This window comes from Phycicoccus jejuensis (assembly GCF_044797865.1).
GTDB lineage: Bacteria > Actinomycetota > Actinomycetes > Actinomycetales > Dermatophilaceae > Phycicoccus > Phycicoccus jejuensis.
Window position 1 is genome coordinate 1,818,848 of sequence record NZ_CP085209.1, and the last position, 54,666, is coordinate 1,873,513.

Below are 54,666 nucleotides of genomic sequence, written 5' to 3' on the forward strand. Positions count from 1 at the left end.
TCGACTACCACCCGCTCGCCATCCCCGTGCCGTACTACCACTCGAACGTCGACAGCGACGAGATCATGTTCTACGTCGACGGCGACTACGAGGCGCGCAAGGGATCGGGCATCGGCAAGGGCTCGGTGTCGGTGCACCCCGGCGGCCACGCCCACGGCCCGCAGCCCGGCGCCTCCGAGGCGTCCATCGGCGCGGAGTACTTCGACGAGCTCGCCGTCATGGTCGACACCTTCCGCCCGCTCGACCTCGGCGAGGGCGGCCTCGCCGTCGACGACGGGGTCTACGCGGGGTCCTGGGACCGCGGTCGCGGCTGACCGCGCGGCGGTCCCTATCCTTGGGGCCGTGTCGCTGTCACCCGTCACCGAGGAGATCGTCCGCCCGGCGGAGGACCTCGCGGCCGACGTCCCCTGGGTGACCATCGTCTGGAACGACCCGGTCAACCTCATGTCGTACGTCACCTACGTGCTCCAGGAGCACTTCGGGTACGGCCGGGCCAAGGCCGAGAAGCTGATGATGCTCGTCCACACCGAGGGCCGCGCGGTCGTCGCCAACGGCACCCGCGAGGCGATGGAGGCCGACACCGAGGCCCTCCACGGCTACGGGCTGTGGGCCACCTTCCAGAAGGACAGCTGATGGCGAAGGCCTTCCGCCGCACCGGTCGCGGCGCGGACCGGCGCTACGTGGCGACCCTCGGCGCGGCGGAGCGCGACGTCGTCGCGACCGTCATGGACCAGGTGCACGACCTCCTCGAGCCGCCGGCCCCGCCGGACACCGGGGACGCCGCCTTCGACGACCTCGTGGCCGGCCTCGACCTCGGCGCCGAGCCCGCCTCTTCCGCCGTCGACGAGGGCCCGCGCGACCCCGCCCTCGACCGCCTCCTGCCCGCGGCGAACCGCGAGGACCCCGAGGCCGCGGCCGAGTTCCGCCGGCTCACCGAGGGCGGTCTGCGCCACCGCAAGGCGAGCGCGCTCGCGGCCTCCGCGGAGCTGCTGCGCGGCACCGACCGGGTCGAGCTCGACGCCCCTCAGGCCCGCGCGTTCCTCACCGCGCTGACCGACGTCCGGCTCGTCCTCGGAGAGCGCCTCGGGCTGCGCACCGACGAGGACCTCGAGGTGATGGAGCAGATGGCGACCTCGCTCGACGAGGACGACCCGCTGCTGCACGCGCTCGCGCTCTACGACTTCCTCACGTGGCTCCAGGAGACCCTCGCCGAGGCGCTGCTGCGCCGCTGAGCCCGGCGCTCCACAGCGTCTGCCAGGCGACGCGGGCCTCGACGGTGTGACGCGCCCGACCGCCCGCCGGGGGAGACCGCGTCGGCGTCGCCACCTACGCTGGGTCGGGTGACCGACTCACCGATCGGGGTGTTCGACTCCGGCTACGGCGGCCTGACCGTCATGCGGGCGATCCTCGACCAGCTGCCCCACGAGTCGGTGGCGTACTTCGGCGACACCGCCCGCGCGCCGTACGGTCCGCGGCCCATCGCCGAGACCCGCGAGTACGCCCTCCAGTGCCTCGACCGGCTCGTCGACCACGGCGTCAAGGTCCTCGTCATCGCGTGCAACACCGCGTCGGCCGCGGTCCTCCACGACGCCCGCGAGCGGTACGACGTGCCGGTCGTCGAGGTCATCCGGCCCGCGGTGCGCCGCGCCGCCGCCGGCACCCGCAGCGGCCGCGTCGCCGTCATCTCGACCCTCGGCACGCACCAGTCGGGCGCCTACCTCGACGCGTTCGCCGCGGCGCCCCACCTGCGGGTCACGAGCACGCCGTGCCCGCGCTTCGTCGAGTTCGTCGAGGCCGGCGTCACCGGCGGTCCCGAGCTCGTCGGCGTCGCGCACGAGTACCTCGACCCGCTGCGCGAGGAGGGCGTCGACACGGTCGTCCTCGGCTGCACGCACTACCCGCTGCTGACCGGCGTCATCTCCTACGTCATGGGGGACGACGTCACGCTCGTGTCCTCCGCCGAGGAGACCGCCAAGGACGTCTACCGCGTTCTCGCCGACCGCGGCCTCCTGCGCCCGGACGACCTGCCGCCGCCGAGCCACGGCTTCACGACGACGGGTGACCCCGAGGAGTTCCGCCGGCTGGCGGTGCGCTTCCTCGGCGTCGGGTCGAGCGTCGAGCCGGTCTTCCCGTCACCGCCCCTGGTCCGCCGGGCGGTGTTCGCGTGAGGCTCACCGTCATCGGGTGCTCCGGCTCGTTCCCCGGCCCCGAGTCCGCGGCCTCCTGCTACCTCGTCGAGGCCGAGCACGAGGGGCGCACGTGGCGCATCCTGCTCGACCTCGGCAGCGGCGCGCTCGGGCCGCTCCAGCGCCACGCCGACCCGACGTCGCTCGACGCCGTCCTCGTCAGCCACCTCCACCCGGACCACTGCGCCGACCTGCTCGGCCTCTACGTCGTCCGGCGCTACCGCCCCGAGGGTCCCCTGCCCGCCCGGCTGCCGGTCCACGGGCCCGCGGCCACCGGCGAGCGCCTGGCGATGATGTACCACGGGCTCGAGCCGGGCGGGATGGACGGCGAGTTCGCGGTCGTCACGGTGCGCGACGGCGAGGCGTTCGAGGTCGGCCCGTTCCGGGTCACCCCCACGGCCGTCGAGCACCCGGTCGAGGCCTACGGCTACCGGGTCGAGGCCGACGGTGCCGTGCTCGCGTTCAGCGGCGACACCGACGACTGCCCGGGCCTGGACCGGCTGCTCGCCGGCGCCGACCTCGCGCTGCTCGACTCCGCCTTCGTCGACGGGCGCGACGACGCCCGCGGCATCCACCTGTCCGGGTCGCGCGCCGCCGCCGCGGCCCTGCGGGCCGGTGGGGTGCGCCGGCTCGTCCTCACCCACGTCCCGGCGTGGAACGACCGGGACGTCTGCCGCGCCCAGGCCGAGGCGGTGTGGGGCGGGCCCGTCGAGGTCGCGCGGGCGGGCGACGTGCTCGAGGTCGGCACGGACGTGCCGTCGGCGGTCGTCCTCGACCGTGCCGCCGCCCACCGGATGCTCGAGCAGTACCGCGCCACCGTGCCCGGGCTGCCCCCGCAGGAGGACGTCGACGTGTCGTGGTTCGGTGACTCACCGGGGCTCGCCGACGAGCTGCTCGCCTTCGTCACCGGCGGGACCAAGCGCGCGACGGCCGGTCTCGTCGCCGAGTACGCCCACGAGGGCGAGCGCCTGCCGCGGGTCGGGGACCACTGGGTCGTCTGCGACGGCAGCGGCGCCCCGTCGGTGGTCCTGCGCACCACCGAGCTGCGGGTCGGCCCGCTGTCGAGCGTCGACGAGCGGTTCGCGTGGGACGAGGGGGAGTACGACCGGTCGCTGGAGACCTGGCTCGACGGGCACCGCCGGTTCTTCCGCCGGTCCTGCGAGCGCATCGGCATCGACTTCTCCGACGACCTCGAGGTGTGCTTCGAGCGCTTCCGCGTCGTCTGGCCGCCGGAGCACGCCGACTCCTGAGGCCGTGACGTCGTCCGGCCCGGGGCCGGGCCGCGGCGAGGTCCGGACCCGCCGATAGCCTGAGCGCATGACGCGACACGACGGACGGACCGCCGACCAGCTGCGCACGGTGCGCATCACTCGCAACTGGCTCGACCACGCCGAGGGGAGCGTCCTCGTCGAGTTCGGCCGCACCCGCGTGCTGTGCGCCGCCTCCTTCACCGAGGGCGTCCCGCGATGGCTCAAGGGCAAGGGCACCGGCTGGGTCACCGCCGAGTACGAGATGCTCCCGCGCTCGACCAACACCCGCAGCGACCGCGAGTCGCGCCGCGGCAAGGTCGGCGGCCGCACCCACGAGATCAGCCGCCTCGTCGGCCGCAGCCTGCGCGCGGTCATCGACACCGCCGCGCTCGGCGAGAACACCATCGTCCTCGACTGCGACGTCCTCCAGGCCGACGGCGGCACGCGCACCGCCGCGATCACGGGCGCCTACGTCGCGCTCGCCGACGCCGTCGCCGACGCGCGCGCCAAGGGGCTCATCGCCGCCGGCGCCGAGCCGCTCACCGGGTCGATCGCCGCCGTGAGCGTCGGCGTCGTCAAGGGCGAGCCGGTGCTGGACCTGGACTACCCCGAGGACTCCACCGCCGAGACCGACATGAACGTCGTGATGACCGGCGACGGCCGCTTCGTCGAGGTGCAGGGCACCGCGGAGGGGGTGCCCTTCGACCGCGAGCTGCTCGGCCGCCTCCTCGACCTCGCGACGACCGGGTGCGCCGAGCTGACCCGGGCCCAGTCCGCGGCGCTCGACGCCCCGGCCCGCGAGCGCGTGCTGTGACCCGCCGCGTCGTCCTCGCCACCCGCAACGAGCACAAGGTCCACGAGCTGCGGCAGATCCTCGCCGGGCTCGTCGACGAGCTCGACCTCGAGATCGTCTCGGCCGCGGAGGTCGACGGCCCCGACGTCCCCGAGACCGAGGTGACCTTCCTCGGCAACGCGCGCCTCAAGGCCGTCGCGCTCGCCGAAGCCACCGGCCTGCCGTCGGTCGCCGACGACTCGGGCCTCGCGGTCGACGTCCTCGGCGGCTCGCCCGGTGTGTTCTCGGCCCGCTGGTCCGGCACGCACGCGGGCGAGGGGGCGGCGCGCGCGGAGGTCGACCGCGCCAACCTGTCGCTGCTGCTCGAGCAGGTGGCCGACGTGCCCGACGAGCACCGGTCGGCCGCCTTCGTGTGCGCGGCCGTCGTCGCGATGCCCGACGGCCGGGTCGAGGGTGTCGAGGGACGCGTCGAGGGCGCCATCGCCCGGGCGCCACGCGGCACGAACGGCTTCGGGTACGACCCGGTCTTCGTGCCGACCGGTGACACCCGGACGCTCGCCGAGTACACCGACGTCGAGAAGAACGCGATCTCCCACCGCGGCAACGCCTTCCGGGCGCTCGAGCCGGTCCTGCGCGGCCTGCTGGCCGCCGACGGCCCCGCCTGATCCCGGCAGCGGCAGGGCGCCCCGACGGGGGTCGGGGGCGCCGATACAGTGGTGCCCGCGCGCGAGTGGCGGAACTGGCAGACGCGCCAGATTTAGGTTCTGGTGCCTTCGGGTGTGCGGGTTCGAGTCCCGCCTCGCGCACCACGCTCCTCGTCCCAACCGGGGGTCAAGACCGCCCCGAGACACGCCCGGGTCGGGTCAAGCCCGCCCTACGGGACCTCAAAGAGTCGGTCAGGTTGGTCCGGTCGCGTTGCGACAGAGCCCGACCCGTGATGACGGTGGAGGTCGGGCCCCTCGCGGGCCCTGTCAGAGCACCGGCCACCCCCGGTGCAGCCGACCCCTCAGGAGCACACCGTGAAGTACCGCACCTCCGTCATCGGCGTCCTGGCCGCGACCGCGGCCCTGGCCCTCGGCCCCGTCGCCGCGGCCGACACCCGGCCCGCGCCGGCGCCCTCGACCGGCGGCACCTCCGGATACACCCCGAGCCCCGCCGACGACGCACAGAACGCCCGCCTGCAGGCCATCGTCGACCGGGCCCTCGAGCAGCGCGAGAACGACGAGCGCAAGGGCATCAGCGACCGCGTCGCGGCCACGGTCGTCTACTACTCGACGAGCGGTGCCCCGTCGTTCCGGACCGAGATCTCGCAGTCCGCGCAGATCTGGAACTCCTCGGTGGGCAACGTGACGCTGCAGCCCACCTCGAGCGGCGCCGACCTCGTCTACCGCGAGGGCAACGACCCGCGCGGCTCCTACGCGCAGGTCTACGGCCCGGGCAGCGGCTCCGTCTTCCTCGACTACGCGCAGAACCAGACCTACGACAGCCTGCGCGTCACCGCGCACGAGACCGGGCACATCCTCGGCCTGCCGGACAACTACTCCGGCCCGTGCAGCGAGCTGATGTCCGGCGGTGGCCCCGGCCCCTCGTGCACCAACCCGTACCCCAACGCCCAGGAGTCCGCCGAGGTCGACGCGGTCTTCGGCGGCGGGTTCGCGGTGCCCGGCCTCGCGGCGGCGGCCTTCGCCCCGACGCGCTGACCCCGACCCCGCTCCCGCCCACCGCGTCGACCCGGCGCGGTGGGCGGTGGCGGGTGGTCCACGCGGCTCTCCTCGACGGCGGAGCGCTACGGCGCGGTAGGTTGGCCGCAACGGACCCGTTCCCCCACCGCAGGAGTGCAGGACATGAGCGCGAGGCTCGAGGCCGGCGACGCCGCCCCCGACTTCACCCTTCCCGACGACACGGGGAAGGACGTGACCCTGAGCGACCTGCGCGGCCGCAAGGTCATCGTCTACTTCTACCCGGCGGCCATGACCCCCGGCTGCACGAAGCAGGCCTGCGACTTCAGCGAGTCCCTCGACTCCCTCGCCGCCGACGGCTACACCGTGCTCGGCATCTCGCCCGACGCACCCGCCAAGCTCGCGCGCTTCCGCGAGCGGGACGCCCTGACCCTCACCCTCCTGTCGGACGCCGACAAGGCCGTCATGACCGCCTGGGGCGCCTTCGGCGAGAAGAAGCTCTACGGCAAGGTCGTGCAGGGCGTCATCCGCAGCACGGTCGTCCTCGACGAGGAGGGCACCGTCACCCACGCCTGGTACAACGTCAAGGCCACGGGACACGTCGCCAAGCTGCGACGCGACCTGGGGCTCGAGGGAGCGACCCGATGAGCCAGACCCCGTCGATCAGCCAGCTCGAGGCCGAGGTCGTCGCCCGCCGCGAGCGCCTCGCCCACACCGTCGACGAGCTCGTCGGCCGCGCGACCCCCAAGGCGATCTTCCAGCGCCAGAAGGAGGCCGCCCGGGCCCGCTTCGCCGACGTCGCCACCACCCCCGAGGGGGAGCTGCGGGTCGAGCGCCTCGCGGCCGTCGTCGCGGTCGTCGCCGTCGTCGGCGGCCTCGTCGCCTGGCGGCAGCTCCGCAAGCGCTGACGTGTCCGCTGCGTCCGGCGGCCGGTCGCGGCTGCCCATCCGGATGCTCCACGACCGGGTGCTCGTGAGCCTCGAGGGCGAGGCGGGGGAGCGGCGCTCCGGTGGGGGTATCGTCATCCCGGCGACCGCGAACGTCGGCAAGCGGCTGTCGTGGGGAGCGGTCGTCGCGACCGGCCCGGGCGTCCGTCACGTCGAGCTCGGCGACCGGGTGCTGTTCGACCCCGAGGACCGCGCGGAGGTCGAGCTCGGCGCGGCGGAGTACGTGCTCCTGCGCGAGCGGGACCTGCACGCCGTCGCGGCCGAGCCCGCCGAGCCGACGGCGGAGGGCGGCCCCGGCCTCTACCTGTGACCCGCGGTGGTCGAGCGCCGACCGGTCGCTGCACGACGAAGGCCCCCCGGCTGACCGGGGGGCCTTCGTCGTCGTGCGTGGTGCGCCATCAGGGACTCGAACCCCGAACCCGCTGATTAAGAGTCAGCTGCTCTGCCAATTGAGCTAATGGCGCGCGTCGGAGACATTAGCAGCCCCCGTGCGTCGGAGCGAAATCGACCTCAGGCGACCGGGTCGGAGGGGCCGTCCGCCCTTCCGCGACCACCCCGGGCGAGCAGGACGCCCCCGCCGACGAGGAGCAGGAGGAGCACGACGAGGCCGACCGGCAGGAACCACCCGGCGCCGCCGGACGAGGTCTCGCCGGCCGCGACGTCCGTGGCGCTCGGGGAGGGGCTGGCGGTGCCGGCCGGCGTGGCGCTCGACGACGCGGACCCCGTCGGCGACGTGCTCGGCGTCGGTGCGGCGGAGGCGGCCTCCTGCGTCGTCGTGAAGGTGAGCGAGCCCGAGACCGGGTGGCCGTCGACGCTCACGACCCGGTAGGTGACCTCGTGCTCGCCGGCGGGGAGGTCGTCGGGCAGGGCCTGGGTCACCGTCGAGCCGTCGACCGTCGGGGCGCCGTCGGCCTCGTCACCACCGGGGCCCTCGACCTTGACCTGGAGGAACTCCTCGTTGACGTCCTCGCTGAAGGTCATCGTCACCGCGTCCGCGGTCTCCACGCTCGCGCCGTCCTCGGGGGAGGTCTTCAGCAGCTGCGCGTGCATCGGGAGCGCGCTCGCGCTGCTCGCGAAGGTCGGCAGGGCGGAGGCCACCAGCCCGATCGTCACGAGGGCGACGAGGAGGACGGTGACGACGACGGACGCCTTGCGGGAGAACATGGCGACCAGTCTCCCAGACCGTGCTGCGGGGGACCGAGAGGCCCGGACCCGCGCGGCTCCGGGCCCCTGGGCCCTGCCGCCGGAGCCGCGGGTGTGCGAGCGTGGCCGCCGACAGGCGCCGAGCGAGGAGGACCGGGATGGAGCAGCCGCAGGCCCGACGGGGCCCGCGCACCTGGGTGGTCGTCGCGTCGACCCTCGGCGCCGTGGTGGTGGCGGCACTGGTCTTCGTCGCCGGGGTGGTGGTCGGGGTGGTGATCTCGGACCGGGCACCGGCAACGACCTCGCAGGACGCGACCGCCGGCTCCGCTCCCGGTGGGGAGGCGGAGGCCGGAGGTGGTCTGGACCCCTGCCTCGTCGGGCGGTGGCAGACCACCGAGCACTCCGAGAGCGCCGAGACCGAGCAGGGTCGGCTGACGATCTCGGGGGTGGACCGGACGCTCGACATCACCCGCGACGGGGTCGAGACCGTGACCTACGGGACCCGCCCTGCGAGGGCCGTGACGGACGGGGGTGAGGCCGAGGTGACGTACGCCGGCACCGTCGTCTACGGCGTCACGACCTCCGGCGACACGATGGCGTTCACGCTGCGCTCGGCCGACGGGAGCATCACCGTGGGCGGCGCGGGGACCGAGCCGCGCACCGAGGACCTGAAGCCGGGGACGGGGTCGGTGACCTTCACCTGCTCGGGCGACCGCTTCACCCAGGAGGCCACCGGGTACCGGTCGGTCATGCGGCGGGTGTCCTGACCGGTCGCGGGGCACCGGCCCCGGGGGCGACGGTCCGTGGCTATCCTCGGCGCATGGCGACGGGGGGGCGCGCGGTCCGCGGGGCGGCTGCCGGCACGGCCGCGCTCGTCCTCGTGGTCGGGTCGTCGGGGTGCTCGTCGGACGAGCCGTTCGCCGGCTCGGACATCCGGCCGACCGCGTCCCCGTCGGCGACGGTGACGCCGGTCCCGAGCCGCCCGGTCGGCAGCCGCGAGGTCACCGGGCGCGGGTGGACGATGGCCGTGCCGGGTCAGTGGGAGGAGCGGCGGCGCACGGTGTCGTCCGGCGAGGTCGCCCGCTGGAGCGAGCCGGCATCGGCGGGAAGCACACAGGTGGCGGTGTCCGTCGTCGTCGAGACCGAGCCGACGACGAGCCTGCTCGAGCAGAGCTACCGCCTCGAGCAGCGGTTGCGCGAGAACGACCTCCGCCCGCAGCGCTCGACCGTCCCGGGGGCGGACCCGGCGCGCCCCGGGGTCCTCGTCCAGTGGACCGAGAACTCGCGGGGTGACGAGCAGCGCCGCGAGGTCTGGCAGCTGTTCCTCGCGGGGCCGGGGACGAGCATCGTCAACGTCGTGGGCTTCGCTCCCGAGGACGGCTTCGGCGCCTCCCGGGTCCCCGAGGTCATGGGCACGGTCGAGGTCCAGCGGTGAGGACCGGCTGGGCCCACGGGCCCTCGCGCCGCGTCCCGCCCCTCGGCGACCATGGCGGGGTGAGCAGCCACCGTCGTCGCCGCCCGGGCTCCGAGGCCGGCGTCACGTCGCTCGAGTTCGTGGGGATCTTCCTCGTCGTGGGCACGGTCGTCGCCGCCATCGCGTTCGCGGTCAACGGCCAACGGGTGACGGACGGCACCGCCTCGGCCCTGTGCTCCATCACCGGCGGCGGGGGATGCCGGTCGGTCGGGGGTGACCCGGGCGCCGGTGCGCCCCCGGTGGGGGCGCGCTGCGTCGGAGCGCCCAGCGGGGCGGCGGGGCCCGTGCGCGGGCTCGTGCCGGTCGACGGGGCCGACCCCGCGGCCGGACCCGTGGTGTCGGTCATGGGCGACGGCACGTACCGGATGTCCGGCGCCGGCCGCAGCCGTCCGGCCGACACGACGTGGGTCGGACGCACCTTCGGGAGCGCCGCCGCCGGGGCGGAGCCGTTCCTCACCGGCGGTGACCCCCGGGTGTGGTCGGCCTCCGAGCCCGCCGCCCTCGCCGAGCTGCTCACCGCGGACCGGGCCGAGACGTGGAGCGACTCGCTCGTCGGCGACGGTGGGTCCGTCGTGTCCCGCGCGGCGGACGCCGTGACCGGTCTCGTCGGGGCCCGCGACGGGCTGCCCGCGCCCACCGCCGTCTACACCGACACCAGCCCCGAGGCGGGACTCTCGCTCAACGCCTACGACCAGACCCTCGCGCTCGACGCCGGGGGCGAGGCGGTGGGCACGCTGCGGTACGCCGACGGGTCGAGCACCGAGTACGTCGGCGTCAGCGAGACGCCGACGGCCGGCGTCGCCCGGGCGTCGGACCTCGTCCCGATGCTCCTCGAGGTCGACCGCGGCCCCACCGGCGAGGTCACGTCGGTCCGCACGGTCACCGACCGCGACATCACGTCGACCGGTGCCACCACGCGCTCCGGCTCCCTCTACGTGACCCACCTCGACGTCACCGGGTCGGACTCCCCGGTCGTCTCGATGCTCGCCTCCACGGTGGGGGCGACCAACCTGGGGGCGACGGCCGGCCAGGCGCCGACTCCCCTCTCGCAGAGCGGTCCCGCCTTCGTCGGGGCGGCCACCGCGACCGGGTACGTGACCCGGCAGGCGCCCGCCGGGCAGGTCGTGGTCGACGACCCCAACGCGGACCCCCTGACGGCGGGCGTGGCCCGCGTCATGCGGTCGGCAGCCCCCGAGTCCTGGGACGGCACCGGCTGGGGGCCGCGCCCGGCCGGCTGCGCCTCGTGACCGCCGCGCTCGCGGCCGGGCTCCTCGGGGCCCTCGCCGGTGGCGTGGCCGGCGTCGTCGCGCACCGCTACCTGAGGACCCGCCGCTACCGGTACCCCGACGAGGCCGACCTCCCCGTGCGCGACACCCGGTGGGTGCTGCTGGTCACGCCGCTGGCCACCGGGTTGGTGGCTGCCGGGCACGTGCCGCACCGCCCCGCCCTCGGTGTGCTGCTCGCGGCCTCGGTGCCGGTGCTGGCCGTGCTGTCGGCGATCGACCTCGACACCCGCAGGCTCCCCGACCGGTGGGTCTTCCCTTCTGCCGCAACGGCGCTCGTCGGCATCGCCGCCGTGTCCGTCGTCGAGGGAACGGCCTCCCCCCTCGTGGCCGGCGCGGTGGCCGGGGTCGCCCTGGGCGGCTTCTACCTCGTCAACGTGGTCATCGGTGAGATGGTCGGCAGCGGTGGCGGCATGGGCCTCGGGGACGCCAAGCTCGCCGTCCCGCTCGGCCTCGTCCTCGGCCCCCTGTCAGCGGCCCACGTCGTCGTCGCGACCGTGCTCGCCTTCGTCGCGGCGGGGGTGCAGGGGGGCTGGATGGTCCTCGTGCGGCGGTCCGGGCGGGGCTCGCACCTCGCCTTCGGCCCGCACCTCGCCGGGGCCGCGGTCGCGGTGCTCGCCGCGCCCGGTGTCGCCGCTCTCGTGGGGGCCGCGCCGTGAGCGCGGACCGCCCAGTGTTCGGACCAGGACCCCACCGGCTGCTGGCCGACGGGCGGGACGTCGCACCGCTGGCCGTGGCGGACACCCCGGCCGAGCGGCGCCACGGACTCCTCGGCACGGGGGGCGTCGAGGGAGCGCTGTGGATCACCCGCTGTCCCAGCGTCCACATGGTCGGCATGCGCTACGCCATCGACGTCGCGGTGGTCGACCGCCGCGGCCGGGTGCTCCGGACCGCCACCCTCCGTCCCTGGACGGGCATGACGCGACCCCGGCTGCGGGCCTCGGCGACGGTCGAGGCCGCTGCCGGGTCCCTGGCCCGGTGGGGCGTGCGACCGGGCACGGTGCTCACCGTCGGCTGACGTCCGCCCTCCGCGTGACGGATGGGGCTGGGCTGGCCACCGGGACCCCCGGGGCGAGAGGTGGCACGCAGGCCCACGGTGATGGGTCCGCTTTGGGCCCCAAGGCCCGGGTGCGGGACCCGGTCGCCCGATTAGCGTGGCGCGCATGGCGATCGCAGGGGGGCCGGCCCGGGTCGGCCGCGCCAGGGGCGTGGGCCGACGTCACGCGAGCCCGCGGCGCAGCCCCCTGGCCCTGGGGTCGAGGAGCGCGGCGAGGCCGAGCAGGGCGACCCCCGCGACGACGACCGAGAGCGGGTACCTCGAGGGTCCCGCGTTCGTCGGCAGCGCCCACACGACGGCGTCCTGCATCCGCGGCCCGCTGCACATGATGCGGTCGGTCCCGGTGGTCGGCCCGACCTGCACGCTCGGCTCGAGCGAGGTCTGCGCCACCACGCGGGTCCCGAGGACGTCGGTGTCGGACGCGACGCGCAGCGTCCGCGTGCCCTCGGTCGTGAAGAGCGAGCACCCCAGGTCCGCCGGGCCGGGGACGCTGCCGTCGCGCAGCGGCGCCACGAACAGCGTGGTGCCCGCGTCGAACCACGGCGTGCGGCCGGCCAGGGCCGTCTCGCCGGCCAGGAGCTGCCGCGGCTCCGGCCGGTCCATCGACCAGGCGATGACGCCGACGACCACCGCGCCGAGCCCCAGCAGGGCGCACACGGTGCCCAGGAACAGCGCGACGGTGTGGGATCGGCGGCTGTCGGTCCGGCGGCGTCGGGCCGGTCGCTTCGTCGTGTTCAGCATGGTCTCTTCCGAGGTCGGTGCGGGACGGTTCTGGCTAAACTCCAGCACGAGGACAGGGCCGCGGTCCACGCCGGGGCGAAATTGGGGGAGCTCTCGTATGTCGTTGTCCGTGTGTGTCGTCGACCCTTCGCGTCGTTCGACGGCCGTCGAGGAGTGGGGTTTCGGCTCCGAGGTCGCCCTCGTCACCGGGCGGCTCGGCGGGCCGGAGGTGGCGGCCCGGCTGCGCGAGGACCTCGGCGGCGACGCCCGGCTCGTCGTGCTGCACCGCCCCGCCGACCTCGACGCCGCCGCTCTCGTGACCAACGTCGTCTCGGGGGCCCTGCCGCATCTCGCGGTCGCCCGGCTGGCCGTGCGGTCGAGCCTCCTCGGCGCCGCGGTCATCGGGCTCGAGGCGGCGCACATCGAGAACCAGGACGACGGCACGCGGCTCGCCCGCCTCGCCGGGACGCTCGGCGGCACGACGAGCGGGGCGTGGCTCTCGCGGGTCACGCGGCTGTCCGTGCCGAGCCCGAGCTTCGGCCAGCACCTGCGGTCCCTGCTGCCCGGTGGCCCGCGCTTCCTCGTGCTCCTCGGCCCCGACGCCGGGGTCGTCCGCGCCGCGGCCGAGGGCTACGCCGGGCCGCCCACCCGCCAGCTCGTCATCGCCGCGCCGCCGGAGTCGACGGCGTCCCAGCGGCTGCGGGCCTGGTACGGGTCCGACGACGTCATCCACGTCCCGCCGGTCGTCGCCGACGCCCGGGCGCTCTACGGCAACGCCGGGGCCGAGTTCATCGTCGTCGCCGACTCGCTCGCCGAGGCGGGGCCCTCTCGCGGTGCCTGCCCGGTCTGCGACGACGTCCTCCACGGGGACGTCTGCCCCTTCTGCCACGTCCATCCCCGGCTCGTCGAGGAGACCTCCGCATGAACCCCCGTCAACGACGAGGGCTGCTCTTCGTCCTCGTCTCGTTCGTCGTCGCGGTCGGCACCTTCCTCGCGGTGTCCGCGTACGTGGCGAACGTCAACTCGCAGGTGGGCTCGCGCGTCACGGTGTACCAGGCGCGGCAGGCGGTGGAGGCCTACACGCCGCTCGGCCCGGACAACATCGAGGCGGTCGAGGTCCCGGAGCGGTGGGTCTCGCAGTCGTCGGTCCTCTCGCTCGACGAGCTCCAGGGACGGCGGGTCGGCTTCCGGCTCAACCCGGGCACCACGGTCAGCTCCGACATGCTCATCCCGAGCAGCTCGCTCTCGTCGACCGAGCGCGAGGTCGCCATCAACGTCGACTCCGTGACCGGCGTCGCCGGCCGCGTCCGCCCCGGCGACCGCGTCGACATCTACGCCGTCTTCGCCGACGTCCCCGGGCTCGCCAAGTCCGTCCGGATCCTCGTCCGTGACGTCCGCATCGTGTCGATCGCCGGTGAGCAGACGGTCACCCAGCAGAGCGCCGCGGGCGGCACCTCCGAGCAGAAGGTGCTGCCGGTGACGCTGGCCCTCGAGCCCGACCAGGCCCTCTCGGTCTCCTACGCGGCGGCCTTCGCCGCGGAGGTCCGTCTCGTCGCCCTCCCGAACGACGTCGGCACCAACCGGCAGGGTGAACCGAACGAGTACGACGCGTCCGAACTCGGTGGCAAGGCCGTGCTCGAGGAGGCCAAGTGATGAAGATCCTCATCGGCATGTCGAACGGGACCATCGAGTCCGACCTCCGCTCGCTCCTCGAGGAGCTCGACGAGGCCCAGGTCATCGGCGTGGCCCAGTCCAGCAGCATGGTCCTCGACCTCGCCTCGCGGCTCGACCCCGACATCGTCGTCCTCCACGAGCAGCTCGGGCCGGACCCGGTGCTCCAGACCATCCGCGACCTCGGCGCGCGCCACCCGAGCGTCGCCGTGCTCGAGGTCTCGGCCGAGCGCACCTCGGCCACGGTCATCCGCGCGATGGAGGCCGGGGCGCGGGGGGTCATCGCGCACCCCTTCGCCTTCGACGACCTCTCGGCCAAGGTGACCTCGGCCAACGACTGGTCGCGCCAGATGAAGCGCATCCTCGCCGGCGCCATCGCCCAGGCCAGCTCGGCGCGGGGCAAGGTCCTCGCGGTCGTCGGCGCGAAGGGCGGCGTCGGCACGACGACGCTCGCGACGCACCTCGCGCTCGACCACCTGACGGCCAACCCGAACCGCCGGGTCTGCGTCGTCGACCTCGACCTCGAGAAGGGCGACGTCAGCGCGGTCCTCGACGTGCGCCAGGCGGTCTCCATCGCCGATCTCGCCAAGGTCCACCAGGACCTCTCCGGCAGCACCGTCAACGACGCGGTCGTCCAGCACGAGTGCGGGCTCAACCTCCTGCTCGGCCCGGCGGACGTGCGGCTGACCGAGCTCATCACCGCCGAGGCGCTCCGCCCGATCTTCGCGCTGCTGCGACGCGAGTTCGACCTCGTCCTCGTCGACGGCGGCGGGTCGGTGTCACCCGCGCAGGCGTCCGTCGTCGAGCTCGCCGACGAGACGGTCGTCGTGACGACGGCCGACGTCCTCGCGGTCCGCGCCATGCGCAAGCGCATCCTCGCGTGGGAGGCGCTCGGTGTCACGGACGAGAGCTCCCTGCGGATCATCGTCAACAAGGTCGACCGGACGAGCATCTTCCCGGCGAGCGCGGTGGCGCAGCTGACCTCGGCGCAGGTGCTCGACGCGGTGGTGCCGCTGTCGACGCGCGCGCTCGAGCCCGCGATGAACGAGCGCGACCCGCGGGCGGTGACCGAGGTCGCCTGGTGGCGTCTCATGACCCAGCTGCGCCGTGAGCTCGACCTCGAGGACGCCCGACCGGTCGAGAAGGGACCCCGGAAGGGGCGGCCACGCCGCACCGCCGAGCCCGGGACGACCGACGCCGCGGAGGTGCCGGCACGCGGCCGCCGTCGTGGGCGCGGGCGCGGCCGGCCCGCACCGACCGACGTGGTCGACGCGAGGGTGGACGACGACGCCCCGGTCACGGAGGACCTCGCCCCCGAGGTCGCCGAGGTCGCCGAGGTCGGTGGCCGGCGGCGCCGGGAAGGCGGGCAGGTGGCCCTCGAGAACGTGGTGCTCCTGCCCCTCATCCTCTTCATCGCCCTCGCCGCGTGGCAGGTGGTGACGATCGGGCTGACGTTCGTCATGTCGGGGAACGCCTCCCGCGTCGCCGCCCGCGAGTACTCGGTCACCGGCAGCCAGGCCAGTGCCCAGGCCGCCGCCCGCGACCGGTCGCCGTGGGCCTTCGACGACCTCACCGTCTCCGTCGACGGCGACCGGGTGACCGTGAGGATGCAGATCCCCGCCTCCGGCCCCGCCAACCTGCACTTCCCCCAGGAGCTCACGTCGACCCGGTCCGTGGTGAGCGAGCGATGAGCCGCCGGCGCGAGCGCGGCACCGCCTCGCTGGAGTTCGTGGCGCTCGCCCCGTTCGTCCTGCTCGTCGGGTTCATGGTCTGGCAGCTGGCCGTGGGGGCCTGGGCCGCGACCTCGGCCAACGAGGCGGCGCGCGCCGCGGCCCGGGCCGCGAGCCTCGGCCAGGACCCCGGCAGCGCGGCTGCCCGGGCGCTGCCCGACGGGCTGCGGCGGCACACGCTCGTCGGCGGCCGCTCCGGCGACGGCTTCCGCTACACGGTGCGGGTCGAGGTGCCCACGTTCTCGGCGATCGGGCTCGACCCGGTGAGCCGGACGGTCGAGATGCCGGCGGAGCGGCCGTGAGCAGGTCCTACCGCTCCTTCATCGGGGACTCCGCCACCCTCGGCCGGCTCGGCACCGAGGACGACTCGCTCATCACCACCTTCCGCCGCCTCCTGCTGGAGGAGGTCGACCTGCACGAGCTGAGCAAGCTCGAGCCGAGCCAGCGCCGCGCGCGCCTCGAACGCGTCATCGCCCACCTCGTCTCACGTGAAGGGGTCATCCTCTCGACGAGCGAGCGCAACCTGCTCGTCCGCCGGGTCGTCGACGAGGCCGTCGGCCTCGGTGTCCTCGAACCGATCCTCGCCGACCCCACGGTCAGCGAGATCATGATCAACGGCCACGAGACGATCTACGTCGAGCGCAGCGGCCGCCTCGAGCTGTGGCCGGCCGGGTTCACGAGCGAGGAGCAGCTGCTCCAGACGATCGACCGCATCGTCTCGACGGTCAACCGCCGGGTCGACGAGTCCAGCCCGATGGCCGACGCCCGCCTGCCCGCCGACACCCGCATGCCGCGCGGCGCGCGCGTCAACGTCGTCCTGCCGCCGCTCGCCCTCAACGGGCCCACGGTCACCATCCGCCTCTTCCCGACGGCGATCTCGCTGCCCCGGCTCATCGAGTGGGGCTCCCTCAACGCCGAGCTCGCCGCCCTCCTTCAGGCCTGCGTCGAGGCACGCCTCAACGTCGTGGTCTCGGGGGGCACGGGCTCGGGCAAGACGACGCTGCTCAACGCGCTCTCGAGCTTCATCTCCCCGAAGGAGCGGATCGTCACGATCGAGGACGCCGCCGAGCTGAGCCTGGACCAGCCGCACACGATCCGGCTCGAGACCCGGCCGCCCAACGTCGAGGGCCGCGGTCAGGTGACCATCCGCGACCTCGTCCGCAACTCGCTGCGCATGCGGCCCGACCGCATCATCGTCGGGGAGTGCCGCGGCGGCGAGGCGCTCGACATGCTCCAGGCGATGAACACCGGCCACGAGGGATCGCTGACGACCGTCCACGCCAACACCCCCGGTGACGCGCTCGCCCGCCTCGAGACGCTGGCGTCGATGAGCGACGTGGAGGTCCCCTTCCACGCGATCCGCGACCAGGTCAACTCCGCCATCGACGTCATCGTCCAGCTCAACCGGCACTCCGACGGGGCGCGCCGGGTCGTCGAGACCTGCTTCCTCGCCTCGCGTCGGCAGGAGGAGTTCGACCTCGTCCCGCTCGTCACCTGGGACCCGATGCACGTCGACGACGTCGCCCGCACCCGCGGTCGCTTCGTCACCCACCCGGTGCCCGACGCGCTGCGCCGCCGGCTCGCCGAGGCCGGGGTCGCGCTCCCCGCGTTCATGGAGGGTGCGTCATGATCCTCGCGATCCTCGGCGGGGCCGTGCTCGCCGCGCTCCTCGCCCTGCTCGGGGCCCGGGAGTTCACCCGGGCGGCGCGCGACCGGCACGTCGCCATCAGCGGCGCCGAGAGCGGCCTCGACGACGACGCGCCCAGCCTGCTCGACGTCTTCGACGCACGCTTCCGTCGCACGCGGCCCGGGCGGTGGCTCGTGCGCGAGCTCGACGTCGCCGGCATCAACCGACGCCCGTCGGTCGTGTTCGTCGCCGGCCTGGCCGTCGGTGCCGTCGGCTCGATCGCCCTCTGGACGCTGCTCGCCCCGCTCCTCGGGGTCGTCGGCAGCCTGCTCGGCGTCCTCGCCGTGCGGGCGTACCTGCGCCGCGCGAAGGAGCGCCGCCGGGAGGCGTTCGTCGCCCAGCTGCCCGAGCTCGCCCGGGTGCTCGCCAACGCGAGCTACGCCGGGCTCTCGCTCCCGACCGCCATCGCCATCGCCGGCGACGAGCTCGCCGAGCCGGCCCGCACCGAGCTCTCGCGGGTCGCCACCCGGCTGCGCTTCGGGGCCCCGCTGCAGCGCGCGCTCGAGGAGCTGCGCGACCGGGTCGGCTCGCGCGAGACCTCGGTGCTCATCTCGACCCTCGTCGTCGCCTCCCGCAGCGGTGGCTCGCTCGTCACCGCCCTGCGCGACATCGCCGAGACCCTCGACCAGCGCAAGGAGACCCGGCGCGAGGTCCGGACGGTGCTCGCGCAGCCGGTCGTGACGTCGTACTTCGTCATCGTCCTGGGCGTCGTCATGCTCCTCATGCTCAACGCGATGCAGCCCGGCACGGTCGACAAGATGACCCGTCAGCCACTGGGCCAGGTCGCCCTCCTCCTCGCGTTCGCCATCTTCGGGTCCGGCTTCTACGCCATCCGGAAGATGACGCGGTTCGACGTATGAGCTGGCTCGTCGGCGCGGTCCCGGGTGTCGTCGCCGCGGTCGCCGCCTACCTCTTCCTCCGGGGCTACCGGATGCTGCGCACCGACCCGGCGAGCGACCTCGCGGTCGAGGACATCGCCATCCTCCAGGGCGCGACCCAGAAGCGGGCCCGCTCGCAGGGGCCGGTGTCGGCGGTGGCCTACCGCCTCGCCCCGCGGGTCCGCCGGCTCCTGCCGTCGTCGGCCGTCGCGCTCGTGCGCCGCCAGGTCGACCAGGCCGGGCGCCCGGAGGGCATCGACGTCGACTCCGTCATCGCCCGCGGTGTCCTCTGGATGCTCATCGTCTCCCCGGCGGTCGTCATCTTCGTGCTGCAGGGACGCCTCCTGCCCGTCCTCATGGCGCTCGCGGCGATCGTCGTCATGCCGCTCGCGCGCCTGTCGGCGATGGGACGCAGACGGCGCGAGCGCATCGACCGCGACCTGCCGGACTTCCTCGACGTCCTCGCCGTCACCGTCAGCGCCGGCATCGGCTTCCGCCAGGCCCTCGGCGTCGTGTCCGAACGGTTCGGAGGGCCCCTGTCCGAGGAGGTCATGACGACGCTGCACCAGATCACCAACGGCGCGAGCGTGCGCTCGGCCTTCCGGGCCATGCGGGACCGCAACACCTCGGAGTCGATCGAGGAGTTCACGACCGCCTACCTCCAGGCCGAGGAGCTCGGCGCGCCGCTCGTCGACACGCTCAACCAGATCGCCACCGACATGCGCCGCGCCTCGGCGCAGCGCTCCCGGCAGAAGGCCGCCGCCATCGCGCCCCGGGTCACCCTGCTGACGACCGTCGTCATGGTCCCCGGCGCGATGATCCTCCTCATCGTCGGCCTGTACATCGGCTCCGACCTCGACCTCGGGTCCTTCGGTGGTCTCTGAGGGCGCGCTGCCGCCGACGCGGCTGCAGCTGCGGGTCGCCCAGGTGGCCCTCCTCGTGCGCCTCGCGCTGCTGTTCCTCCTCGAGCTCGCGTGGGTCGCGCGCGGCGACGGCCTGGGGGCCCTCGGCGTCGTCGCGGCCGCGGGCGTGTCCTACCTCGCGCTCAGCTCGCCGCGGGTCCGGGTGCTGCTGATGCGGCACCCGTTGCTCGTCCTGCTCGACGTCGTCCTCGTCGCCGTCGTCGTGGCGCTCGTCGGGGTCGACACCCCCTTCGTCCTCGCGCTCGCGACCTCTGCGCTGCTCGTCGGTCTCTGGCTGCCCGTGGCGCCGGGACTGCTCGTCGTGCTCTTCACGGTGGCCATCGACCTGGTGCTGCTCACGGGCCGGCCGATCGACGACGCTGGTCTCGTCGCCTACGTGGTCGTCGTGCCGGCGGTGTTCGTCACGCTCTGGCTGCTCGGCCTGGCCATCCGGCGCTCCGGGCACGCCGAGGCCCGGGCGCAGGCCTCGCTGCGTGACGCGATGTCGGCGGCGGCCACCTCGCAGGAGCGCGGCCGGATCGCCCGCGAGATGCACGACACCATCGCCAAGTCGCTCCAGGCGATGGCCCTCACCGCGTCGAGCATCCCGCACCACCTGCACCGCGACACCGACGTCGCGGTGGCCCGGGCCCGCGAGCTCGAGCAGGACTGCACCCTCGTCATCGCCCAGGTGCGCGAGCTCATGGGTGAGCTGCGGACCCCGGTCGCCGAGCTGTCGTTCAGCGACACCGTGGCCCAGGTCGTCGACGAGTGGCGGTCCTCGACGGGCCGGCGCTGCGTCACCCGGCTGGCCCCGGTCGACGTCACGGACGGGCACGTGCGCTACGAGCTGCTCATGGGGTTGCGGGAGGCCCTCGACAACGTGCGGCAGCACGCCGGCCGGTGCACCGTCCGGGTGGTCCTCGAGGCCGCGGGTGCCGACCGGCTCATGCTCGTCGTCAGCGACGACGGTGCCGGCAGCGAGCCGGCGTTCGTCGCCGCCTCTCCCGCGCGCGGGCACTTCGGGGTCGTCGGCATGGCGGAACGGATGGCGGGGGTCGGCGGGAGCTTCCGCCACGAGACCCGACCGGGGCAGGGGACGACGGTGACCTTCGAGGTCAACCGCCGAGGCCTCGTCGAGAAGGACCAACGAGAGGTGGTGGCCTGATGGCCTGGACGGTGTGCATCGTCGACGACAGCGCGGTGATGCGGCGGGGGATCCGCTCGCTCGTCGAGACCGACGACCAGCTCGAGATCGTCGCCGAGGCGGGGGACGGCGTCGAGGCCCTGGCCCGGGTCCGCGAGACACGACCCGACGTCGTCCTGCTCGACGTGCGGATGCCGCTGCGCGACGGGGTCTCGGTCGTGCGCGAGATCTCCGAGGTCTCGCACGTGCTCATGCTCACCTTCTCCGACGAGAGCGACGTCGTCCTCGCCGCCCTGGACGAGGGCGCCGTGGGCTACCTCGTGCACGGGACCTTCGACGCCGACCGCCTGGGAGCGATGGTGCGGGCCGCCGCGGAGGGGACGGGCAGCCTGTCGGGGCCCGCGCTGGCGGCCCTGCGCGGTGGCCGGGCGCCGGTCGCGGGACCGACCGGGCGGGCCCGGTTCGACCTCTCCGAACGGCAGGCGGAGGTCATGGACCTCGTCGCCGCCGGCAAGACCAACGGGGCGATCGCCCGCGAGCTGTTCCTCTCCGAGAAGACGGTGAAGAACCACATCAACCAGATCTTCCCGCGGCTGGCCGTGACCACCCGGGCCGAGGCGATCGTGGCCTGGCTGGGGACCCGGCCCGGGCCCTGACCGGGACGGATTGGGCCCGGTGCTGGGCCTGCGGACCCTGTGCCCGTCCCTCGTCCGTCCGTAGCGTTCAGGGTGTCAAGAACGAGGACCGCAGGCCCTCGGACACCGGGGATCAGGACCAAGGAGAACGCCATGACCCACCAGCTCGCCGCTCGCTACACCACCCTCGCCGCCACCCTCAAGGACCGCCGCGAGGCCGGCCAGAACTCGCTGGAGTACCTGGGCATGGCCCTCGTCGCCGGTGTCGTCATCGCCGCCATCTACGGCGTCGTGACCGGTGCCGACGTGGGCACCAAGATCAAGAGCGCCTGGGACAACATCACCGGCGCCAAGTGATGTGAGCGGGTCGCCGGGGCGGGGTCTCAGGACCCGCCCCGGCGATCCGCGCGTCCGGGTCGACACCACCCGCACCGTTCGAGGGGAGGCCGGCATGGTGCAGGAGCGCCGCCGTCGTCGTGAGGAGGGCCAGGCCGTCACGGCCGTGGCCATCGTCGTCGTGCTCGTCCTCGTCGCGGCCGCCCTCGGCATCGTGTTCCGGACCGGCAAGGTGAGCAGTGAGGTCAGCAAGATCCAGTCGGGCGCCGACGCGGCCGCCCTCGCCGGCGCCCAGCAGGTGCGCGAGGACGCCTACGACAACATCGTGCGCTCGCTCCAGTCGCGCGTCCCGCGCGGCTTCTGGAGCTGTGGCGACGGCCAGGGGCGCGCGCAGTCCTTCGCGTCCCGGAACTCGACCGACGTCACCACGTACTGCTACTACCCGCTCGCCGACCGCGTCGAGGTCAGCGTGCGGAGCGACTTCGTCACCGAGACCGGCCGGCGCGAGAGCGCCGACGCCGTCGCGCAGACAGGTCGCCGGCTCGGGCCGTGCATCGTCGTCGCGGTGCCCGGCTCGACCACCGGCTACGAGACGACCGCCGACTGCGGCGACGTCACGGTCCGGGTGTACGTCGACACCACCGGGAACGTCACCCTGCTGACCACGGTCGCCGAGGTCAAGAAGATGTTCCGGGTCACGCTGCGCGAGTAGGGGACGCGCGGCCTGCGTCACGGCCCCGGCCTCCTCACGGAGGCCGGGGCCGCTGTCGTGCGCCGGGAGCCGCCGGCTCAGCCGGTCGTGGCCGCGTCGGTGACGGGGACCGTGACGTCGTCGAACCAGGGGCTGGTCAGGGTGACCTCGGTGGTGCCGGCGGGCAGCGGCGGGTAGAGGGCGGAGACCGGGGGGCTCTCGACGCCCTGGGAGAGGCGCAGGGCGGGGTCGGAGAGGGCGGACCAGCCGTCGTTCTGCTTGTCGAAGGTGACCACGGAGTACTTCTTGCCGCCGGTCACCATCACGGGGTACTTCTCCCAGAAGCGGATGTTGGCGTCGCGGGCGCTGCTGGAGCCGTCACCGCCGGTGACGCGCCACACGAGCAGGGTCGAGGAGTCGGAGCGGGTGAGCCGGTAGAAGCCGAAGGTCGCGCCCTCGAAGGAGGAGGAGGCCTTGGCCTTGGTGGTGGCGATCTCGGCCAGGGGGGCGGCGCCGTCGACGACGGCCGCGGAGCGGTCCTGCGGGGTCGGGGAGGCGCTGGCGCTCGGGCCGCCGGATGCCGTGCCGGTGCCCGAGGGGCTGGGGTCGGTGGGTGCCGGGTCGTCGGTGCACCCGCCGAGGACGGCGGCGACCAGCGTGGCGCCGGCGAGTGCGGCGAGGGGGCGGCGGGTCATCGAATTCCTCACTGGGGCAGGGTGATCGTCACGCGACGGTTGAGGGCGCGCCCCTCGGCGCTGCCGTTGTCGGCGATGGGCTCGCTCTCGCCCTTGCCGACGGGGGTGATCCTGATGCCCTCGGGGATGCGGGGGGCGAGGGCCTTCGCGACGGCGGCCGCGCGCCGCTTGGACAGGTCGAGGTTGTAGGCCTCGCCGGCGTTGCCGTCGGTGTGGCCGGTGACGGTGATCGTGCCGGTGCTGCCGGCGGCGGTGATCTGCTTCGCGGCCTCGGCGATGATGCCGGTCGCGGCCTTGGTCAGCGTCGCCTTGTCGGTGGCGAACAGGACCGAGGCGTCGAGCTCGAGCTCCTCCCGCCCGTCGCGCTTGGCCTGGGTGACCTTCTTCTTGACGTCCTGCACCTGGCTGCGCAGGTCGAAGACCGCGCCCTCGGGGTCGACGGCCTCGGCCACCCGCGAGGTGTCGACCGTCGGCCAGCCGGTCCCGACCGCGGGGGCGGGCTCGGCGACCGTGGGTTCGAGCGCGCCGTCCTCGACGGGCACGCCCTGCACGAGGGAGGAGCCGACGAGCACGTCGACGGTGGTGACGTCCTGCGGGACCGGCGCGAGGAGGACCCAGCCCACGGTCGCGCGGCCGAGCTGGTCGCGCGGGGCCTCGAGCTCGAGGTTGTTGGTGGAGATGCACCGGCCGACCTCGTCGGTCTTCAGGGCGCTGTAGGCCAGGCCCCCGGAGACGTCGATGGCCGCGGCGGTGCACTGCAGCCCGCTGGACCCGTTCTGGTTGAGCGCGTAGTAGTTCCCGTTGCCGTAGGAGCTGAAGAACGCCGCGTCGGCGCCGCTGCGGTCCTCGCTGCGCAGGCCGAGCGAGTAGTAGAGCACGGTCGCCCCCTCGACCCGGCGCACGCCGTGGACCGAGAGGACGGCCAGGCGCTGGTCGGTGACGTTGCCGATCCACGCCTGACCCAGCACCGGGACGTCGGGCACGCTCGGCAACGGCGGCGCGGTGGCGGCCACGGCCGGCACCGCGCACGCCAGCGCGGCGGCCGTGGCGAGCACGGTGGCAAGGGTCTTCATCGCGGCGGTTCCCCCTCGATGGCGAATGGATCCGTCGCCACCCTACTGACCCGGGCCGAGAACGGAAGGCCCAGCCTCCGGACCGGACGGGTCCCGGCTACCCGTGGGTGACCGGCACGGTGACGTCGCGGAACCAGGGGGAGGTGAGCGTCACCGACGCGGTGTCCGCGGGCAGCGGCGGGTACAGCGCGCCCTGGGGGTTCGGCTCGGCGCGCATCGCCCGCATGTCGACGCAGGCGCACTCCACCTGCCCCGTCGTGGCCTCGTAGGTCAGCACCGAGTACGCCCTGGACTTCGTGGAGAGCACCGGGAAGTTGCGCCACGCCGTCACGTCGAAGTCCGATCCGGCCGAGAGCGTCCGGGGGTGCGTGGCTGACCACACGACGAGCGTCGAGCGCTCGGTGCTGCGGACCTCCAGGATGGCGAAGGTCGCCCCGGAGTAGGAGGAGTCGTCGCGCGCCGGGGTCGTCGCGAGGGGGCGGTCCTCCTCGACGTCGAGGAAGTCGGCGGTCGGGCCGACGTCGGTGGGGGTGGGGCTCTTGGCGAGCGTCAGGCTGGGCTCGGGCGCCGGGGTCCCCTCGTCGGCGGTGCACCCGCCGAGGGCGAGGGCTGCCGCGAGGGCGGTGACGGCTGCGCGCAGCAGGGTGGGGCGGCGGCTCACGGGGCGGGGCTCGCCGTCGGGGAGGGAGACGCGCCGGGGCTGGCGGTCGGCTCCGGGGGCGGGCTCGCGACGGGGCGGCGGGCCACGTGCACCTGGAGGGTCTTGATCGTGGCGTCCGCGCGCGCCCCGCCGGTGGCCACGGTGTCGACGCGGGGCCATCCCGTCCCCACCACCGGTGCCGGGTCCTCGACGGTCGGCTCCAGGAGCCCGTCGCCGACGGGGATGCCCGGGACGAAGGCGCTGCCGACGAGGACGTCGACCGTCCTGACCTTCGCCGGGACCGGGGCGAGCGCGACCCACTGCATGACGGCCCGGCCGGAGAGGCGGACGCGGTCGGTCCCCGCGACCGGGGGCGGTGCGGCGACCGCGCGGCCGGCCGCGGTGCGCAGTGCGCCGTACGAGCGCTTCCCGGGCACGTCGACGAGGGCGGCGGTGTCCATGAACGTCGCGCCGGAGGAGGCCTGCAGCGTGCCGAAGGTGTCGAGGCCGGAGCCGTACGCGGTGACCGGCAGGACCTCCGGGTCCGGCGCCTCGCCGGCGAACCCCACGGAGTAGTAGAGGATCGTGGCTCCCTCGGTCCGGCGCACGGCGTGCACCGTGACGACCATCGAGGGTGGCCGCTCCTCGCCCTGACCGAGCCCGCTGACGAGCACCTGCCCGAGGACGGGCACCCCGGTGCCGACCGGGACGTCGCGCGGGACGGCGGACGCGGGGACGGAGAGCGCGAGGGCCACGCAGGCGGCAGTCGCCACGCATGCGGCCAGCGCCCCCGTCCGTCCTCCTCCCACGCGCCCGAGACTACCTCGCGCCGACGGCGCCGGGGCGGCGTCGACGTCCTCGACGAGGGCGCGTGACAGGATCGGCCCGCAGGAACAGCGGACGGGGAGAGGGGTGCCGACGTGCGGACGACGAGATGGGCCGGCCTGTGCCTGCTCGGCGGTCTGGGGGCGGGGCTCCTCGGGGTGCTCGGGTTGGCGGTGGGTGCGTCGACGACGAGCGTGGTGGCGTCGGTCGTCGGTCGGAGCGTGCTGACGCTCGTCGGGCTGGCCGTCGTCGCCCTCGTCGTCGGCCGACGCGGCCCGTGGTGGTCGGCGGTCGTCCCCGTCGCGCTGCTGACCGGTGCGGTCGTCCTCGACCCCCTCACGTGGACCGCCACGGCCGCTGCGGGCGGCCCTCTGTTCGGCGTGTGGCTGACCGGATCGACCTCTCTCGGAACGGTCCTGGACGTCGTGGTCTGGTTCGTCGTCGTGTGCGGCGCGGTGCTGCTCGGGCTCCGGGGACGCGAGGACTGAGGCCCTCGGGCCCGGGCCCGGGCAGGCCCCCGGACCCTGTGGCGCAACGGTGCCGGCCTCATAGCGTGGCGTCCGACACGAGTGCAGCTTCGGGGAGGGCCGTCGGATGGACCAGCGAGACGCGGGGGGCGCGGTGCGGCGTCGCGGCGAACGCGGAGCCACCGCGGCCGAGTACGTCGGCATCGTCCTGCTCGTGGGTGTCGTCATCGCCGCGCTGGCGCTCACGGTCAACTCCTCCGCGGTCAACCCCGAGATCCGCCGCGCCTGGTGCCTCATCACCGGGGCGGGGGGCGGTGGCTGCGACGGTGGCTCGACGGAGGCGGGCCCGGAGGACACGCCGACCGACGAGGACTTCGAGCCGGACAAGTGCCGCATCCACGAGACCGGTGACAAGTACAGCTCGGTCATCAAGATCGGCTTCATCAAGATCGGCGAGAACGCCGGCTTCGTCGTCACCGAGTACAGCGACGGCACCGTGACGATGATGGCGACCAACGGCTCGGAGATCGGGGCCACCGGCGGCTTCGGGGCCGACGCCGCCTGGGGGCAGCTCGAGGCCGGCGCCAAGATCGACTTCGGGGGCGGCCTGAAGTTCGACTACGGCAGCACGTGGAACTTCGAGTCCAAGGCGCAGGCCGACAGCTTCCGCAAGCAGCTCGACGACTACCTGTTCGACCAGTGGTCGATGACCCATCCGGTGTGCGGCATGGGCGTCTGCGTGCCGCGCCCGGTCAAGGGCGTCAAGCCGCCGCCCGTGCCGTCGACCACCTTCGGTGGCATCGCCGTCACCGGCGAGGTCAACGCCCAGCTGGGCATCTCCGCGACGACGGGGACGGCGCCGCTGACCGAGGCGAAGATGACCGAGCAGAACGTCTCCGGGGCCCTGAGCGCCGACTCCAAGTGGACCGTGACCAACGACAACAAGGGCACGCCCGACGACGCCCGGGACGACACCCGTACCTACGTCACCGCGATGACGCTCAACCCCAAGCTGACGGCGCAGATCGGGCTGGCCACCGGCGGCTACGGCTCGATGGTCGGCATGTCCCTCGCCATCACGAAGAACGCCGACGGCAAGATCACCCAGGTGAAGATCGTCTCCACGAGCGAGGTCACCGACAGCAGCGGCGGCAAGGGCGGCGGCACGGTGAGCAACGGCTCCGGAGACGACAAGACCAGCGGGGGCGGCAGCATCAGCGGAGGGACGACCGACGGTGACGTGGTCGTCACCGAGAACGTGCTCGCCCTCGACCCCTCCGACGCCGCGACGCAGCAGGTCGTCACGGACTGGCTCGGTGGCTCGGGCAACTACGAGTGGCCCGGTCTCGTCTCGCTGGGCGCCGTCGACCCGTCGGTGGCCGACCCGTCCGACCCGTTCGCGATGCTCATGCACACCGACGCCACGAGCAGCACCGTCGCCTACGACAAGGTGACCGACGTCCAGGGCTTCGCGCTCAACGTCAAGTTCGGGCTCGCCTTCGGGGCCGACTTCTCGATGGAGAGCTCGGAGACCACGGCCACCGAGGCCGCCTACCTCGGGGCGCCCCGCCCCGACGGCACACGCCCGGTGGTCCCGTACGAGGCGTGCGTAGAGTGACGACGCGACGAGGGAGGACATCCATGCTGATGCGACGCACGATCCTGCTCGCCGTCCTGGGGGCCGGAGCGCTCGGGGTCGCGGGCTGCGGTGGGCCGGACGCCGGCTGGGCCTCGGCCGAGGTCGGCCACCTGACGCTCGAACACCCCTCGGACTGGCGCGAGGAGCCGCCGACGGGGGACCTGTTCACCAAGCGCTGGGTGGGTGACTCGATGGAGATCCAGGTCTCCGGCGCCTTCAGCGAGGACCCGACGGCCTCGGCGGCGCTCAGCCGGCTCGACCTCCCGGCGACCGTGGGCCTGACGGGCTACGAGGGCGGTGCCGTCCAGAACGCGACGGTCGAGGGCGCGGACAGCGCCGTGCGCAGCGACTTCACCTTCACCCAGGACGGCGCGACCCGCCACGGCGTCTGGGTCGTCGCCGGGCAGTACCCGTACCCGAGCACCGCGGCGGTGACCATCACGGGCGAGACGCTCGACCCGCAGGTCGTGCAGCACGTCGTGGACACGCTGAAGTTCACGAAGACCCAGGGGCAGTGACGGCCGTGCGTGCGCGCTCCGTCCTCGCGGCGCTGCTGCTGGCCACGGTCGGGGTCGTCGTGCTGCAGCGGTTCCTCGTCGTGTTCCCGTTCGTGGCGACTGTCGTCGCCTCGGTGCTCGGCGCGGGGCTGCTGGTGGCGCTCGAGAGGCGGCGCGAGGCCGACGTCATCGTCGCTGCCGTCGGCGTCGGTCTCGCCACCACCCTCGCGTCGATGGTCGGCCTCGCAGCAGCCGGGACCCACGTCCTCGCGACCCAGTACCTGGCCGGCTGGGTGGTCGTCGCGATGCTGTCCGCCGGGCTGGGCGCCGGCACGGTGTGGCTGGGCGGCCACGTCGTCGAGCGCGGTTCCGACAGCCCGAGCAGGCTGCGCTAGGCCGGCTGGGCGAGCCCAGCCTGACCAGCGTACCGGGCCGCCGAAACCCGCGTCCTCAGTGGAGATCAGTCGACCTCCGTCGAAGTCAGTGGGGGCTGCCCCCTTTCTGCCCCCTGCCCCCTCCTGCCCCCCGGCTTCGACGGCGTGTGACGGGTGCGCGCACCTTGGGCGAGCGTCATCTTCGCCGCCAGTTCGCGGACCTCACAGCTGCCTCCGGCGCTCGGGCCGAGTCGCCGGTAGCCCGTCCCCCGGACGGGCTAGTCGTGTCAGGTGACGCGGCGCCGAAGGGTGTCGGTGGGTCGGAGAGGCCCCCGCGTAGATGGCGGGGGAATCCCTCCCTCGCACCGCGGCCGTCCCGTTGGAGGACACCCGTGTCACAAACCATCCAGCCGCTGCCCTCGGCAGCCAGTACCACCCCACGTCCCCCGCAGCTCCACGCAGCCGCCCTGGTCAGCCTCTGGTGCGACCTGGCACTCAAGGTCGCCGAGAGCAACGCGCACCACCTCCCGGACGCCCAGTCACTCGTCGAGCAGCAGCTGCTCGTGGAGGACGAGATCGCCCGGTCGCACCCGGAGTACGACGAACGCATGACCGAGCTCCTCGTGTGGGCTCATCGACCGCAGCAGCTCGGTGGAGGGGGAGAACCGTCCGCTGGGTCGGGCGCTGCGACCTGGCCCGAGCGTGCTGAATCCAGTGTCCGGGACGGGGTCGTGGGTGCCTAGGACGCAGATCACCAGATTTCCTGGTCGGGCGATCTTGAGCAGCTGGTCGGTCCCGCTCGTCACTCTTGCTCGTGATCTTCGGCGCGTGGGTCGCGTGGTGGAGCTCGGTCGGCCTGCTCACGGAGTGATGGCGATGGCCCCTCTCGCGCCGCGCTCGGCGTCGGACATCTGGTGGGTCACGAAGGGGTACACCCCGGGCCGGCCCGCGGTGATCTCGACGAACCCACCTTGGGCGACGGCGAGGGCCAGCGTCTGCGCGCCGCCGCGCGTGCTTCCGCCGGCGCCTCGCCCATGCCGGAGCAGGTAGGAGCCTTCGCTCCACACGGTGTCGAACTGGGTGCCGACGACGTGGAAGGAGCTGCCGCGGTTCGGTCCGGCGGCCAGGACCCAGAGGCGGACCCGCTGGCCCTGCCGGGCCGTGAGCGGGCGGGCGAGGTACTGGTCGGCCATGCCGTTGAAGGTGACGAGGTCGGGGGTGTCAGCGCTGGCCGAGGCGGCGTCGACACCGGCGGGCACGGTCCGTCCGTCACCGTCGAGGTGCGCTTCGGACTGCACGAGGAGGTAGCTGTGGTCGACGGCCGGCAGGTCTGGCGGCTCGATGAGGACGGCCCCGAACATTCCGGCGGCGATGTGGGCGGTCATCGGCATCGTCGAGCAGTGGTACATCCACAGCCCGGCTCGGTCGGCGGTGAAGCGGTAGGTCAGCCGGCCGCCCGGTGGGATGGTGCGCATCACCCGGGCGGGAAGGGCCTCGCCGGCGTGGAAGTCGATCGAGTGGCCCATCGTGGCCTCGTTGACGAGAGTGACGACGAAGGTGTCTCCGACCCGGCCGTGCAGGGTGGGGCCGGGGACGCCGCCGTCGAACGTCCACCGTCGTTGGCGGACACCGGGCGCCACGTCGAGCACGCTCTCGCGGACGTGGAGCGTGACCCGATGCTCCCTGCTCGGCTCGAGCGGCGGCACGGTGGCGTTCACCGCTCGGAACCCCGGGTCCACGTCGTGCGTCAGGTCCACCTGAGTCTGTGGCCCGGGCAGGGCGAGCTCGCTCGCGGCCGACGTGGAAGACGGGGGAGCGCCCGTGACCCGGATGTGCAGCATCATCCCCATCTGGCGGTGGCCGACGATGCTGCACCAGCCGTCCGTGTCCGCCCCGAGGATGCCCACGTCGAGGGTCTCGGAACGGCCCGGCATGACGCGCGAGGTCCCGCTGCCGTCCTCGAAGACTAGGTCGTGCGGGGAGCCCGGGTCCACGTTGACGAGGTCGACGACGAGGCGGTCGCCGGCAGGGACCGTGACCGCGGAGGGCGAGTAGGCCATGTCGTGCGCCTCCACCCGGACCCGGGTGGTGTGCCCGGTGGCCTGGACCGCGACCGCCGGCCCCGGCTTCGAACCCGTGGACGGAGGACCGGCCGCCACACCGAGGGAGACGGCGAGGGCCACGAGCGCCATCCCGGCCACCACCTGCCCGCCCGTCCCCGTCGCGGCCACAGCAGGAAGTCCGGGAGCGACGGGCAGGGTAGGCGGTCCGTCCGCGACGCGCTCCAGGAGGGCCCGGCGTGCCGCGACCGCGGCGCGGACGGCGGAGATCAGCAGGGGGACGAAGACTGCGAGGGAGGCGAGGACGAGCACCGCGACCGACACCCGGACCGCCGCCGGCACGGGCAGGAGGCAGACGAGCAACCCGACGTTGACGACGACGACGCGCGCCACCCAGGCGCGGTCGAACCGCCGGGACGCGGCGCGGGCCACCGACGGGCCCCCGCCGAGGACGACGGGGATGAGGTGTGCCAGGGCGCCGGTGAGCAGCTGCCCGGCGAACCCGACCGCCACGACGGCGGCGACGACGTCGTAGCCGTCGGCGACGGCCGACCACGACGGGCGGGTCGCGAGACGCACACCCACGAGGACGACCGCCACCAGGCCCCAGGCAGCGGCCGCGAGCACCGACACGGTGGCGACCGTCCGGGGAGGTGCCTGCCTGGTCGGGGCCAGCAGGGCTCTACCCCACCAGCACAGGCCCGCGACGTACACCGCGAGCCCGAGGAGGGCGACACCGCGATGCCCGGCGAGCGCCGCCGCCGCGAGCAGGCTGACTGCTCCCGCCAGGACGGGAAGGGCCTGGCGGGCCAGGCGCTCGGCCCGGTCGTCCATCCGCGTGCGCAGCATCGTCGGCCACAGGGTGACCAGCGTCCCCGTGACGGTCAGGCCGAGCCAGCCGAGCACCATGATCATCGAGTGGGCGACGAGGACCCGCCCGTGCTGCTCGTCGTCGAGACCGTGCGCGAGCCACGCCCCCAGGGCCGCGCCGACGGGAAGGCACGACGCGGCGACGAGGTAGTACCGCACGGTGATCCGGAAGCGGCCGGGCAGGGCGTGGCGCAACCGCCGCCGCAGGGCCAGCCCGTGCAGCGCGACCGAGAGCGAGACCAGCGCCGCCCCCGTGACGGCGAGGGGCCACCACCCGGCGGGCACCCCGACAAGGACCAGCGCCGTCCCGGCGAGGAGGGCGACGATGCGCCGGTTCTGGCGGCGCCGGTCATCGAGCGAGTCGGGGGTCTTGAGCAGGGCCTGGGTGAAGTGCGTGCTCCACACCATCGCCGAGTGCGTCACGGCGCCGAGCAGGACCAGGTGCACCACGAGCCACGACGCGGCGGGAACCAACGGGTGCGCCAGCGCCACGAGCGCGGCGAGGGTGAGCCAGACCAGGCCGGGACGGTCGCGCAGGGGGAAGCGGGCGCGGCGGGGGGTGGGCTGGGCGCTCACGGGACGGGGGTCCTCTCGGGCCGGATGGAGTGCGGTGGACGGGTTGGGTGGTCGTGTTCGGCGGCTGGGGCCGCCTCGCGACGGCTGGGGAGTGCGTGGGCGGCGACCAGCGCGCTCGCCGCCGCCGTCAGGGGGAGGGCCAGCAGAGCGGCGGCCGTGCCGAGCGCGCCCGCGACGCGGGCAGGGGAGCTCCCGAGGAGGTCGCCGGCGACCCGGAGGGCGAGGGCCGCGTGGAGGGTCAGCAGGGGCAGCCAGAAGAGCGGCCGGTAGGGCACGGCGCGGCGCAGCACAGCGGGGAGGATGAGCGGCGCGTGCGCCATGACCATGCTCGTCGCGAAGCCGAGGAAGACCGCGTGCACGAGGGCGTCGTGGGGGCCGGCTGAGCTCGTGGGGCCGACCGCGACCCAGAGCAGGCCCGCGGCACCCAGCCAGGCGTACCCGGCGAGCATCGCGGCGGCGGCGAAGCGGGGTAGCCCCCGCGACCGGACCGTGCGGACGGCGACGTCGCGCGGGGCCAGCCAGACCGCGAGCAGGAGGAGGACGACGCCGGTCGCCCGCAGGCCGAGGTCGGGCCACAGCAGCGTCGCGCTCGTGCACGCGCTGGTCGCCGCCGCCCCGAGGACCAGGGTTCGAGGTGCGCTGCGGGGCAGGTGGACCGCGGCTAGCTCGACGCGCTCGGCGGCGATGGTCAGGACGACGAAGCCGGCCAGCAGCGGCACGACCGCGGCCGTGCCCAGCCGGGGCCAGAGCAGTGCGGCCATCACGGCGTGGACTGCTGCCAGGGTCTCGACGGCCACCGTGTCGTCGCGGCGACGTGACCACAGGGCGACGAGCACCGCGACGAGCACGACCGTCCCGTCGAAGAGCAGGACCTGACCCCAGGGGCGGGGGAGGGGGAGCGCGAGGGTGACCCCGCCGGCGCCGAGCAGGACGGGCGCCGCGAGCGCCCACGACCGCCGGAGGGCGACGGCCCGCTCGAGGGCGACGAGTGTGCCGAGGAAGCCCAGCACCATGAGTGGCCCGTGCGCGTCGATCATGCCCCGGCCGGCCGGTGTCGGGAGGCCGAGCCGAGCGAGCCCGGCAGAGACGCCGGCCAGCAGGCCGACACCGGCGGGCAGCAGGAGCCAGGTGCGGCGGGAGCTCGTCATGCGGGGGGTCCGGCCGCCGGGGTGAGGAGGACGACCTGGTCCCACTCGGGTCCGGCGAAGCGCACCGCCGCGGCCGGGAACAGGCCGTTCTCCTCACGGTCGATGTGGCGTCGCAGCGCGAGCTCGAAGGCCGGCATCCGGGCCACGTCCCCGGCGGCGATGGCGGCCAGGGCGTCCTCGAGCGCCTGGTGCTCATCGCAGAGGGTGGCGATGTGGTCGCGGAACTCCGGGTCCTCGCCGAGGAGCGCGAACAGGCCCGCCTCCTCGGCGGCGGTGTGGTGGCGGAGGAGGGCGGTGAGTCGGCGGGCCGCCGTGGTCACGTCGAGGGGCCCTCCGCTGCAGGCGCGGCGCAGGTCACCGCAGGCGTCGATGACGGCCTCGTGCTCGGCCATGAAGCGGCCGATGACGGTGATGCTCTCGCACCCGCAGTACGAGCACACGACCCTCCTCCGCCCGGTCAGGCGCGGGTGACCCGCAGCCGCCAGGCCTCGGGTCCCTCGTCGAGGTAGGTGACGGTGATGGGGCCCTCGCGGTCGGCGAGCTGGGCCAGGAGCGGCTTGGGGTCGTGGGGGGCGACGAGGACGAGCGAGCCGCCGTGGGGGATCGCCGACATGGCGCCGAAGACGGTGGCGTGCCGGATGGCGTGCGGGATGGGGCGGACGTCGAGCTCGGGGACGCCGTGGTCGGCGTCGCCGCAGCCGCACGCGTGCTGGACGGGGGTCACGGGGAGGTCGGTGCGGGACATGGGGACTGCTCCTGAGGGTCGTGGTGGTGGTGGCGTGATGGGAGAGTGTGGACGTGGATGACGACGCGCTGCCGGTGGTGGTCGTGGCCGGCGGGGGCTCGACCCGATTCGGCAGCGACAAGCTCGCCGCGGACCTGGACGGGAGCACGGTGCTGGACCGGCTGCTCGACGCCCTCCCGGCGGGCTGGCCGGTGGTCGTCGTAGGGCCCCGTCGCGAGGTGCGGCGACCGGGTGTGCGCTGGACCCGTGAGCAGCCGCCCGGGGGTGGACCGCTCGCCGCCGTCGTGGCGGGTGTGGCGTTGGTGGAGGGTCCGCTCGTGGGGGTGGTCGCGGGTGACATGCCGTTCGCGGCCCCCGTCCTGGCGGAGCTGCGCTCGGTGCTGCTGTCCTCCGGCGCCGAGGCTGCGGTGGCGGTCGACGACGACGGCCAGGCCAACCCGTTGCTCGCGCTCTACCGCACGCCGGCCGTGCGGCGCCTCCTGCCCGGCCCCGTGACGGGTGGCCGCGCGAAGCGGCTGCTCGAGCTGGAGCACGAGGAGGTCCCGGTGCCGGGGGTGCGTGCGCGCGACGTCGACACCCCGGAGGACCTGGCGCGGGTGCGGCGCGGACGCTGACATCGGGGGCGCTCCTCTCGGCGACGGTGCGTGGTCGGTGGTCGGGCGGCGGCCCTGCAGGGCAGGGGTACGACGGGGCCGCCGGTTCGGGGGTGCCGGGGTCAGCTCGGGCGGGGCGCGCCGGGACGGGCGTAGCGCCACCAGGTGATCGCGAGGCAGAGGACGGCCCAGGCGATGCCGACGCCGTAGAACGCGACCGGGCCGAGGGTGGTGACGCCGACCCCGAACAAGAAGGGGCCGAAGGCGGCGATCGCCGCGGTCCAGCCGATGACGCCGCCGGCCTGGCGACGCTCGAAGATCATCGGCATCTGCTTGAAGGTGGAGGCGTTGCCGATGCCGCTAAAGAGGAAGATCGCGAGCATCCCCCAGAGGAAGTGCGTGAACCCGCCCTGGAGGGCCGCCGCCGACGAGGTGTCGGGCGTGAGCGTGGGGATGGTGTACGCGATCGAGCCGACGAGGCCGACACCGGAGACGAGGGTCCAGGGGGCGCCGCCGGTGCGGTCGGTCAGCGGGGCGAAGAGGACGCGGGCGCCGGCGCCGACGAGGGGGCCGAGGAAGACGTACTTGACGGCGTCGGGGACCGCGTAGCCGGCGACGAGGACGGTGGCCGAGGCGCCGGTGCCACGCACGATGTCGGTGTTGCCGCTGCCGTAGAGGTTGGTCATGAGCAGCCCGAACTGCGCGGCGAGGCCGGAGAAGGTGCCGAAGGTCATGATGTAGAGGACTGTCATCCACCAGGTGTCCTGGCTGCGGAAGATGTCGAACTGCTGGCGGATGTCGGCCTTGACCGGGACCGACTTCAGGAGGGTCCACGCGAGGAGGGCGCCGAGGACCATGAGGGGGATCCAGACGAAGGCGGCGTTCTGGAACCAGACGGTCTTCTCGGGCTTGCCGGGGACCGTGAGCTGCTGGCCGCCGCCGAAGACCGCGAGCGCGGAGATCGCGACGAGGTAGGGCGTGAGCAGCTGGACGAGGGAGACGCCGAAGTTGCCGAGCCCGGCCTGGAGTCCGAGGGCGGTGCCCTGCATCCGCTTGGGGAAGAAGTAGGAGGTGCTGGGCATGAAGCCGGAGAACGCGCCGCCGCCGATGCCGGCGAGGAAGGCCAGGACCATGAGCTCCCAGTAGGGGGCGGTGGGGCTCTGGACGCGCACTCCCCAGCCGAGGGTGGAGGCGATGAGCAGGAGGCTGGTCAGGGTGACGAGCCGTCGGGTCCCGAGGACGGGGGGCAGGACCATCCAGACGAGCCGGAAGAGGCCGGCGGCCAGGCCGGGCATGGCGGCCATCCAGTAGAGCTGGCCCTGGGTGAAGTCGTAGCCGAGGGCGTTGAGCTTGGGGATGACGGCGCTCGGCAGGTACCAGGCGGCGAAGGCGAGGGTGAGGCAGAAGGTGGTGACCCACAGGGTGCGCCAGGCGAGGCCCTTGTCCCAGGTGCGCTCGTCCTCGGGGTCCCAGGCGGTGAGCCACTCGCCCTTCTGCTCTGGGCGGGTCGTGGTGGTGGACATGACGTTCTCCTCGGAGGTGGTGCTCAGTGCGCGGCCGCGGCCGGCTCGAGACGGTGGGCGAGCTCGGGGGACTCCTCGTGCAGCATCCGCACGACGGTCAGGTGCATCCACAGCGCGCTGAGCGCGACGAGGACGAAGAGGACGAAGAAGGTGGAGGTGGGGAAGCCCGTCCACGCCTTGGTGTAGGCGAACAGCGGCGGGAGGGCGAAGCCGCCGAGGCCGCCGAGCATCCCGACCAGGCCGCCGACGGAGCCGACGGCGTGCGGGAAGTACTCGGGGATGTGCTTGTATACGGCCGCCTTGCCGATGCCCATCGCGCTGCCGAGGACGACGAGCAGGGCCGTGAACGGGACGATGCCGAGGCTGTAGGCGAGGTGGGAGGACTGCGAGCCGTCCGCGTGCTGGATGACGAGGTGGCCGTTCGGCATCATGAGCAGCCCCGAGGCCAGGAGCATCACCGCGAAGGTCGCGTACATGACGCGGCGGGCACCGAGGCGGTCGGAGAACCAGCCGCCGAGCGGCCGCAGCAGCGACGCGGGGAAGATGTAGAGCGCGGTCAGGAGACCGGCGACGGTGAGCGAGACGCCGTAGTTGTCGACGTAGTACTTCGGCAGCCAGGCGGCCAGGGCGACGTAGGCGCCGAAGAAGGCGACGTAGTAGAGGCTGAAGCGCCACACCCGGACCTGCCGCAGCGGGGAGAGCTGGGAGGCGATGGTCGCCGAGCGGCCCGGCATCCGGTCGCGGGAGGGGGTCCCCACCCAGACCAGTACGCCCATGACGAGCAGGAGCCCGGCGTAGATGACGGGGACCAGGCGCCAGCCGCCCTGCACCGTGCCGCCGAACCACGCGGCGCCGGCGGTGCCCGCGACGAGGGGAGGGCCGATGAACTTGGTGACCGACGCCCCGACGTTCCCAGCACCGAACACCCCGAGGGCCAGGCCCTGGCGCTCGCGGGGCTGCCAGGCGGCGTTCCAGGCGATACCGGCGCTGAAGGAGTTGCCGGCGAAGCCGACGAGGAAGGCCAGCGCGAGGAGCGCGCCGTAGCTCTGCGCGTGCGCGACGAACCAGGCGGGGACGGCCGTGGCGAGCAGGAGGACGGTCATCACGCGGCGACCGCCGAACCGGTCGGTGAGCATCCCGGCCGGCAGGCGCCACAGGGAACCGTTGAGCACCGCCACCGCGCTCACCCAGGCGAGCTCGGGGTCGGAGAGGCCGAGCTCCTTCTGGATCGGCACCCCGAGGATGCCGAACATCAGCCACGCCGCGAACATCAGGGTGAACGCGGCGCTCGACAGGACGAGCACCCGCCGGGCGCCCGGGGCGCCCACAGGGTGGGCGACATCCCCCGTCGGTGACGTGCCCAGGGTGGAGGCGGGCGATGCCATGTGTCCTCCAGTTTGGAAGGAAGATCATCCGTTAAAACTGCCGACGCGGACGCTACTCCCGCCCCGCCGTCCTGACAACTACTTGGCGTAGTAAATGCTGAGAACGGCTCAGAAACAGTGCATTTGCATCATCCGGGGCACTTCACCCCCGGTCCCGGCATGTGCTTATATGGAGCGACAGAGTCCGGCAAATAGGAGGAGGGGGGATCGTCCGGTGACCACTCCGCAGCAGTACGACGCCGCCGCGCTCCTCGCCTCCCCCGTCCGCCGCCTCCTGGTCGACGTGCTCGAGACGAGCGCCGCGGACTCCCCGCAGGGCCTGACCGCCGCCGAGCTCGCGCCGCAGGCCGACCTCCACGTGACGACGGTGCGCTTCCACCTCGACCAGCTCGTCGCCGCGGGAGTGCTGGAGAGCGAGTTCGTCCGCACCGGGGGAGCCGGCCGGCCGCGCAAGGTCTACCGACCCCTCCCGCCCGCGACCCCGACCGGGGCCGGCCACCCGGAGCCCCTGCGCCTGCTGACGACGTTGCTGACCGAGGCGATGACGGCCTCGGTGCGGGGGGAGCGCGTCACCCCGTACGAGGCGGGTCGCCGCTGGGCCCGCGAGCACCTGACGGATCATCCGGAACGCACCCCGGCCGACAGCGCAGGCGTCTGGCTCGGCCGGGTCGGCGAGGTCATCGACGTGCTGGAGGAGTGGGGCTACCAGCCGGAGGTCTCGACCTCCGAGGGCGGTCGGGCCGCCCGCGTCGAGCTGAGCGACTGCCCCTTCCTCGACCTCGCGCGCGACAACCAGGCCGTGGTCTGCGGCGTGCACCGCGGCCTGGTTACCGAGTCCATGGTCATGTCCGGTGAGAGCGGCGCTCAGGTGGCGCTCGAGCCGTTCGTCACCGACACCCGCTGCGTGGCGCACATCCGCACCACCACACCGTTCCGGGCCTCGTAGGCCCTTCATCCCTCGGAGACGACCCATGGCCACGACCCCCGGACTCGACGGACCCCTCACCGAGGCCCTCGTCGGCACTCGTCGCTTCTTCACCCGCGGTGAGGTCTCGCCGGACCGTCGGGCGCTGCACCGGGAGGGCGGTCGGGCGGGGGACGCGTTCTACCGTGACCGGTGGTCGCACGACAAGGTCGTGCGCAGCACCCACGGGGTCAACTGCACCGGCTCGTGCTCGTGGAAGGTGTACGTCAAGGACGGCATCATCACGTGGGAGGCGCAGCAGACCGACTACCCCTCCACCGGGCCGGACCGCCCGGAGTACGAGCCCCGCGGCTGCCCGCGCGGGGCCGCCTTCAGCTGGTACACCTACTCGCCGACCCGGGTGCGCTACCCCTACGTGCGTGGCGTCCTGCTGGAGATGTTCCGGGAGGCGCGCCGCGCGGTCGGCGGTGACCCCGTGCTGGCCTGGGCCTCGATCGTGCAGGACCCGGAGAAGGCGCGCCGCTACAAGTCCGCCCGCGGCAAGGGCGGGCTGGTGCGCTCCACCTGGGAGGAGGTCGTCGACCTCGTCGCCGCCGCACACGTCTACACGGTCAAGCGCTGGGGGCCGGACCGGATCGCCGGCTTCTCTCCGATCCCTGCGATGTCGCCGGTGTCGTACGCCTCGGGCGCCCGCTTCCTCGAGCTCATCGGCGCCCCGATGCTCTCCTTCTACGACTGGTACGCCGACCTGCCCAACGCCTCCCCGCAGATGTTCGGCGACCAGACCGACGTCCCCGAGTCCGGGGACTGGTGGGACGCCGGCTACCTCATCATGTGGGGCTCGAACGTCCCGATGACGCGCACCCCCGACGCGCACTGGATGACCGAGGCGCGCTACCGCGGCCAGAAGGTCGTCGCCGTCTCGCCCGACTACGCCGAGAACGTCAAGTTCGCCGACGAGTGGGTCGCGGCCGCGCCCGGCACCGACGGCGCCCTCGCGATGGCGCTGGGGCACGTGATCCTCAAGGAGTTCTTCGTCGACCGGCAGGTCGACTTCTTCACCGACTACAACCGGCAGTACACCGACCTGCCCTTCCTGGTCTCCCTCGAGGTCGACGGCTCCGCCCCGGTGGGTGCCGACGGCGAGGCGGCCTACCGCCCCGGGAAGTACGTCGTCGCCGGCGACCTCGACGTCGCCGAGGCCACCTCCGAGAACGCGATGTGGAAACCGGTCGTCCTCGACGCGCGCACCGACACCGTCGCCGTGCCGCAGGGCTCGCTCGGGTTCCGGTGGGGTGACGAGGGGCTGGGTCGGTGGAACCTGCAGCTCGGCGACCTCGAGCCCGCGCTGTCGGTGCACGACACCGCGACCGCGTCGGTCCGGGTCGTCCTGCCGCGCTTCGACACCCCCGACGGCAAGGTCGCTCACGTCGAGCGAGGGGTCCCCGTGCGCCGCGTCGGGGACCGCCTCGTGACGACCGTCCTCGACCTCATGCTCGCCCAGTACGGCGTCGCCCGCGACGGGCTGCCCGGCACCTGGCCGGCCGGCTACGACGACCCGTCCACCCCGGCGACCCCCGCGTGGCAGGAGGAGATCACCTCCGTGCCCGCCGAGCAGGTGGTCCGGCTGGCCCGCGAGTGGGCGCAGAACGCCGTCGACACCCAGGGGCGCGGGATGATCCTCATGGGCGCCGGCACGAACCACTGGTTCCACTCCGACCAGATCTACCGGGCGATGCTCGTCCTGACCACGATCACCGGCTGCCAGGGACGCAACGGCGGCGGCTGGGCGCACTACGTCGGCCAGGAGAAGGTCCGCCCGATCATGGGCTTCCAGCACATGGCCTTCGCCCTGGACTGGCACCGGCCGCCGCGGCACATGAACCAGACCGCGTACTGGTACGTCAACACGAGCCAGTACCGCTACGACACCTTCACCGCCGACGACGTCGACGCCGGCACCGGGGTGTTCGCCGGCAAGGGCGTCATGGACCTGCTGGCCCAGTCGGTGCGCCTGGGCTGGACGCCGAGCTACCCGACCTTCGATCGCAGCAGCCTCGTCCTGGCCGACGAGGCCGACGCCGCCGGGATGGCTCCCGCCGACTACGTCGTCGACCAGCTGCGCTCGGGCGCACTGAAGTTCGCCGTCGAGGACCCGGAGGCCGAGGAGAACCACCCGCGCATCCTCAGCCTCTGGCGAGCCAACCTCCTGGGCTCCAGCGCCAAGGGCAACGAGTACTTCCTCAAGCACCTGCTCGGCACGGACAACGCGGTCACCGCGCAGCAGGCACCGCCGGAGAAGCGGCCGGCGGGCATCGCCTGGCCGGACGAGGTGCCCGAGGGCAAGCTCGACCTGCTGACGACCATCGACTTCCGGATGACCAGCTCGACCCTGTTCTCCGACGTCGTGCTGCCGGCGGCCACCTGGTACGAGAAGCACGACATCAACACCACCGACATGCACCCGTTCGTGCACTCCTTCAACCCGGCCATCGCACCCCCGTGGCAGTCCAAGACCGACTGGGAGGCGTGGAAGGCGATCGCGAAGCGGTTCTCCGAGCTCGCCGTCGACCACCTCGGCACGCGCCGAGACGTCGTCGCCAAGCCCCTGTGGCACGACACCCCCGAGGCGATGGCGACCGTGCACGGCGTGGTCAAGGACTGGCGCGCGGGGGAGTGCGAGCCGGTGCCCGGCAAGACCCTCCCGGTCCTCGTCGTCACCGAGCGCGACTACCCCGCGGTGTACGACAAGATGACCTCCATCGGACCGCTGTTGGAGTCCGTCGGGATGCTCACCAAGGGCGTGCCCTACGAGGTGGGGCGGGAGGTCGACCTCCTGCGCCGACGCAACGGGGTGGTCCCGAGCGGGGTCGGGGAGGGCCAGCCACGCCTCGAGACCGACATCCACGTCGCCGACGCGATCCTGCACCTGTCCGGCACGACCAACGGGCACCTCGCGACCCACGGCTTCAAGAACGTCGAGAAGCGCACCGGCACACTGCTGCACGACCTCGCGGCCGAGCACGAAGGCAAGCAGATCACCTTCGCCGACACCCAGGTCGCGCCCGTCCCGGTCATCACCTCACCCGAGTGGTCGGGCTCGGAGTCCGGCGGGCGGCGGTACTCGCCCTTCACCATCAACATCGAACGGCACAAGCCCTTCCACACCCTCACCGGGCGCCAGCAGTTCTACGTCGACCACGACTGGGTGCTCGGCATGGGGGAGGCGCTGCCGGTGTTCCGGCCGCCGCTGAACATGACCGAGCTCTTCGGCGAGACCGCCCTCGGCGAGCAGAACGCCCTCGGGGTCTCGGTGCGCTACCTCACCCCGCACAACAAGTGGTCGATCCACAGCGAGTACCAGGACAACCTCTTCATGCTCTCGCTCTCACGGGGCGGGCAGACCATCTGGATGTCCGACCTCGACGCCGAGAAGATCGGCGTCCACGACAACGACTGGGTCGAGGCGGTCAACCGCAACGGCGTCGTCGCGGCCCGCGCGATCGTGTCGCACCGGATGCCCGAGGGCACCGTCTACATGCACCACGCGCAGGACCGGCTGATCGACGTGCCCTTGACCGAGCGCGACGGCAAGCGAGGCGGAATCCACAACTCGCTCACCCGGATCATGATCAAGCCGAGCCACATCATCGGCGGCTACGCACAGCTGTCGTACTTCTTCAACTACATCGGGCCCACCGGCAACAACCGCGACGAGATCACGATGATCCGTCGTCGCACCAACCAGGACGTGGAGTACTGACATGCGGGTCATGGCGCAGATGGCGATGGTCATGAACCTCGACAAGTGCATCGGGTGTCACACCTGCTCGGTCACCTGCAAGCAGGCGTGGACCAACCGGGCCGGCACCGAGTACGTCTGGTTCAACAACGTCGAGACCCGCCCCGGCCTCGGCTACCCCCGCGGCTACGAGGACCAGGAGGAGTGGCAGGGCGGCTGGGTCGTCAAGAACGGACGCCTGCGGCTGCGGGCCGGAGGTCGGCTGAAGAAGCTCGCCACCATCTTCAGCAACCCGAAGATGCCCTCCATCCAGGACTACTACGAGCCCTGGACCTACGACTACGAGACACTGCTCAACGCCCCGGCGCAGAAGACCTTCCCCGTCGCGCGCCCGCACTCACTGATCTCCGGCAAGCCGATCAACGTCTCGTGGAGCGCCAACTGGGACGACGACCTCGGCGGCTCGCGCGAGCACGCCGTCAAGGACCCCATGCTCAAGGGCATCGAGGACAAGGTCCGCATGGAGTTCGAGAAGACCTTCATGTTCTACCTGCCGCGCATCTGCGAGCACTGCCTCAACCCCTCCTGCGCGGCCTCGTGCCCGAGCGGCGCGATCTACAAGCGCGAGGAGGACGGCATCGTCCTCGTCGACCAGGACCGCTGCCGCGGCTGGCGGATGTGCATCACCGGCTGCCCCTACAAGAAGGTCTACTTCAACCACAAGACCGGCAAGGCCGAGAAGTGCACCTTCTGCTACCCCCGCATCGAGGTCGGCATCCCGACCGTCTGCTCCGAGACCTGCGTCGGGCGACTGCGCTACATCGGACTCGTGCTCTACGACGCCGACAAGGTCCTTGAGGCGGCCTCGGTCGAGGACGAGCACGCCCTCTACGAGGCACAGCTCGGGTGCTTCCTCGACCCCGAGGACCCCGACGTGCGTCGTGAGGCCGAGGCGGCGGGCATCCCCACCGACTGGGTCGAGGCCGCCCGGCGCAGCCCGGTCAAGAAGCTGATCCTCGACCACCGGGTGGCGCTGCCGCTGCACCCGGAGTACCGCACCATGCCGATGGTCTGGTACATCCCGCCACTGTCGCCCGTCGTCGACGTCGTCAAGGACACCGGCCACGACGCCGAGGACGTCGACAACCTCTTCGGCGCGATCGACACGCTGCGCATCCCGGTCGAGTACCTCGCGAACCTCTTCACCGCCGGCGACGTCGCCCCGGTCGACCGTGTCCTGAAGAAGCTCGCCGCGATGCGCTCGTACATGCGCGACATCAACCTCGGTCGCGACCCCCGGGACGAGATCCCGGCAGCCGTCGGGATGGAGGGGGAGGCGATGTACGACATGTTCCGCCTCCTGGCGCTGGCCAAGTACTCCGAGCGCTACGTCATCCCCCCGGCGCACGCCGAGCAGGCCCACGCCCTCGAGGAGCTGGCCACCGAGTGCGCTGTCTCCGAGTACGGCGGGGGACAGAGCGACGTCTTCGGTGAGGGGTCCGGCGCTGCGCCGACGCCGGTCGCGGTGGAGAACTTCCGGGTGCTCCAGCAGACCCAGTCGGCCGACTCGCTCGAGCAGCTGCCCGGTGACAACCCGCTGCGCGGTCGCGTCAACCTCCTCACCTGGGACGGCCGCGGGATGCCCGACGGACTCTTCCCGACCGGCCAGGAGGCCGACCGATGAGGTGGCGCCGGCATCGGGGCGCGCAGCCGGGCCTGTCCGAGCACCACCTCGTGGACACCTGGCAGGTCGTCTCCCTCCTGCTCGACTACCCCGACGAGACGCTGCTCGCGCGGGTGCCGATGCTGCGCAGGGTCGTCGCCGCCCTGCCTGCGGCGCAACGCGACCCGCTCGACGTGGCCCTCGACACCCTGGAGCGGACCGATCTCGGGGCGCTGCAACGCGAGTACGTCGACACCTTCGACGTCACCCGGCGCTGCTCGCTGCACCTGACCTACTTCTCCCACGGCGACACCCGCCGACGAGGGGTGGCCCTCGTCGAGTTCAAGCAGGCCTACCGGAAGGCCGGGGTCGAGTTCGACGTCGACTCCGAGCTCCCCGACCACCTGTGCGTCGTCCTCGAGTTCGGCGCCGTCCACGACTGGGCCACCGCGTGGCACCTGCTCACCGCCCACCGAGTCGGCATCGAGGTCCTGAGAGCCGGTCTCGCACGACGTGGCTCGCCCTGGCTGCCCGCCCTGGAGGCCCTGCGCACTACCCTCCCGCGGCTCGACGGCGACGACGAGACCGCGCTGCTGCGCCTGGTCGCCGACGGACCGCCACAGGAGGACGTCGGGCTCGAGCCCTACGCCGTCGACCCCCGCCTGAACCCTCGCCCCGAACCCGCCGACACCACCGCGCTGCTCGGCCCGACCATCCCGGTAGGAGCTCCCCGATGACCACCGTCCTGTGGGTGATCGTCCCGTACGTCTGCCTCGCCGTCTTCGTCGTCGGTCACGTCTGGCGCTACCGCTACGACAAGTTCGGGTGGACCACCCGCTCCAGCCAGCTCTACGAGAGCCGGCTGCTGCGCCTGGGCAGCCCGCTGTTCCACGTCGGGATGCTCGGCGTCGTCGCCGGCCACGTCATCGGCCTCGTCATCCCGCAGGTGTGGACGAACGCGCTGGGTCTCAGTCCGCACGCGTACCACGTCATCGCCCTGGCCGGCGGAATCCCCGCCGGCATTGCCGCCGTCGTCGGACTCGTCATCCTCGTCTACCGGCGCCGGACGACCGGCCCGGTCTTCCGGGCCACGACCCTCAATGACAAGGTCATGTACGCGGTCCTCGGCACCGTGGTCGTCCTCGGGATGTGGAACACGGTCGCGGGCAGCCTGCTCCAGTTCGGCGGCGAGTACAACTACCGCGAGGGCGTCAGCCCGTGGTTCCGCGGCATCTTCCTCCTCCAGCCCCGTCCCGAGCTCATGGCCGACGCGCCGATCGGGTTCCGGCTGCACGCGCTGCTGGCCTTCCTCCTCTTCGCGATGTGGCCCTTCACCCGACTCGTCCACGTCTTCTCGGCGCCGCTGGGCTACCTCACCCGTCCCTACCTCGTGTACCGCTCGAAGGATGCCCGGCCGGGGCGGGGGACGGGCAACCGTGCGCCGCAGCGCGGGTGGGACCGCCCCGAGCTGACCCGCAAGTGACCCGGCAACCCCGCCGCACGACCCCCAAGGAGAGCACCATGACCGACCTGACCGCCGCCGAGCAGGAGTGGCGTGCCTGGATCGCCGACGCCTGCGCGTCCGTGGGGGTTGACCCGTCCGACGTCGACGTCACCGGCATCCACGGGCTGACCAAGGACATCGCCCACAACCTCGCCCGCCCCATGGCCCCGGTCGGGTCGTTCATCCTCGGCCTCGCGGTCGGCGCTCGGGGCGCGAGCGGGCATGCGATCTCCCAAGACGAGTTGCTCGAGGCGCTGCGCACGACAGTGCCCACCACCTCGTGACGACCGTCCTGCCCACCACCCGGCAGGCGCTCGACCCCGAGGTCGCGCTCGCGCGCCTGCTCGGCCGGCTCCACCCGCTCCGCCCGGAGGAGGTGCCGCTCGGCGACGCCCTGGACCGGGTGCTGGCGCGGCCGCTGCGGGCAAGCATCCCGGTTCCACGCTTCGACTGCTCGGCGATGGACGGCTACGCGGTGCGCGCCGCCGACGTCACGGTGGGTGCACGCCTGAACGTCCTTGCCGAGGTTAGGGCGGGGCAACCGGCCGCTGTCCCAGTCACTCCGGGCGCAACCGTCCGCGTCATGACGGGGGCTCCGCTGCCGCCGGGGGCGGACGCCGTCGTTCCGTGGGAGCTCACCGGCACCCCCGAGACCGGCGGCTCGCCAGTAGGGGAGTTGCACGACGACGTCCCCGCCTGGGTCGAGGTCCACGACGCGCCTCGGCCGAGACAGCACGTGCGGCGCAGCGGTGAGGACCTGGACGCGGATGACCTCCTCGCGGCGGCCGGCGATGTCGTCGGACCTGCCGAGATCGCCCTAGCGGCCGCCACCGGTCGCGACACGCTGTGGGTGACCAGGGCTCCCGTCGTCGCGGTCCTGTCCACAGGGGACGAGGTCGTCGCGCCGGGCAGCCATCTGCGGGGCGCGCGCGTCCCCGACGTCAACGGGCCCGTGCTCGAGGCGCTCGTGCGCCGCGCCGGAGGAGTGCCGCTCCGACTCCCCCTGGTGGCCGACGACCCCGAGGCCCTGCAGCAGGCGCTCGACGCGCTGTCCGGCCGGGTCGACCTCGTGCTGACCTCCGGTGGCGCCTCGGGTGGCGCCGCCGACCTCGTCGCCCGCCTCGACGGTGGGCGGCACCCGGTCGAGGCCGTCTCGCTGCGGATGAAGCCCGGGAAGCCGGCCGTGCTGGGAGTGCTGGACCTCGAGCCGGGACCGGGTGGTGGCCCGGTCGGGTTCGTCGGGCTGCCAGGCAACCCGGTGGCGGCGATGGTGGCGTTCGAGATGCTCGCGGTCCCTGCCATCGCCCTGCTCGGAGAACGGTCCGGCGTGGCCCACGAGGTGGAAGCGACGGCTGCGGAGCGGCTCCCGGGGGCGGACGGACGCGTGTCGCTCGTCCGGGTTCGGCTGGAGCGCATTGACGACGGGCGGTGGCAAGCCACCCCCACCGGCGGCGAGCGCGCCCACGGCGTGCGCTCCCTCGTGGGCGCGAACGGGCTAGCGGTCGTCCGCAACGTCGGCGGCGTCGCCGTGGGCGAGTCGGTCACCGTCCGGCGAACGAACTGGTCCGGCGCCCGGGCGGTGTAGGTGCCCTAGGGGTGTCGGTGTCGGAGCTTCAACACCAGGCGCAGCCGCACCGAGTGAGCGCCCCGACCATCGAGGGCGTCGGCCGCCTTGTCCGGGCTCAGCTCGCGGATCCGGAGGGAGCGCAATACAGGGCCACCAGCACCGGGTCCGCGCCCATCACCGTTCCGCGATGTGTCGACGGACCTCAGCAACCCCCGGTTCACACGCAGCCGAGAGCGACAGGGTGCCCACGCTGACTTCGGTCACACTCTGCAGGCGCTCAGCCGACTCTGCGTCGACGCGTCGGTGTCAGGCCACGCAGATCCCGCAGGAGTTCGGACGGGACCGAAGGGGGCGTCCTCACGGCATCGCGGGTTCGACCCGCGCGGATGGCCGCGATGTCCTCGGGGGTGAAGTAGATGCCGCGCGTCGAGTGGCGACGATGGTGGGGTACCACGCGGCGGCTGCACCTGTCGCGCAGCGTGTAGCGCGACCACCCCAAGAGGGCGGCCGCTTCGGCCATGTCGTCCTCGATGTCGTGGGTCATGCGCCGGACCGTTCGTGTGCGCGCCGCGTGCGCAGTCGCCCATGACGACGGGTCCACTCGTCCTGGTGGGACGAGGGGACCGTCATCGGTCAGGCGGCCAGCTCCTCGTCGTCGTCGTCGCTGACGAACGGCAGGGTCGCGTCGATGGCGTCGACATCGTCGACTGTCGAGTCCTCCGCAGCAGACACGACGCTGGCCACGCCGACCGTCATCAGCTCGTTCAGGTGGGCGTCGATGACCGCGACCGTCTCCTCCCCGACCTCAGGCGTGAGGTGGCCGTAGATGCGGGTGGTCGTGGCGGGGTCGGCGTGCCCGAGACGCCGCTGGACCCCAGCACCGGTCGTCCGGCGCTCAGCAGCCAGGCCGCGTGACTGTGCCGGAAGCCGTGCGGCCTGACCGGGGGCATCTCCTTCGGCAGGTCGACGCGCTGTGCCGGCGTGGCCGCGGCGCGCTCAGCCTTTGGCGTCGGGCGCCGAGGTTGTCTTGCGCTTGGTCAGCCTCTTCCAGGTCTTGTGGACGTGGATGTAGGCCGGGTCCAGGTCGGTTCCGTCGCCGGCGTGGAAGTCCTTGACCTGCAACGCCTTCGCCTCACCCCATCGCACGCCGGTGCCCAGCAGGAAGCGGACGAGTCGCTGCGAGCGGGGATCGAGCTGCTCGAGGAGGAAACGTGCCTGAGTGCGGCTCGGGAACACGCACTCCAGGTCCTCGACCTTCGCCAGGGTGAGGCCCGCGCTGCAGGAGCGGCGCCGGCGCTAAGTCGACCGCTGAGGAGAAGATCTGCGCCAGCAGGGCCTCGATGTTGCGGCGGGTCTTGTCGGCAATCGTGGCACCGGGGTCGTTCGCCTTGGGCATGCCTGCCGGCTCCTGCTTTCACGCCACCACGGTGGGGAAAGGCCACTCGCTGCCGTCTGCGAGAGGGAGCGAGTGCGTCTGCACCAGTGCGATGTCGATGTCGCCGAAGTACGGGAGGATGAAGCGCTCGATGTCCCGCAGGTAGCCGTCCTTGGTCACCTCGTTGGCCTGTGTCGTGTTTGTCACGTAGTGGGTCGCGAGCCACTTCAGCGTGATGCCGGTGAGTTCCGGTGCCCGTAGGGACCCTGCGAGCCTGGGGACCTCGGTCGGTGCTGTCGGGGCCGGCGTGCTGGCCGGGACGGCCTCCCGCGAGCTCGCCATCGCCGCGAGGACGACGGAGACACCGTGGGTGCGGCAGTGCGTGAGGACGGCGCGGGCCTCGGCCTCGGTGGCGAACGCCTCGTACTTCTTCTTGCCTGTCTCGCGCCGATAGACGCGGTGCTGGGTCTGGCTGCGCATCTCGTACCACATGGGTGGGTGCTCCTGCGGTGTCGTGCCGGTGGACACGGCGCACCGTGCGGGCGTGCAGGTTCCGCGGCACTCGCACATGAAGGCCGTCGGTCAGGGTCGGCGGCGTCGATGTGGTGACGACGAAGGCCCGGCGCCCCCTCTCTCGGGGGGCACCGGGCCCTCTTCACCGCTCTGACCTGCGGCTTCGTGGGGTGAGCGACGGGACTTGAACCCGCGACCCTCGCGACCACAACGCGATGCTCTACCAGCTGAGCTACGCCCACCACGACGGGATCCGGACCTGCGAAGAGGCCCCGTGAGCCCGTGGCGCAGCTATCGTACCGGGTCCGCGGGGGTGGTCGTGACCACCCCCGGGACCGGCGCCCCTCAGGCGTCCGACGCGGTGGCGCCGGGCGCCCCGCTCGCGGCCGACACCGGGGCGGAGTGGTCGACGACGTGCCGGGCCGCGAGCTCGCGCAGCTCCTCGCTCGAGCGACCGGGCGGGGCGACGAAGACCGCCTCCCGGTAGTAGCGCAGCTCGGCGATGGACTCGCGGATGTCGGCCAGCGCGCGGTGGCCGCCGCTCTTGGTCGGCGCCGAGAAGTAGGCCCGCGGGAACCAGCGTCGCGAGAGCTCCTTGATCGAGGACACGTCGATGATCCGGTAGTGCAGGTGCGACTCGAGCGCCGGCATGTCGCGGGCGAGGAAGGCGCGGTCGGTCGCGACCGTGTTGCCGCCCAACGGTGCCCGGCCCGGCTCGGGCACCCACTGGCGCACGTAGTCGAGGACCATCGCCTCGGCGTCCTCGAGGGAGACGCCCGCGGCGAGCTCGTCGAGGAGCCCGGAGGTGGTGTGCATCCCGCGCACGAAGTCGTTCATCTGCTCGAGGGCGGCGTCCGGGGGGCGCACGACGACGTCGACGCCGTCACCGAGGACGGTGAGGTCGAAGTCGGTGACGAGCGCCGCCACCTCGACGAGTGCGTCGGCCTCGAGGGACAGACCGGTCATCTCGCAGTCGATCCACACGATGCGGTCGGTGTGGGTGCGGTCGGTGGTGGCGGACATGCGGGCCATGCTAGGCCGACCCGACCGTGGTCAGGGCCCCGAACCCCGCATCCCCGCTAGGGTTCGGCGCATGAGCGAGGACCTGCGGGCGGCGCCGGTCGTCACGCGGCGCGAGGACCCGACGACCCGGTCGGCGCTGCGGTCCTGGGTCGTGGCGAGCGTCGCCGGCGTGGGCTTCCTCGTCGCCGCCCTCGTCGTGTCCGCCTACCTCGGAGCGACGTTCGGCGTCCAGACCGTGCTGCTGGCCCTCGCCGTCGCGGTCGTGCCGCTCGGCATCGTCATCCCGACCTTCCTCTGGCTGGACCGCTTCGAGTCCGAGCCGACGCGCTACCTCGTGGCCGCGTTCCTCTGGGGAGCGCTGGTGGCGACGCTCGTCGCGGCGGTGTTCAACACGAGTGCGATCGTGGTGCTGCGCAGCGCGACCGACCCCGACGCGGCCCTCGCGACGACGGCGGTGCTCGTCGCCCCGTTCGTCGAGGAGGCGCTCAAGGGGGCGTTCGTCCTGCTCGTGTGGTGGTTCCTGCGGCGCGAGTTCGACGGCGTGACCGACGGGATGGTCTACGCCGGCGTGACGGCCGCGGGGTTCGCCTTCACCGAGAACATCCAGTACCTCGCCCAGGCGTACACTGACGGCGGGCGCGAGGCGCTGACGGCGACGTTCGTCGCGCGCTGCCTGCTGTCGCCGTTCGCGCACCCCATGTTCACGATCCTCACCGGCGCCGGGATCGGGGTCGCCGCGACGAGCCGCTCGTGGGGGGTGCGGCTGCTGGCCCCCGTCGCGGGCTACCTCCTGGCGGTCGTCGCGCACGGGCTGTGGAACCTCGCGGCGGTCTCGGGCGGCGCCGGGCTCGTCACCGTCTACGTCCTCGTCGAGGTGCCGGTCTTCCTCGCCTACGTCGCGTTCGTCGTCTGGGCGAGACGCCGGGAGGGCCGCCTCATCGGGCAGTACCTGCGGCCGTACGCCGACGCGGGGTGGCTGACCCGGTCCGAGGTGTCGATGCTCTCGTCGATGACGCGTCGGCGCGAGGCCCGGCTGTGGGCGCGCGCCAACGCCGGGACGCGCGGCCTGTCGGCGATGCGCGCCTTCCAGGACACCGCGAGCGAGCTCGCGCTGCTGCGGCGCCGGATGCACCACGACGCCGCCGACGACCACGCCCTCGGGCAGGAGCGCGAGCTGCTCGGGGCGCTGACCGCGCGGCGCGGCGAGTTCGTCGGCACGGCCGGCTGGTGATGGCAGGGTGGGTCGGGTGACCGCCTCCCTCGACACCGCCCACCGCCTCGGACCGGACCTCGTCGCGCTGCGCCGCCGGCTGCACCGGATGCCGGAGATCGGGCTGCACCTGCCCGACACGCAGGCGGTCGTCCTCGAGGAGCTCGCCGGGCTGGACCTCGAGGTGACGACGGGCGAGGGGCTGTCGTCCGTCGTCGCCGTGCTGCGCGGGCGGGCGCCGCACGCGGGGGAGCGCCCGGTCGTGCTGCTGCGCGGCGACATGGACGCGCTGCCGGTCACCGAGGAGGTCGACGTCGACTACCGCTCCGAGCGGGTCGGGGCGATGCACGCCTGCGGCCACGACCTCCACGTCGCCGGGCTCGTGGGTGCGGCACGGGTGCTGCACGAGCTGCGCGACGAGCTCGTCGGCGACGTCGTCCTCATGTTCCAGCCCGCCGAGGAGGGTCCCGGCGGCGCGGAGCCGATGATCGCCGAGGGGCTGCTCGAGGCCGCGGGCCGTCGGGTCGACGCCGCCTACGCGGTGCACGTCTACTCGGCCGACCACCCGCGGGGCACGTGGTTCGGGCGGCCGGGGCCGCTCATGGCGGCCGCCGACGAGCTGTTCGTCGACGTCCGCGGCGTCGGCGGGCACGGGTCCGCCCCCGAGCGGGCCAAGGATCCGGTGCCGGTGGCCTGCGAGATCGTCCTCGCGTTCCAGAACGCGCTGACCCGGCAGTTCTCGATCTGGGACCCGGTGGTGCTCACCGTCGGCAAGGTCGCTGCCGGGACGAAGGACAACATCATCCCGGACGACGCCCGCATCGAGGCGACGCTGCGGACGTTCTCGGCGGAGCAGCGGGCCAAGGCGCACGCCGTCTTCTCGCGCCTGGCCGAGGGGGTCGCGGCCGCGCACGGGCTGCGGGCCGAGGTGACGATCGCCAACGGGTACCCCGTGACCGTCAACGACGAGACCGAGTTCGACGTCGCGCGTTCGGTGGTGCTCGACCTGTTCGGCGCCGACCGGTGGGCCGAGATGGCCAACCCCGAGGCGGGCTCGGAGGACATGTCGTTCGTCCTCGAGGAGGTCCCGGGCGCGTACCTCAACGTGTCGGCGTGCGCGCTCGAGGACCACACCCTCGCCGAGGACAACCACTCGCCGCGCGCCGCGTTCGACGACTCGGTCGTGCCCGACGTCGCCGCAGCCCTCGCCGAGATGGCGCTGCGGCGCTCGCGGATGCTCGCCCGGGGCTGACCCGCCGGACGGGTCGAGGTGAAACCCGACCAGCAGCCGGTCTCCTTCCACCTCGACCGCGCTGGGGTGTGCCGGGTCGAGGTGAAACCCGACCGTCAGCCGGTCTCATTTGACCTCGATGCGGATGATGGGCGCATCGGGTCGAGGTATCCCGCCGTGGTGAGGCATCGGCCGGATACCTCGACCCGTCGCTGGGGCGCCCCCGGCAGGTCCGCCGGAGGGCTCTCCGCTCCTTCGTCGCGGCGAGCCCTCCGGCTCCCGTCGTCCCGCCGGGGTCGCCCGCTCCGATGCGCTCCGCGCATCCGGACCGGTGCCCCCGGCAGGACTCGAACCTGCCGATCGGCCGTTTCCCCGCAGCCCGCTGATCTGGCAAAATAGGGCTCTGACCTGCGTGTTTGCCCTCCGCTGCGAGTGCTCACGAGAGGTCACAGATGACCACATCTAGTCACCGTTAGGGCACGTATAGGGCACGCCCGGGGGAGGGAGCGAAGGGTCACGACCGCACGCAAGAGGTCTCGTCGGGGGTTCGGCAAGGTACGCCGGCTGCCCTCGGGTCGCTTCCAGGCCTCTTACGCCGGCCCCGACCTGGCGCGCCACACGGCACCGGGCACTTTCGAGGCCAAGATCGACGCCGAGCACTGGCTGGCGGTCGAGCACCGACTGATCGAATCCGACCAGTGGGAGCCACCCAAGCGACGCGCGCTCGCCCTGCGCGGGGCCATGACGCTGCGCGAGTACGCGCCGGGGGCGATCGACCGGCGCCGGGTCCGCGGCGAGCCGCTGAGACCGCGCACCTGCGCCCTGTATGCCTCGCAGCTCGAGCGGCTCGTCTTCCCTACGTTCGGCGACGAGCCGCTGCGCAGCATCACCCGTGACGACGTCACTCGTTGGTACGACTTCCTCGGGCCGGCGCACCCCACCCAGCGAGCGCACGCCTACTCGCTGCTGCGGGCGATCATGGGCCAGGCCGTCACCGAGGGCCTCGTGGCGCACCCGGCGCGCAGGAACAGGCGGGAATCTGGTCGTGCGGACACTCCACAGCGGGCATTCTGGCCTCGTGGATGGGCTGGCGCGGGCTAAACGGGACCTGGAGGCTGGAGATGCCCGGAAAGCCCGTGACCGGCTTAAGGGGCTCGTCATCACGTATCCGCACGACCAAGAAGTACGCGCACTCCTGGCTGAGGCATACCGGCGCGACCGTCAGTGGCCCGAGGCTGGAAGGTGGGGGTACCTCGTCGGGCCTGCTGCGACGGCTGAGGAACGGTCGGCCTTTGAGCGCCACTCCGCGTTCGGCTGGCACACACGAATCACCGAGTCACGGCTTCGACGGCTCCTTCGAGTCGATGACTTGGCCGCCATCTCCGATGACGCAGGTCGCGCGATTCTGGTGGACCTGCCTCACCGACGTAATCCCGATCGCTCCGACGGGCCCTTCACGGCAGTCGCCCGTGCCTTCGCGATCGTGTTTGCCAAGCGGCCCCGACACTGAACCCCTTCACGCAGTGACAGGTAACCCAACGCACGGATCTGCCGCCCCTGGGGAGCTCCGGAAGCCGGCCCCGGGTGACCGTCGTTTGTTAGCGTCAAGACGCATGGAGGAGCTGGGGGAAGAGTGGCAGAAGCGGCTGCAGCGAGAGAGTGAGTTGCGCGCCAAGTGGCAGGCCGTCGCCTACCGACTGGTGGGGATGGGCGTCGCGGTCGACGACCGGCTCGCGTGGTGTTTGGCGGCTCTTGTCGGGCGCGACGCGGATGCGGTGAATGTTCTTTACTCGGGGATCACGTCGACCCTGAGCCCCGACAGGAAGCTGTCGCAGCTACGTGAACTCACAGCAGGAGATCCGTCGGCAGGGCCTCTGCTCGATGCGGCCTCGACCTCGATTCGCGTACGTAACCTCTTGGCCCACAGCACGATCGTCGGCCAGCCCACCCTTTCGTCCGTCAAGTTTGAGTCGACCTACCGCGGTCGGCGGACGGAGTGTCGGCTCTGGGATGTCGAAGCGTGGATCTTGGTACGAGGGCAAGAGCAGTTAATGGATGCGCTGTGGGCATTGGCCGTGAGGCAGCTAGACGCGCCGCTGGCTCTGTCGCTTCTTGGCTACTCCCCGGAGGAAGCATCGGGCTAGGCCCGTGGAGCGAGACAGGCCCTAGGTCCGGTCATGCCGCGGATGGTGCGACCGGTCAATGGTGTGCGCTTAGGCGATGGACTCGAAGTGAAGCCGTAACCCCAACGCCCGCGACACCTTGAGCACGGTCGCGAAGCTGGGGTTGCCGTCGGCAGACAGCGCCTTGTACAGACCTTCCCGGCTCATGCCGGCGCGACGCGCGAGTTCGCTGACGTTGCCGGAGCGGGCGATGGCTCCGAGCGCCTGGGTGATGAGGGCGGGGTCGTCGTCGCCCTCGTCGATGACCGCCTCGAGGTAGGCCGCGACGTCATCGAAGGTCGCCAGGTAGTCGGCAGCATCGAAGGGGGAGAAGGTCTCACTCGTGCCGGTCATCGTTCTCCTCCTGGTTTCGTTCTCCACTGTCGGGCGATCTCGTGCGCGTTTGCGATGTCGGCACTTTGTGATGACTTG

The 54,666-nt window shown here is 73.0% G+C and carries 62 protein-coding genes and 3 tRNA genes (2 of these 65 only partly in view); 45 read left to right on the plus strand and 20 right to left on the minus strand.

The genetic code is table 11. From position 1 onward, the window contains the following. The 12 genes from LG324_RS08520 to LG324_RS08575 form a co-directional block, all read left to right on the plus strand. Positions 1-314, plus strand: partial view of a homogentisate 1,2-dioxygenase gene (locus tag LG324_RS08520; protein WP_404352942.1) — the 3' portion only. 925 nt of this gene lie to the left of the window's left edge; 314 of the gene's 1,239 nt are visible here — the last part of the coding sequence; the start codon falls outside the window, past its left edge; the stop codon is at positions 312-314. 28 nt (positions 315-342) lie between these two features. Continuing rightward, positions 343-633 carry an ATP-dependent Clp protease adapter ClpS gene (clpS, locus tag LG324_RS08525; RefSeq protein ID WP_404352943.1) on the plus strand — a complete coding sequence of 97 codons (291 nt, stop codon included), beginning with the start codon at positions 343-345 and terminating at the stop codon, positions 631-633. Continuing rightward, positions 633-1,232 (plus strand): DUF2017 domain-containing protein, encoded by a 600-nt coding sequence (locus LG324_RS08530; protein ID WP_404352944.1) that lies wholly within the window; start codon positions 633-635, stop codon positions 1,230-1,232. The genes clpS and LG324_RS08530 overlap by 1 nt, the downstream gene beginning before the upstream one ends. A 108-nt stretch (positions 1,233-1,340) precedes the next feature. Then, positions 1,341-2,168: a glutamate racemase gene (gene murI, locus LG324_RS08535; RefSeq protein WP_030527519.1), complete on the plus strand. Its 828-nt coding sequence runs from the start codon at positions 1,341-1,343 to the stop codon at positions 2,166-2,168. After that, positions 2,165-3,436 (plus strand): MBL fold metallo-hydrolase, encoded by a 1,272-nt coding sequence (locus LG324_RS08540; RefSeq protein WP_404352945.1) that lies wholly within the window; start codon positions 2,165-2,167, stop codon positions 3,434-3,436. The genes murI and LG324_RS08540 overlap by 4 nt, the downstream gene beginning before the upstream one ends. A 67-nt stretch (positions 3,437-3,503) precedes the next feature. Further along, positions 3,504-4,250, plus strand: a complete 747-nt coding sequence (gene rph, locus LG324_RS08545; RefSeq protein ID WP_030527517.1) for a ribonuclease PH — start codon at positions 3,504-3,506, stop codon at positions 4,248-4,250. Next, positions 4,247-4,894, plus strand: coding sequence for an RdgB/HAM1 family non-canonical purine NTP pyrophosphatase (gene rdgB / locus LG324_RS08550; RefSeq protein ID WP_404352946.1), 648 nt, complete (start codon positions 4,247-4,249; stop codon positions 4,892-4,894). The genes rph and rdgB overlap by 4 nt, the downstream gene beginning before the upstream one ends. Positions 4,895-4,953: 59 nt before the next feature. Then, positions 4,954-5,038 (plus strand) — tRNA-Leu (locus LG324_RS08555). Between the two features lie 210 nt (positions 5,039-5,248). Beyond that, on the plus strand, positions 5,249-5,929 hold the full coding sequence (locus LG324_RS08560; protein WP_404352947.1) for a snapalysin family zinc-dependent metalloprotease: 681 nt from the start codon (positions 5,249-5,251) through the stop codon (positions 5,927-5,929). 144 nt (positions 5,930-6,073) lie between these two features. Then, positions 6,074-6,556 (plus strand): thioredoxin-dependent thiol peroxidase, encoded by a 483-nt coding sequence (gene bcp, locus LG324_RS08565; RefSeq protein ID WP_030527514.1) that lies wholly within the window; start codon positions 6,074-6,076, stop codon positions 6,554-6,556. Next, entirely contained in the window at positions 6,553-6,816 is a 264-nt protein-coding gene (locus LG324_RS08570) for a DUF3618 domain-containing protein (protein ID WP_030527513.1), read from the plus strand. The genes bcp and LG324_RS08570 overlap by 4 nt, the downstream gene beginning before the upstream one ends. 43 nt (positions 6,817-6,859) lie before the next feature. Then, a complete protein-coding gene (locus tag LG324_RS08575) occupies positions 6,860-7,165 on the plus strand; it encodes a co-chaperone GroES (RefSeq protein ID WP_051750375.1) in 306 nt (101 codons plus the stop codon). A gap of 78 nt (positions 7,166-7,243) precedes the next feature. Here LG324_RS08575 and LG324_RS08580 read toward each other — a convergent pair. Further along, positions 7,244-7,319, minus strand: a tRNA-Lys gene (locus LG324_RS08580). A gap of 46 nt (positions 7,320-7,365) precedes the next feature. Beyond that, positions 7,366-8,019 carry a copper resistance protein CopC gene (locus LG324_RS08585; protein WP_404352948.1) on the minus strand — a complete coding sequence of 218 codons (654 nt, stop codon included), beginning with the start codon at positions 8,017-8,019 and terminating at the stop codon, positions 7,366-7,368. Positions 8,020-8,156: 137 nt separating this feature from the next. On the opposite strand from LG324_RS08585, the gene LG324_RS08590 reads away from it, so the two are divergent. From LG324_RS08590 to LG324_RS08610, 5 genes are read left to right on the plus strand one after another with little or no spacing between them, the layout of a single operon-like run. Further along, positions 8,157-8,765, plus strand: coding sequence for a hypothetical protein (locus LG324_RS08590; protein WP_030527510.1), 609 nt, complete (start codon positions 8,157-8,159; stop codon positions 8,763-8,765). 53 nt (positions 8,766-8,818) lie between these two features. Beyond that, the gene (locus LG324_RS08595; protein WP_030527509.1) at positions 8,819-9,433 is read left to right on the plus strand and encodes a hypothetical protein; all 615 of its coding nucleotides are present in this window, start codon (positions 8,819-8,821) and stop codon (positions 9,431-9,433) included. Positions 9,434-9,492: 59 nt separating this feature from the next. After that, positions 9,493-10,719 (plus strand): hypothetical protein, encoded by a 1,227-nt coding sequence (locus LG324_RS08600; protein ID WP_404352949.1) that lies wholly within the window; start codon positions 9,493-9,495, stop codon positions 10,717-10,719. Then, on the plus strand, positions 10,716-11,414 hold the full coding sequence (locus LG324_RS08605; protein WP_030527507.1) for an A24 family peptidase: 699 nt from the start codon (positions 10,716-10,718) through the stop codon (positions 11,412-11,414). Before LG324_RS08600 ends, LG324_RS08605 begins: the two co-directional genes overlap by 4 nt. Further along, a complete protein-coding gene (locus LG324_RS08610) occupies positions 11,411-11,773 on the plus strand; it encodes a DUF192 domain-containing protein (RefSeq protein ID WP_404352950.1) in 363 nt (120 codons plus the stop codon). Before LG324_RS08605 ends, LG324_RS08610 begins: the two co-directional genes overlap by 4 nt. Before the next feature lie 201 nt (positions 11,774-11,974). On the opposite strand, the gene LG324_RS08615 is transcribed toward LG324_RS08610, so the two are convergent. Further along, entirely contained in the window at positions 11,975-12,553 is a 579-nt protein-coding gene (locus tag LG324_RS08615; RefSeq protein ID WP_036829394.1) for a hypothetical protein, read from the minus strand. Between the two features lie 97 nt (positions 12,554-12,650). On the opposite strand from LG324_RS08615, the gene LG324_RS08620 reads away from it, so the two are divergent. The 11 genes from LG324_RS08620 (at position 12,651) to LG324_RS08670 (ending at position 22,230) form a co-directional block, all read left to right on the plus strand. Then, positions 12,651-13,457 (plus strand): hypothetical protein, encoded by an 807-nt coding sequence (locus tag LG324_RS08620; protein WP_404352951.1) that lies wholly within the window; start codon positions 12,651-12,653, stop codon positions 13,455-13,457. Continuing rightward, positions 13,454-14,185: a Flp pilus assembly protein CpaB gene (cpaB, locus tag LG324_RS08625; RefSeq protein ID WP_030527504.1), complete on the plus strand. Its 732-nt coding sequence runs from the start codon at positions 13,454-13,456 to the stop codon at positions 14,183-14,185. The genes LG324_RS08620 and cpaB overlap by 4 nt, the downstream gene beginning before the upstream one ends. Beyond that, on the plus strand, positions 14,185-15,894 hold the full coding sequence (locus tag LG324_RS08630) for a CpaE family protein (protein WP_404352952.1): 1,710 nt from the start codon (positions 14,185-14,187) through the stop codon (positions 15,892-15,894). The genes cpaB and LG324_RS08630 overlap by 1 nt, the downstream gene beginning before the upstream one ends. Further along, positions 15,891-16,235 carry a TadE/TadG family type IV pilus assembly protein gene (locus LG324_RS08635; RefSeq protein WP_030527502.1) on the plus strand — a complete coding sequence of 115 codons (345 nt, stop codon included), beginning with the start codon at positions 15,891-15,893 and terminating at the stop codon, positions 16,233-16,235. The genes LG324_RS08630 and LG324_RS08635 overlap by 4 nt, the downstream gene beginning before the upstream one ends. Then, positions 16,232-17,563, plus strand: coding sequence for a CpaF family protein (locus LG324_RS08640; RefSeq protein ID WP_211250980.1), 1,332 nt, complete (start codon positions 16,232-16,234; stop codon positions 17,561-17,563). Before LG324_RS08635 ends, LG324_RS08640 begins: the two co-directional genes overlap by 4 nt. After that, complete coding sequence (locus LG324_RS08645; RefSeq protein ID WP_030527500.1) at positions 17,560-18,480, plus strand: type II secretion system F family protein; 921 nt, start codon at positions 17,560-17,562, stop codon at positions 18,478-18,480. Before LG324_RS08640 ends, LG324_RS08645 begins: the two co-directional genes overlap by 4 nt. Then, complete coding sequence (locus LG324_RS08650; RefSeq protein WP_030527499.1) at positions 18,477-19,382, plus strand: type II secretion system F family protein; 906 nt, start codon at positions 18,477-18,479, stop codon at positions 19,380-19,382. The genes LG324_RS08645 and LG324_RS08650 overlap by 4 nt, the downstream gene beginning before the upstream one ends. After that, on the plus strand, positions 19,372-20,568 hold the full coding sequence (locus LG324_RS08655; RefSeq protein ID WP_030527498.1) for a sensor histidine kinase: 1,197 nt from the start codon (positions 19,372-19,374) through the stop codon (positions 20,566-20,568). Before LG324_RS08650 ends, LG324_RS08655 begins: the two co-directional genes overlap by 11 nt. Further along, positions 20,568-21,203: a response regulator gene (locus LG324_RS08660; protein WP_404352953.1), complete on the plus strand. Its 636-nt coding sequence runs from the start codon at positions 20,568-20,570 to the stop codon at positions 21,201-21,203. Before LG324_RS08655 ends, LG324_RS08660 begins: the two co-directional genes overlap by 1 nt. 132 nt (positions 21,204-21,335) lie before the next feature. Beyond that, on the plus strand, positions 21,336-21,539 hold the full coding sequence (locus LG324_RS08665) for a hypothetical protein (RefSeq protein WP_030527496.1): 204 nt from the start codon (positions 21,336-21,338) through the stop codon (positions 21,537-21,539). 94 nt (positions 21,540-21,633) lie between these two features. Beyond that, positions 21,634-22,230: a pilus assembly protein TadG-related protein gene (locus LG324_RS08670; protein ID WP_030527495.1), complete on the plus strand. Its 597-nt coding sequence runs from the start codon at positions 21,634-21,636 to the stop codon at positions 22,228-22,230. A gap of 77 nt (positions 22,231-22,307) precedes the next feature. On the opposite strand, the gene LG324_RS08675 is transcribed toward LG324_RS08670, so the two are convergent. From LG324_RS08675 to LG324_RS08690, 4 genes are all read right to left on the minus strand, one after another. Then, positions 22,308-22,904 (minus strand): hypothetical protein, encoded by a 597-nt coding sequence (locus LG324_RS08675; RefSeq protein ID WP_404352954.1) that lies wholly within the window; start codon positions 22,902-22,904, stop codon positions 22,308-22,310. Positions 22,905-22,912: 8 nt separating this feature from the next. Then, a complete protein-coding gene (locus tag LG324_RS08680) occupies positions 22,913-23,977 on the minus strand; it encodes an OmpA family protein (protein WP_404352955.1) in 1,065 nt (354 codons plus the stop codon). 97 nt (positions 23,978-24,074) lie between these two features. Then, positions 24,075-24,638 (minus strand): hypothetical protein, encoded by a 564-nt coding sequence (locus tag LG324_RS08685; protein WP_207022764.1) that lies wholly within the window; start codon positions 24,636-24,638, stop codon positions 24,075-24,077. Further along, positions 24,635-25,390: a hypothetical protein gene (locus LG324_RS08690; protein ID WP_404352956.1), complete on the minus strand. Its 756-nt coding sequence runs from the start codon at positions 25,388-25,390 to the stop codon at positions 24,635-24,637. The genes LG324_RS08685 and LG324_RS08690 overlap by 4 nt, the downstream gene beginning before the upstream one ends. Positions 25,391-25,537: 147 nt before the next feature. Here LG324_RS08690 and LG324_RS08695 point away from each other — a divergent pair, with 147 nt between their 5' ends. From LG324_RS08695 to LG324_RS08710, 4 genes are all read left to right on the plus strand, one after another. Then, positions 25,538-25,930 (plus strand): hypothetical protein, encoded by a 393-nt coding sequence (locus LG324_RS08695; protein ID WP_207022766.1) that lies wholly within the window; start codon positions 25,538-25,540, stop codon positions 25,928-25,930. 106 nt (positions 25,931-26,036) lie between these two features. Next, positions 26,037-27,527: a hypothetical protein gene (locus LG324_RS08700; RefSeq protein WP_030527489.1), complete on the plus strand. Its 1,491-nt coding sequence runs from the start codon at positions 26,037-26,039 to the stop codon at positions 27,525-27,527. A gap of 29 nt (positions 27,528-27,556) precedes the next feature. Beyond that, entirely contained in the window at positions 27,557-28,066 is a 510-nt protein-coding gene (locus tag LG324_RS08705) for a hypothetical protein (protein WP_404352957.1), read from the plus strand. Then, positions 28,063-28,440 carry a hypothetical protein gene (locus tag LG324_RS08710; RefSeq protein ID WP_030527487.1) on the plus strand — a complete coding sequence of 126 codons (378 nt, stop codon included), beginning with the start codon at positions 28,063-28,065 and terminating at the stop codon, positions 28,438-28,440. The genes LG324_RS08705 and LG324_RS08710 overlap by 4 nt, the downstream gene beginning before the upstream one ends. 839 nt (positions 28,441-29,279) lie before the next feature. On the opposite strand, the gene LG324_RS08715 is transcribed toward LG324_RS08710, so the two are convergent. From LG324_RS08715 to LG324_RS08730, 4 genes are read right to left on the minus strand one after another with little or no spacing between them, the layout of a single operon-like run. Beyond that, the gene (locus LG324_RS08715; protein ID WP_404352958.1) at positions 29,280-31,925 is read right to left on the minus strand and encodes a multicopper oxidase domain-containing protein; all 2,646 of its coding nucleotides are present in this window, start codon (positions 31,923-31,925) and stop codon (positions 29,280-29,282) included. Then, positions 31,922-33,073: a hypothetical protein gene (locus tag LG324_RS08720; RefSeq protein ID WP_404352959.1), complete on the minus strand. Its 1,152-nt coding sequence runs from the start codon at positions 33,071-33,073 to the stop codon at positions 31,922-31,924. The genes LG324_RS08715 and LG324_RS08720 overlap by 4 nt, the downstream gene beginning before the upstream one ends. Next, on the minus strand, positions 33,070-33,513 hold the full coding sequence (locus tag LG324_RS08725; RefSeq protein WP_404352960.1) for a hemerythrin domain-containing protein: 444 nt from the start codon (positions 33,511-33,513) through the stop codon (positions 33,070-33,072). Before LG324_RS08725 ends, LG324_RS08720 begins: the two co-directional genes overlap by 4 nt. A 17-nt stretch (positions 33,514-33,530) precedes the next feature. Then, complete coding sequence (locus LG324_RS08730; protein WP_030527482.1) at positions 33,531-33,818, minus strand: DUF2249 domain-containing protein; 288 nt, start codon at positions 33,816-33,818, stop codon at positions 33,531-33,533. 53 nt (positions 33,819-33,871) lie between these two features. Here LG324_RS08730 and LG324_RS08735 point away from each other — a divergent pair, with 53 nt between their 5' ends. Next, positions 33,872-34,432, plus strand: a complete 561-nt coding sequence (locus tag LG324_RS08735; RefSeq protein ID WP_051750330.1) for a molybdenum cofactor guanylyltransferase — start codon at positions 33,872-33,874, stop codon at positions 34,430-34,432. 101 nt (positions 34,433-34,533) lie between these two features. Here the strand turns inward: LG324_RS08735 and LG324_RS08740 are convergent, their stop codons facing one another. Beyond that, positions 34,534-35,934, minus strand: a complete 1,401-nt coding sequence (locus LG324_RS08740) for an MFS transporter (RefSeq protein WP_404352961.1) — start codon at positions 35,932-35,934, stop codon at positions 34,534-34,536. Positions 35,935-35,957: 23 nt separating this feature from the next. Further along, a complete protein-coding gene (locus LG324_RS08745; protein ID WP_404352962.1) occupies positions 35,958-37,319 on the minus strand; it encodes a nitrate/nitrite transporter in 1,362 nt (453 codons plus the stop codon). A 214-nt stretch (positions 37,320-37,533) separates the two neighbouring features. Here LG324_RS08745 and LG324_RS08750 point away from each other — a divergent pair, with 214 nt between their 5' ends. The 7 genes from LG324_RS08750 to glp are packed head-to-tail and all read left to right on the plus strand — an operon-like array spanning position 37,534 to position 46,738. Then, the gene (locus LG324_RS08750; RefSeq protein WP_404352963.1) at positions 37,534-38,265 is read left to right on the plus strand and encodes a helix-turn-helix transcriptional regulator; all 732 of its coding nucleotides are present in this window, start codon (positions 37,534-37,536) and stop codon (positions 38,263-38,265) included. Positions 38,266-38,290: 25 nt separating this feature from the next. Then, on the plus strand, positions 38,291-42,007 hold the full coding sequence (locus tag LG324_RS08755) for a nitrate reductase subunit alpha (protein ID WP_404352964.1): 3,717 nt from the start codon (positions 38,291-38,293) through the stop codon (positions 42,005-42,007). A gap of 1 nt (position 42,008) precedes the next feature. Then, positions 42,009-43,670 carry a nitrate reductase subunit beta gene (narH, locus tag LG324_RS08760; protein WP_404352965.1) on the plus strand — a complete coding sequence of 554 codons (1,662 nt, stop codon included), beginning with the start codon at positions 42,009-42,011 and terminating at the stop codon, positions 43,668-43,670. Next, positions 43,667-44,386 (plus strand): nitrate reductase molybdenum cofactor assembly chaperone, encoded by a 720-nt coding sequence (gene narJ / locus LG324_RS08765; protein ID WP_404352966.1) that lies wholly within the window; start codon positions 43,667-43,669, stop codon positions 44,384-44,386. The genes narH and narJ overlap by 4 nt, the downstream gene beginning before the upstream one ends. Beyond that, the gene (narI, locus tag LG324_RS08770) at positions 44,383-45,132 is read left to right on the plus strand and encodes a respiratory nitrate reductase subunit gamma (RefSeq protein WP_215513924.1); all 750 of its coding nucleotides are present in this window, start codon (positions 44,383-44,385) and stop codon (positions 45,130-45,132) included. The genes narJ and narI overlap by 4 nt, the downstream gene beginning before the upstream one ends. A 38-nt stretch (positions 45,133-45,170) precedes the next feature. Then, a complete protein-coding gene (locus LG324_RS08775; RefSeq protein WP_030527473.1) occupies positions 45,171-45,437 on the plus strand; it encodes a DUF6457 domain-containing protein in 267 nt (88 codons plus the stop codon). Then, positions 45,434-46,738 carry a gephyrin-like molybdotransferase Glp gene (glp, locus tag LG324_RS08780; protein ID WP_404352967.1) on the plus strand — a complete coding sequence of 435 codons (1,305 nt, stop codon included), beginning with the start codon at positions 45,434-45,436 and terminating at the stop codon, positions 46,736-46,738. The genes LG324_RS08775 and glp overlap by 4 nt, the downstream gene beginning before the upstream one ends. A 259-nt stretch (positions 46,739-46,997) precedes the next feature. Here glp and LG324_RS08785 read toward each other — a convergent pair whose 3' ends face one another. The 5 genes from LG324_RS08785 to orn form a co-directional block, all read right to left on the minus strand. After that, on the minus strand, positions 46,998-47,264 hold the full coding sequence (locus tag LG324_RS08785; protein WP_404352968.1) for a hypothetical protein: 267 nt from the start codon (positions 47,262-47,264) through the stop codon (positions 46,998-47,000). A gap of 452 nt (positions 47,265-47,716) precedes the next feature. Next, positions 47,717-47,956: a hypothetical protein gene (locus LG324_RS08790; RefSeq protein ID WP_404352969.1), complete on the minus strand. Its 240-nt coding sequence runs from the start codon at positions 47,954-47,956 to the stop codon at positions 47,717-47,719. Positions 47,957-48,134: 178 nt separating this feature from the next. Then, the gene (locus LG324_RS08795; RefSeq protein WP_404352970.1) at positions 48,135-48,587 is read right to left on the minus strand and encodes a hypothetical protein; all 453 of its coding nucleotides are present in this window, start codon (positions 48,585-48,587) and stop codon (positions 48,135-48,137) included. 187 nt (positions 48,588-48,774) lie between these two features. Further along, positions 48,775-48,850 (minus strand) — tRNA-His (locus LG324_RS08800). A gap of 103 nt (positions 48,851-48,953) precedes the next feature. Next, on the minus strand, positions 48,954-49,631 hold the full coding sequence (gene orn, locus LG324_RS08805) for an oligoribonuclease (protein WP_051750328.1): 678 nt from the start codon (positions 49,629-49,631) through the stop codon (positions 48,954-48,956). 70 nt (positions 49,632-49,701) lie between these two features. On the opposite strand from orn, the gene LG324_RS08810 reads away from it, so the two are divergent. From LG324_RS08810 to LG324_RS08830, 5 genes are all read left to right on the plus strand, one after another. After that, on the plus strand, positions 49,702-50,862 hold the full coding sequence (locus LG324_RS08810) for a PrsW family intramembrane metalloprotease (RefSeq protein ID WP_404352971.1): 1,161 nt from the start codon (positions 49,702-49,704) through the stop codon (positions 50,860-50,862). Positions 50,863-50,869: 7 nt separating this feature from the next. Next, entirely contained in the window at positions 50,870-52,093 is a 1,224-nt protein-coding gene (locus LG324_RS08815) for a M20 family metallopeptidase (RefSeq protein ID WP_404352972.1), read from the plus strand. 720 nt (positions 52,094-52,813) lie between these two features. Next, the gene (locus LG324_RS08820) at positions 52,814-53,173 is read left to right on the plus strand and encodes a hypothetical protein (RefSeq protein ID WP_404352973.1); all 360 of its coding nucleotides are present in this window, start codon (positions 52,814-52,816) and stop codon (positions 53,171-53,173) included. Next, a complete protein-coding gene (locus LG324_RS08825) occupies positions 53,151-53,582 on the plus strand; it encodes a DUF6584 family protein (protein WP_404352974.1) in 432 nt (143 codons plus the stop codon). Before LG324_RS08820 ends, LG324_RS08825 begins: the two co-directional genes overlap by 23 nt. A gap of 103 nt (positions 53,583-53,685) precedes the next feature. Continuing rightward, positions 53,686-54,216 (plus strand): hypothetical protein, encoded by a 531-nt coding sequence (locus LG324_RS08830; protein WP_404352975.1) that lies wholly within the window; start codon positions 53,686-53,688, stop codon positions 54,214-54,216. Between the two features lie 69 nt (positions 54,217-54,285). On the opposite strand, the gene LG324_RS08835 is transcribed toward LG324_RS08830, so the two are convergent. Then, on the minus strand, positions 54,286-54,588 hold the full coding sequence (locus tag LG324_RS08835) for an addiction module antidote protein (RefSeq protein ID WP_404352976.1): 303 nt from the start codon (positions 54,586-54,588) through the stop codon (positions 54,286-54,288). Then, positions 54,585-54,666: the 3' end of a type II toxin-antitoxin system RelE/ParE family toxin gene (locus LG324_RS08840; RefSeq protein ID WP_404352977.1), read on the minus strand. It continues 233 nt past the right edge of the window; the window shows 82 of its 315 coding nt (coding positions 234-315); the start codon falls outside the window, past its right edge; its stop codon occupies positions 54,585-54,587. The genes LG324_RS08835 and LG324_RS08840 overlap by 4 nt, the downstream gene beginning before the upstream one ends.

Bases quoted from the DNA above. Each gene is read 5' to 3' on its own strand.
- LG324_RS08530 (WP_404352944.1), top strand. From the start codon at position 633: ATGGCGAAGGCCTTCCGCCGCACCGGTCGCGGCGCGGACCGGCGCTAC.
- rph (WP_030527517.1), top strand. From the start codon at position 3,504: ATGACGCGACACGACGGACGGACCGCCGACCAGCTGCGCACGGTGCGC.
- bcp (WP_030527514.1), top strand. From the start codon at position 6,074: ATGAGCGCGAGGCTCGAGGCCGGCGACGCCGCCCCCGACTTCACCCTT.
- LG324_RS08570 (WP_030527513.1), top strand. From the start codon at position 6,553: ATGAGCCAGACCCCGTCGATCAGCCAGCTCGAGGCCGAGGTCGTCGCC.
- LG324_RS08575 (WP_051750375.1), top strand. From the start codon at position 6,860: ATGCTCCACGACCGGGTGCTCGTGAGCCTCGAGGGCGAGGCGGGGGAG.
- LG324_RS08585 (WP_404352948.1), bottom strand. From the start codon at position 8,019: ATGTTCTCCCGCAAGGCGTCCGTCGTCGTCACCGTCCTCCTCGTCGCC.
- LG324_RS08590 (WP_030527510.1), top strand. From the start codon at position 8,157: ATGGAGCAGCCGCAGGCCCGACGGGGCCCGCGCACCTGGGTGGTCGTC.
- LG324_RS08595 (WP_030527509.1), top strand. From the start codon at position 8,819: ATGGCGACGGGGGGGCGCGCGGTCCGCGGGGCGGCTGCCGGCACGGCC.
- LG324_RS08615 (WP_036829394.1), bottom strand. From the start codon at position 12,553: ATGCTGAACACGACGAAGCGACCGGCCCGACGCCGCCGGACCGACAGC.
- LG324_RS08620 (WP_404352951.1), top strand. From the start codon at position 12,651: ATGTCGTTGTCCGTGTGTGTCGTCGACCCTTCGCGTCGTTCGACGGCC.
- cpaB (WP_030527504.1), top strand. From the start codon at position 13,454: ATGAACCCCCGTCAACGACGAGGGCTGCTCTTCGTCCTCGTCTCGTTC.
- LG324_RS08630 (WP_404352952.1), top strand. From the start codon at position 14,185: ATGAAGATCCTCATCGGCATGTCGAACGGGACCATCGAGTCCGACCTC.
- LG324_RS08635 (WP_030527502.1), top strand. From the start codon at position 15,891: ATGAGCCGCCGGCGCGAGCGCGGCACCGCCTCGCTGGAGTTCGTGGCG.
- LG324_RS08645 (WP_030527500.1), top strand. From the start codon at position 17,560: ATGATCCTCGCGATCCTCGGCGGGGCCGTGCTCGCCGCGCTCCTCGCC.
- LG324_RS08650 (WP_030527499.1), top strand. From the start codon at position 18,477: ATGAGCTGGCTCGTCGGCGCGGTCCCGGGTGTCGTCGCCGCGGTCGCC.
- LG324_RS08660 (WP_404352953.1), top strand. From the start codon at position 20,568: ATGGCCTGGACGGTGTGCATCGTCGACGACAGCGCGGTGATGCGGCGG.
- LG324_RS08665 (WP_030527496.1), top strand. From the start codon at position 21,336: ATGACCCACCAGCTCGCCGCTCGCTACACCACCCTCGCCGCCACCCTC.
- LG324_RS08670 (WP_030527495.1), top strand. From the start codon at position 21,634: ATGGTGCAGGAGCGCCGCCGTCGTCGTGAGGAGGGCCAGGCCGTCACG.
- LG324_RS08675 (WP_404352954.1), bottom strand. From the start codon at position 22,904: ATGACCCGCCGCCCCCTCGCCGCACTCGCCGGCGCCACGCTGGTCGCC.
- LG324_RS08680 (WP_404352955.1), bottom strand. From the start codon at position 23,977: ATGAAGACCCTTGCCACCGTGCTCGCCACGGCCGCCGCGCTGGCGTGC.
- LG324_RS08700 (WP_030527489.1), top strand. From the start codon at position 26,037: ATGGACCAGCGAGACGCGGGGGGCGCGGTGCGGCGTCGCGGCGAACGC.
- LG324_RS08705 (WP_404352957.1), top strand. From the start codon at position 27,557: ATGCGACGCACGATCCTGCTCGCCGTCCTGGGGGCCGGAGCGCTCGGG.
- LG324_RS08720 (WP_404352959.1), bottom strand. From the start codon at position 33,073: ATGACGAGCTCCCGCCGCACCTGGCTCCTGCTGCCCGCCGGTGTCGGC.
- LG324_RS08730 (WP_030527482.1), bottom strand. From the start codon at position 33,818: ATGTCCCGCACCGACCTCCCCGTGACCCCCGTCCAGCACGCGTGCGGC.
- LG324_RS08740 (WP_404352961.1), bottom strand. From the start codon at position 35,934: ATGTCCACCACCACGACCCGCCCAGAGCAGAAGGGCGAGTGGCTCACC.
- LG324_RS08745 (WP_404352962.1), bottom strand. From the start codon at position 37,319: ATGGCATCGCCCGCCTCCACCCTGGGCACGTCACCGACGGGGGATGTC.
- LG324_RS08755 (WP_404352964.1), top strand. From the start codon at position 38,291: ATGGCCACGACCCCCGGACTCGACGGACCCCTCACCGAGGCCCTCGTC.
- narH (WP_404352965.1), top strand. From the start codon at position 42,009: ATGCGGGTCATGGCGCAGATGGCGATGGTCATGAACCTCGACAAGTGC.
- narJ (WP_404352966.1), top strand. From the start codon at position 43,667: ATGAGGTGGCGCCGGCATCGGGGCGCGCAGCCGGGCCTGTCCGAGCAC.
- narI (WP_215513924.1), top strand. From the start codon at position 44,383: ATGACCACCGTCCTGTGGGTGATCGTCCCGTACGTCTGCCTCGCCGTC.
- LG324_RS08775 (WP_030527473.1), top strand. From the start codon at position 45,171: ATGACCGACCTGACCGCCGCCGAGCAGGAGTGGCGTGCCTGGATCGCC.
- LG324_RS08785 (WP_404352968.1), bottom strand. From the start codon at position 47,264: ATGACCCACGACATCGAGGACGACATGGCCGAAGCGGCCGCCCTCTTG.
- LG324_RS08795 (WP_404352970.1), bottom strand. From the start codon at position 48,587: ATGTGGTACGAGATGCGCAGCCAGACCCAGCACCGCGTCTATCGGCGC.
- orn (WP_051750328.1), bottom strand. From the start codon at position 49,631: ATGTCCGCCACCACCGACCGCACCCACACCGACCGCATCGTGTGGATC.
- LG324_RS08810 (WP_404352971.1), top strand. From the start codon at position 49,702: ATGAGCGAGGACCTGCGGGCGGCGCCGGTCGTCACGCGGCGCGAGGAC.
- LG324_RS08820 (WP_404352973.1), top strand. From the start codon at position 52,814: ATGACGCTGCGCGAGTACGCGCCGGGGGCGATCGACCGGCGCCGGGTC.
- LG324_RS08830 (WP_404352975.1), top strand. From the start codon at position 53,686: ATGGAGGAGCTGGGGGAAGAGTGGCAGAAGCGGCTGCAGCGAGAGAGT.
- LG324_RS08835 (WP_404352976.1), bottom strand. From the start codon at position 54,588: ATGACCGGCACGAGTGAGACCTTCTCCCCCTTCGATGCTGCCGACTAC.